Source organism: Amycolatopsis silviterrae, assembly GCF_042684085.1.
Classification (GTDB): Bacteria; Actinomycetota; Actinomycetes; order Mycobacteriales; family Pseudonocardiaceae; genus Amycolatopsis; species Amycolatopsis silviterrae.
Genome location: NZ_JBHUKS010000004.1, coordinates 559,040 through 613,464, shown reverse-complemented (window position 1 = coordinate 613,464; position 54,425 = coordinate 559,040). Strand labels below are relative to the sequence as shown.

General features: G+C 69.7%; 62 protein-coding genes (1 of these 62 cut by a window edge). 34 read left to right on the top strand and 28 right to left on the bottom strand.

All coding sequences use genetic code 11. The features are described from left to right. A protein-coding gene (locus ACFSVL_RS06680; protein WP_378301419.1) for a glycosyltransferase crosses the window boundary here: on the bottom strand, nt 1–1,063 show its 5' portion. 92 nt of this gene lie to the left of the window's left edge; only the first 1,063 of its 1,155 coding nucleotides appear in the window; it begins with the start codon at nt 1,061–1,063; the stop codon falls past the left edge of the window. A gap of 120 nt (nt 1,064–1,183) precedes the next feature. Between ACFSVL_RS06680 and ACFSVL_RS06675 the strand changes: the two genes are divergently transcribed. Further along, nucleotides 1,184–2,032 (top strand): SAM-dependent methyltransferase, encoded by an 849-nt coding sequence (locus tag ACFSVL_RS06675; RefSeq protein WP_378301417.1) that lies wholly within the window; start codon nt 1,184–1,186, stop codon nt 2,030–2,032. 342 nt (nt 2,033–2,374) lie between these two features. On the opposite strand, the gene ACFSVL_RS06670 is transcribed toward ACFSVL_RS06675, so the two are convergent. Next, complete coding sequence (locus ACFSVL_RS06670; RefSeq protein WP_378301416.1) at nt 2,375–2,611, bottom strand: hypothetical protein; 237 nt, start codon at nt 2,609–2,611, stop codon at nt 2,375–2,377. A 484-nt stretch (nt 2,612–3,095) separates the two neighbouring features. Between ACFSVL_RS06670 and ACFSVL_RS06665 the strand changes: the two genes are divergently transcribed. Beyond that, the gene (locus ACFSVL_RS06665; RefSeq protein WP_378301414.1) at nt 3,096–3,356 is read left to right on the top strand and encodes a DUF397 domain-containing protein; all 261 of its coding nucleotides are present in this window, start codon (nt 3,096–3,098) and stop codon (nt 3,354–3,356) included. Between the two features lie 169 nt (nt 3,357–3,525). Further along, nucleotides 3,526–4,965 carry an amidase gene (locus ACFSVL_RS06660; RefSeq protein WP_378301412.1) on the top strand — a complete coding sequence of 480 codons (1,440 nt, stop codon included), beginning with the start codon at nt 3,526–3,528 and terminating at the stop codon, nt 4,963–4,965. Here ACFSVL_RS06660 and ACFSVL_RS06655 read toward each other — a convergent pair. Beyond that, the gene (locus ACFSVL_RS06655; RefSeq protein ID WP_378301411.1) at nt 4,924–5,760 is read right to left on the bottom strand and encodes an alpha/beta fold hydrolase; all 837 of its coding nucleotides are present in this window, start codon (nt 5,758–5,760) and stop codon (nt 4,924–4,926) included. The genes ACFSVL_RS06660 and ACFSVL_RS06655 overlap by 42 nt on opposite strands. Nucleotides 5,761–5,835: 75 nt before the next feature. On the opposite strand from ACFSVL_RS06655, the gene ACFSVL_RS06650 reads away from it, so the two are divergent. Beyond that, a complete protein-coding gene (locus ACFSVL_RS06650; RefSeq protein WP_378302006.1) occupies nt 5,836–6,372 on the top strand; it encodes a CGNR zinc finger domain-containing protein in 537 nt (178 codons plus the stop codon). On the opposite strand, the gene ACFSVL_RS06645 is transcribed toward ACFSVL_RS06650, so the two are convergent. Genes ACFSVL_RS06645 through ACFSVL_RS06635 form a run of 3 tightly spaced genes read right to left on the bottom strand, consistent with a single transcriptional unit; the run spans nt 6,348 to nt 9,122 of the window. Beyond that, on the bottom strand, nt 6,348–7,217 hold the full coding sequence (locus ACFSVL_RS06645) for an oxygenase MpaB family protein (RefSeq protein ID WP_378301409.1): 870 nt from the start codon (nt 7,215–7,217) through the stop codon (nt 6,348–6,350). The two genes, ACFSVL_RS06650 and ACFSVL_RS06645, sit on opposite strands and share 25 nt — an antisense overlap. Next, on the bottom strand, nt 7,201–7,779 hold the full coding sequence (locus tag ACFSVL_RS06640) for a TetR/AcrR family transcriptional regulator (RefSeq protein WP_378301407.1): 579 nt from the start codon (nt 7,777–7,779) through the stop codon (nt 7,201–7,203). The genes ACFSVL_RS06645 and ACFSVL_RS06640 overlap by 17 nt, the downstream gene beginning before the upstream one ends. Further along, nucleotides 7,746–9,122, bottom strand: a complete 1,377-nt coding sequence (locus ACFSVL_RS06635; RefSeq protein ID WP_378301405.1) for an amidase — start codon at nt 9,120–9,122, stop codon at nt 7,746–7,748. Before ACFSVL_RS06635 ends, ACFSVL_RS06640 begins: the two co-directional genes overlap by 34 nt. A gap of 86 nt (nt 9,123–9,208) precedes the next feature. Between ACFSVL_RS06635 and ACFSVL_RS06630 the strand changes: the two genes are divergently transcribed. After that, nucleotides 9,209–9,811: a DinB family protein gene (locus ACFSVL_RS06630; RefSeq protein WP_378301403.1), complete on the top strand. Its 603-nt coding sequence runs from the start codon at nt 9,209–9,211 to the stop codon at nt 9,809–9,811. 64 nt (nt 9,812–9,875) lie between these two features. Then, entirely contained in the window at nt 9,876–10,904 is a 1,029-nt protein-coding gene (locus ACFSVL_RS06625) for a D-cysteine desulfhydrase family protein (RefSeq protein WP_378301401.1), read from the top strand. Here ACFSVL_RS06625 and ACFSVL_RS06620 read toward each other — a convergent pair. Both ACFSVL_RS06620 and ACFSVL_RS06615 read right to left on the bottom strand, forming a co-directional pair. Then, nucleotides 10,882–11,565, bottom strand: a complete 684-nt coding sequence (locus tag ACFSVL_RS06620) for a DUF998 domain-containing protein (RefSeq protein ID WP_378301400.1) — start codon at nt 11,563–11,565, stop codon at nt 10,882–10,884. The two genes, ACFSVL_RS06625 and ACFSVL_RS06620, sit on opposite strands and share 23 nt — an antisense overlap. A 59-nt stretch (nt 11,566–11,624) precedes the next feature. Beyond that, the gene (locus ACFSVL_RS06615; protein ID WP_378301398.1) at nt 11,625–12,389 is read right to left on the bottom strand and encodes a hypothetical protein; all 765 of its coding nucleotides are present in this window, start codon (nt 12,387–12,389) and stop codon (nt 11,625–11,627) included. Nucleotides 12,390–12,829: 440 nt separating this feature from the next. Between ACFSVL_RS06615 and ACFSVL_RS06610 the strand changes: the two genes are divergently transcribed. Together ACFSVL_RS06610 and ACFSVL_RS06605 are read left to right on the top strand one after the other, a co-directional pair. Next, a complete protein-coding gene (locus ACFSVL_RS06610; protein WP_378301396.1) occupies nt 12,830–13,039 on the top strand; it encodes a helix-turn-helix domain-containing protein in 210 nt (69 codons plus the stop codon). Further along, on the top strand, nt 13,039–13,572 hold the full coding sequence (locus ACFSVL_RS06605; protein ID WP_378301394.1) for a Clp protease N-terminal domain-containing protein: 534 nt from the start codon (nt 13,039–13,041) through the stop codon (nt 13,570–13,572). Before ACFSVL_RS06610 ends, ACFSVL_RS06605 begins: the two co-directional genes overlap by 1 nt. Here ACFSVL_RS06605 and yczE read toward each other — a convergent pair. After that, nucleotides 13,569–14,210: a membrane protein YczE gene (yczE, locus tag ACFSVL_RS06600; protein WP_378301392.1), complete on the bottom strand. Its 642-nt coding sequence runs from the start codon at nt 14,208–14,210 to the stop codon at nt 13,569–13,571. The two genes, ACFSVL_RS06605 and yczE, sit on opposite strands and share 4 nt — an antisense overlap. A 61-nt stretch (nt 14,211–14,271) precedes the next feature. Here yczE and yczR point away from each other — a divergent pair, with 61 nt between their 5' ends. Beyond that, complete coding sequence (gene yczR, locus ACFSVL_RS06595) at nt 14,272–15,711, top strand: MocR-like transcription factor YczR (protein ID WP_378301390.1); 1,440 nt, start codon at nt 14,272–14,274, stop codon at nt 15,709–15,711. 193 nt (nt 15,712–15,904) lie between these two features. On the opposite strand, the gene ACFSVL_RS06590 is transcribed toward yczR, so the two are convergent. The 3 genes from ACFSVL_RS06590 to ACFSVL_RS06580 form a co-directional block, all read right to left on the bottom strand. After that, nucleotides 15,905–16,063 (bottom strand): hypothetical protein, encoded by a 159-nt coding sequence (locus tag ACFSVL_RS06590; RefSeq protein ID WP_378301388.1) that lies wholly within the window; start codon nt 16,061–16,063, stop codon nt 15,905–15,907. A gap of 126 nt (nt 16,064–16,189) precedes the next feature. Then, nucleotides 16,190–17,476 carry a hypothetical protein gene (locus ACFSVL_RS06585; RefSeq protein WP_378301386.1) on the bottom strand — a complete coding sequence of 429 codons (1,287 nt, stop codon included), beginning with the start codon at nt 17,474–17,476 and terminating at the stop codon, nt 16,190–16,192. A gap of 368 nt (nt 17,477–17,844) precedes the next feature. After that, the gene (locus tag ACFSVL_RS06580) at nt 17,845–19,011 is read right to left on the bottom strand and encodes a pyridoxal phosphate-dependent aminotransferase (RefSeq protein WP_378301385.1); all 1,167 of its coding nucleotides are present in this window, start codon (nt 19,009–19,011) and stop codon (nt 17,845–17,847) included. A 29-nt stretch (nt 19,012–19,040) separates the two neighbouring features. Here ACFSVL_RS06580 and ACFSVL_RS06575 point away from each other — a divergent pair, with 29 nt between their 5' ends. Continuing rightward, entirely contained in the window at nt 19,041–20,339 is a 1,299-nt protein-coding gene (locus ACFSVL_RS06575; protein ID WP_378301383.1) for a DUF445 domain-containing protein, read from the top strand. Nucleotides 20,340–21,150: 811 nt separating this feature from the next. On the opposite strand, the gene ACFSVL_RS06570 is transcribed toward ACFSVL_RS06575, so the two are convergent. Next, nucleotides 21,151–21,618, bottom strand: coding sequence for a CGNR zinc finger domain-containing protein (locus tag ACFSVL_RS06570; RefSeq protein ID WP_378301381.1), 468 nt, complete (start codon nt 21,616–21,618; stop codon nt 21,151–21,153). A gap of 94 nt (nt 21,619–21,712) precedes the next feature. On the opposite strand from ACFSVL_RS06570, the gene ACFSVL_RS06565 reads away from it, so the two are divergent. The 3 genes from ACFSVL_RS06565 to ACFSVL_RS06555 are packed head-to-tail and all read left to right on the top strand — an operon-like array spanning nt 21,713 to nt 23,090. Then, nucleotides 21,713–22,078 carry a VOC family protein gene (locus ACFSVL_RS06565; RefSeq protein WP_378301379.1) on the top strand — a complete coding sequence of 122 codons (366 nt, stop codon included), beginning with the start codon at nt 21,713–21,715 and terminating at the stop codon, nt 22,076–22,078. 33 nt (nt 22,079–22,111) lie between these two features. Continuing rightward, nucleotides 22,112–22,420 carry a TFIIB-type zinc ribbon-containing protein gene (locus ACFSVL_RS06560; RefSeq protein WP_378301377.1) on the top strand — a complete coding sequence of 103 codons (309 nt, stop codon included), beginning with the start codon at nt 22,112–22,114 and terminating at the stop codon, nt 22,418–22,420. Between the two features lies 1 nt (nt 22,421). Continuing rightward, the gene (locus ACFSVL_RS06555) at nt 22,422–23,090 is read left to right on the top strand and encodes an AAA family ATPase (RefSeq protein ID WP_378301376.1); all 669 of its coding nucleotides are present in this window, start codon (nt 22,422–22,424) and stop codon (nt 23,088–23,090) included. Here the strand turns inward: ACFSVL_RS06555 and ACFSVL_RS06550 are convergent. Further along, complete coding sequence (locus ACFSVL_RS06550) at nt 23,057–23,437, bottom strand: winged helix-turn-helix transcriptional regulator (protein ID WP_378301374.1); 381 nt, start codon at nt 23,435–23,437, stop codon at nt 23,057–23,059. The genes ACFSVL_RS06555 and ACFSVL_RS06550 overlap by 34 nt on opposite strands. Before the next feature lie 122 nt (nt 23,438–23,559). Between ACFSVL_RS06550 and ACFSVL_RS06545 the strand changes: the two genes are divergently transcribed. Continuing rightward, nucleotides 23,560–24,396, top strand: a complete 837-nt coding sequence (locus tag ACFSVL_RS06545) for an enoyl-CoA hydratase/isomerase family protein (RefSeq protein WP_378301372.1) — start codon at nt 23,560–23,562, stop codon at nt 24,394–24,396. Here ACFSVL_RS06545 and ACFSVL_RS06540 read toward each other — a convergent pair whose 3' ends face one another. Beyond that, entirely contained in the window at nt 24,397–25,536 is a 1,140-nt protein-coding gene (locus tag ACFSVL_RS06540; RefSeq protein WP_378301370.1) for a methyltransferase domain-containing protein, read from the bottom strand. A gap of 140 nt (nt 25,537–25,676) precedes the next feature. On the opposite strand from ACFSVL_RS06540, the gene ACFSVL_RS06535 reads away from it, so the two are divergent. The 5 genes from ACFSVL_RS06535 to ACFSVL_RS06515 all read left to right on the top strand — a co-directional run bounded on the left by ACFSVL_RS06535 (nt 25,677) and on the right by ACFSVL_RS06515 (nt 29,827). Then, nucleotides 25,677–26,072, top strand: coding sequence for a helix-turn-helix domain-containing protein (locus ACFSVL_RS06535; protein ID WP_378302004.1), 396 nt, complete (start codon nt 25,677–25,679; stop codon nt 26,070–26,072). After that, on the top strand, nt 26,069–26,749 hold the full coding sequence (locus ACFSVL_RS06530) for a hypothetical protein (protein ID WP_378301368.1): 681 nt from the start codon (nt 26,069–26,071) through the stop codon (nt 26,747–26,749). The genes ACFSVL_RS06535 and ACFSVL_RS06530 overlap by 4 nt, the downstream gene beginning before the upstream one ends. Before the next feature lie 826 nt (nt 26,750–27,575). After that, a complete protein-coding gene (locus tag ACFSVL_RS06525; protein ID WP_378301366.1) occupies nt 27,576–27,869 on the top strand; it encodes a DUF2516 family protein in 294 nt (97 codons plus the stop codon). Nucleotides 27,870–27,900: 31 nt separating this feature from the next. Further along, on the top strand, nt 27,901–28,446 hold the full coding sequence (locus tag ACFSVL_RS06520) for a YbaK/EbsC family protein (protein WP_378301364.1): 546 nt from the start codon (nt 27,901–27,903) through the stop codon (nt 28,444–28,446). A 10-nt stretch (nt 28,447–28,456) separates the two neighbouring features. After that, nucleotides 28,457–29,827, top strand: a complete 1,371-nt coding sequence (locus ACFSVL_RS06515; protein WP_378301362.1) for an aromatic amino acid lyase — start codon at nt 28,457–28,459, stop codon at nt 29,825–29,827. Nucleotides 29,828–29,831: 4 nt separating this feature from the next. Here the strand turns inward: ACFSVL_RS06515 and ACFSVL_RS06510 are convergent, their stop codons facing one another. Further along, nucleotides 29,832–30,545, bottom strand: a complete 714-nt coding sequence (locus tag ACFSVL_RS06510; RefSeq protein WP_378301360.1) for an ABC transporter permease — start codon at nt 30,543–30,545, stop codon at nt 29,832–29,834. After that, nucleotides 30,542–31,234, bottom strand: a complete 693-nt coding sequence (locus tag ACFSVL_RS06505) for an ABC transporter permease (protein WP_378301358.1) — start codon at nt 31,232–31,234, stop codon at nt 30,542–30,544. Before ACFSVL_RS06505 ends, ACFSVL_RS06510 begins: the two co-directional genes overlap by 4 nt. 139 nt (nt 31,235–31,373) lie before the next feature. Between ACFSVL_RS06505 and ACFSVL_RS06500 the strand changes: the two genes are divergently transcribed. The 3 genes from ACFSVL_RS06500 to ACFSVL_RS06490 all read left to right on the top strand — a co-directional run bounded on the left by ACFSVL_RS06500 (nt 31,374) and on the right by ACFSVL_RS06490 (nt 33,961). Then, nucleotides 31,374–32,291: an ABC transporter substrate-binding protein gene (locus tag ACFSVL_RS06500; RefSeq protein WP_378301357.1), complete on the top strand. Its 918-nt coding sequence runs from the start codon at nt 31,374–31,376 to the stop codon at nt 32,289–32,291. 96 nt (nt 32,292–32,387) lie between these two features. After that, the gene (locus ACFSVL_RS06495) at nt 32,388–32,822 is read left to right on the top strand and encodes an SRPBCC family protein (RefSeq protein ID WP_378301355.1); all 435 of its coding nucleotides are present in this window, start codon (nt 32,388–32,390) and stop codon (nt 32,820–32,822) included. A gap of 113 nt (nt 32,823–32,935) precedes the next feature. Further along, nucleotides 32,936–33,961 (top strand): NADP-dependent oxidoreductase, encoded by a 1,026-nt coding sequence (locus ACFSVL_RS06490; RefSeq protein ID WP_378301353.1) that lies wholly within the window; start codon nt 32,936–32,938, stop codon nt 33,959–33,961. On the opposite strand, the gene ACFSVL_RS06485 is transcribed toward ACFSVL_RS06490, so the two are convergent. Genes ACFSVL_RS06485 through ACFSVL_RS06475 form a run of 3 tightly spaced genes read right to left on the bottom strand, consistent with a single transcriptional unit; the run spans nt 33,951 to nt 35,458 of the window. Beyond that, entirely contained in the window at nt 33,951–34,610 is a 660-nt protein-coding gene (locus ACFSVL_RS06485; RefSeq protein ID WP_378301351.1) for a haloacid dehalogenase type II, read from the bottom strand. The genes ACFSVL_RS06490 and ACFSVL_RS06485 overlap by 11 nt on opposite strands. Nucleotides 34,611–34,664: 54 nt before the next feature. After that, a complete protein-coding gene (locus ACFSVL_RS06480; RefSeq protein WP_378301349.1) occupies nt 34,665–35,069 on the bottom strand; it encodes an SRPBCC domain-containing protein in 405 nt (134 codons plus the stop codon). After that, a complete protein-coding gene (locus ACFSVL_RS06475; RefSeq protein ID WP_378301347.1) occupies nt 35,066–35,458 on the bottom strand; it encodes a RidA family protein in 393 nt (130 codons plus the stop codon). Before ACFSVL_RS06475 ends, ACFSVL_RS06480 begins: the two co-directional genes overlap by 4 nt. Nucleotides 35,459–35,520: 62 nt before the next feature. Between ACFSVL_RS06475 and ACFSVL_RS06470 the strand changes: the two genes are divergently transcribed. Continuing rightward, entirely contained in the window at nt 35,521–36,465 is a 945-nt protein-coding gene (locus ACFSVL_RS06470; RefSeq protein ID WP_378301345.1) for a helix-turn-helix transcriptional regulator, read from the top strand. Here the strand turns inward: ACFSVL_RS06470 and ACFSVL_RS06465 are convergent. After that, a complete protein-coding gene (locus tag ACFSVL_RS06465) occupies nt 36,446–37,063 on the bottom strand; it encodes a TetR/AcrR family transcriptional regulator (protein WP_378302002.1) in 618 nt (205 codons plus the stop codon). The two genes, ACFSVL_RS06470 and ACFSVL_RS06465, sit on opposite strands and share 20 nt — an antisense overlap. Before the next feature lie 119 nt (nt 37,064–37,182). Between ACFSVL_RS06465 and ACFSVL_RS06460 the strand changes: the two genes are divergently transcribed. Further along, nucleotides 37,183–38,229, top strand: coding sequence for an NAD(P)-dependent alcohol dehydrogenase (locus ACFSVL_RS06460; protein ID WP_378301343.1), 1,047 nt, complete (start codon nt 37,183–37,185; stop codon nt 38,227–38,229). 10 nt (nt 38,230–38,239) lie between these two features. Here ACFSVL_RS06460 and purU read toward each other — a convergent pair whose 3' ends face one another. The 5 genes from purU to ACFSVL_RS06435 all read right to left on the bottom strand — a co-directional run bounded on the left by purU (nt 38,240) and on the right by ACFSVL_RS06435 (nt 41,794). Further along, nucleotides 38,240–39,091, bottom strand: a complete 852-nt coding sequence (gene purU / locus ACFSVL_RS06455; protein ID WP_378302000.1) for a formyltetrahydrofolate deformylase — start codon at nt 39,089–39,091, stop codon at nt 38,240–38,242. A gap of 45 nt (nt 39,092–39,136) precedes the next feature. Next, complete coding sequence (locus ACFSVL_RS06450; RefSeq protein WP_378301341.1) at nt 39,137–39,721, bottom strand: maleylpyruvate isomerase family mycothiol-dependent enzyme; 585 nt, start codon at nt 39,719–39,721, stop codon at nt 39,137–39,139. Next, nucleotides 39,648–40,445, bottom strand: coding sequence for a DedA family protein (locus ACFSVL_RS06445; protein WP_378301339.1), 798 nt, complete (start codon nt 40,443–40,445; stop codon nt 39,648–39,650). Before ACFSVL_RS06445 ends, ACFSVL_RS06450 begins: the two co-directional genes overlap by 74 nt. A gap of 69 nt (nt 40,446–40,514) precedes the next feature. After that, nucleotides 40,515–41,315: a class I SAM-dependent methyltransferase gene (locus tag ACFSVL_RS06440; RefSeq protein ID WP_378301337.1), complete on the bottom strand. Its 801-nt coding sequence runs from the start codon at nt 41,313–41,315 to the stop codon at nt 40,515–40,517. Further along, nucleotides 41,294–41,794 carry a DUF2505 domain-containing protein gene (locus tag ACFSVL_RS06435; RefSeq protein WP_378301336.1) on the bottom strand — a complete coding sequence of 167 codons (501 nt, stop codon included), beginning with the start codon at nt 41,792–41,794 and terminating at the stop codon, nt 41,294–41,296. The genes ACFSVL_RS06440 and ACFSVL_RS06435 overlap by 22 nt, the downstream gene beginning before the upstream one ends. A 595-nt stretch (nt 41,795–42,389) precedes the next feature. Between ACFSVL_RS06435 and ACFSVL_RS06430 the strand changes: the two genes are divergently transcribed. The 7 genes from ACFSVL_RS06430 (at nt 42,390) to ACFSVL_RS06400 (ending at nt 49,534) form a co-directional block, all read left to right on the top strand. Beyond that, nucleotides 42,390–43,445 carry a UDP-N-acetylmuramate dehydrogenase gene (locus tag ACFSVL_RS06430; RefSeq protein WP_378301335.1) on the top strand — a complete coding sequence of 352 codons (1,056 nt, stop codon included), beginning with the start codon at nt 42,390–42,392 and terminating at the stop codon, nt 43,443–43,445. Between the two features lie 175 nt (nt 43,446–43,620). Next, complete coding sequence (locus ACFSVL_RS06425) at nt 43,621–44,808, top strand: L,D-transpeptidase (protein ID WP_378301333.1); 1,188 nt, start codon at nt 43,621–43,623, stop codon at nt 44,806–44,808. 28 nt (nt 44,809–44,836) lie between these two features. Then, nucleotides 44,837–45,661 (top strand): alpha/beta fold hydrolase, encoded by an 825-nt coding sequence (locus ACFSVL_RS06420; RefSeq protein ID WP_378301331.1) that lies wholly within the window; start codon nt 44,837–44,839, stop codon nt 45,659–45,661. Between the two features lie 13 nt (nt 45,662–45,674). Then, a complete protein-coding gene (gene mshA, locus ACFSVL_RS06415; protein ID WP_378301329.1) occupies nt 45,675–46,973 on the top strand; it encodes a D-inositol-3-phosphate glycosyltransferase in 1,299 nt (432 codons plus the stop codon). Then, nucleotides 46,970–47,482 (top strand): type III secretion system chaperone family protein, encoded by a 513-nt coding sequence (locus ACFSVL_RS06410; RefSeq protein WP_378301327.1) that lies wholly within the window; start codon nt 46,970–46,972, stop codon nt 47,480–47,482. Before mshA ends, ACFSVL_RS06410 begins: the two co-directional genes overlap by 4 nt. Before the next feature lie 66 nt (nt 47,483–47,548). Continuing rightward, on the top strand, nt 47,549–48,364 hold the full coding sequence (locus ACFSVL_RS06405; RefSeq protein WP_378301325.1) for a DUF4349 domain-containing protein: 816 nt from the start codon (nt 47,549–47,551) through the stop codon (nt 48,362–48,364). A gap of 420 nt (nt 48,365–48,784) precedes the next feature. Further along, the gene (locus ACFSVL_RS06400; protein ID WP_378301323.1) at nt 48,785–49,534 is read left to right on the top strand and encodes a phosphoglyceromutase; all 750 of its coding nucleotides are present in this window, start codon (nt 48,785–48,787) and stop codon (nt 49,532–49,534) included. Between the two features lie 93 nt (nt 49,535–49,627). Here the strand turns inward: ACFSVL_RS06400 and ACFSVL_RS06395 are convergent, their stop codons facing one another. After that, nucleotides 49,628–50,485, bottom strand: a complete 858-nt coding sequence (locus tag ACFSVL_RS06395; protein WP_378301321.1) for a hypothetical protein — start codon at nt 50,483–50,485, stop codon at nt 49,628–49,630. Between the two features lie 50 nt (nt 50,486–50,535). Next, nucleotides 50,536–51,162 (bottom strand): DNA-binding response regulator, encoded by a 627-nt coding sequence (locus ACFSVL_RS06390; RefSeq protein ID WP_378301319.1) that lies wholly within the window; start codon nt 51,160–51,162, stop codon nt 50,536–50,538. Nucleotides 51,163–51,236: 74 nt separating this feature from the next. Here ACFSVL_RS06390 and ACFSVL_RS06385 point away from each other — a divergent pair, with 74 nt between their 5' ends. From ACFSVL_RS06385 to ACFSVL_RS06375, 3 genes are all read left to right on the top strand, one after another. Then, nucleotides 51,237–52,118 carry an aldo/keto reductase gene (locus ACFSVL_RS06385; protein ID WP_378301317.1) on the top strand — a complete coding sequence of 294 codons (882 nt, stop codon included), beginning with the start codon at nt 51,237–51,239 and terminating at the stop codon, nt 52,116–52,118. 149 nt (nt 52,119–52,267) lie between these two features. Then, nucleotides 52,268–53,506, top strand: coding sequence for a sensor histidine kinase (locus ACFSVL_RS06380; RefSeq protein ID WP_378301315.1), 1,239 nt, complete (start codon nt 52,268–52,270; stop codon nt 53,504–53,506). Next, on the top strand, nt 53,503–54,192 hold the full coding sequence (locus ACFSVL_RS06375; RefSeq protein ID WP_344288160.1) for a response regulator transcription factor: 690 nt from the start codon (nt 53,503–53,505) through the stop codon (nt 54,190–54,192). The genes ACFSVL_RS06380 and ACFSVL_RS06375 overlap by 4 nt, the downstream gene beginning before the upstream one ends. Nucleotides 54,193–54,425 lie beyond the last annotated feature (233 nt).

The window sequence follows — 54,425 nt, the reverse complement described above, 5'->3', positions numbered from 1 at the left end:
TCTCCGCTTGCACGCGTCGCGCGGCTTCGCGATAGCTGGGATCGCTGAGCACCTTCGCGGCGGCTTGCCGGATTTCGTCCGGTGTGGACGTTTCCGGGTCGAGCGCGAGGCCGACGTTCAGCGCGGCGCAGCGCCGGGCGTTGCCGGGCTGGTCCGCACCCATGGGGAAGAGCAGCGACGGCAGACCGTGCGAGAGCGCGCCGATCACGCTGCCGGACCCGGCGTGCGAGATCATCAAATCGAGGCGCGGCAACAGTTCGGCCTGCGGGACGAACCGTTCCACGCGGACGTGCGGCGGTTGCGGTCCGAACTCGGCGGGGTCGATCTGGGTGCCGACGGTGGCGGTCACTTCGGCGTCCAGCTGGCCAAGACCGGCGAGGGTGCGCTCGATGAGGTCGCCGGACTCCAGGTTGAAGTTGGTGCCGAGGGTGAAGTAGACGTGCGGCTTCTCGGCGGGCTGGCGCGGCGCGACCGGATCTCCTTGGCGGAACGAGAAAGTGCCCGGCGGCAGCGGCGCGCTGGGGTCGCGAAAGGATGGTGGGAGCGGCGAAAGCACCTGGCCGCGGGTCAGCATTTCGAGCCGCGGGTCGTCCGGAAGACCGTGCGCGGCGCGGGTCTCGGCGAGCGGTTCGGCGATGAGTTCCTTGCGCAGCAACGTTCCCGCCGCGAGCACCAGCACGGTGGCGCACGGCAGCCCCAGCGCCTCGGCGGCGATCGCGGCGGAGAAGTCCACCTCGTCCCGGACGATCAGGTCCGGCCGCCATTCCCGGGCCAGCTCCAGCAGAACCGGCACGTGCTCGCGCGTCGCGCGGCGGGCGAACAATTCCCGGATCTCCCAGTCGTCGCGCGCCGGATCGACCGGCGGCATCGGCTGTCGCGTCGCCTCGACCTCGCGCGGTTCGTTGACCGCGAAGGTGGTGTACCCAGCCTTGGCGAGCGCGGGCACGTGCGAACCGCCGCCGGCGACCGCTACGGTGTGGCCGCGCGCGATGAGCGCTCGCGCGACGGGTGCCATCGGATCGAAGTGGCCGCGTCCGCCGACGAACGAGAAAAGAATGCGCATCCCTCGCAACCTAGTGGCCCGGATGTACCGGAGTCGTGGCATTTTCGGGCGATACCAGGGGGCGGCGGGGCGCGGCCGCGGCGAGTGGGCACACTGGTACCCGCACGGAAGGGGAAGCTGATGACTCAGGCACCGGATCCGGAAGCCCCGGAGGGCGTCGACCTCGATCGGCCGAACGCGGCGCGGATCTACGACTGGTTCCTCGGTGGCACCGCGAACTGGGCGATCGACCGCGAGTTCGGCGAACGGGCGGTCCAGACCTTTCCGATGATCAAGACCATCGCCAGGGCCGGGCGCGAGTTCCTCGGCCGCGGCGTGCGGTACATGGCCGAACAGGGCATCGACCAGTTCCTCGACATCGGCTCCGGCGTGCCCACGGTCGGCAACGTGCACGAGATCGCCACGTCGGTGAACCCGAACGCGCGCTGTGTCTACGTCGACAACGAGCCGGTGGCCGTCGCGCATTCGCAGATCCTGCTGGAACGCGACGGCGTCGCCGACCGGCACGCGGTACTGCAGGGCGACCTGCGCAACCCGGCCGACGTCTGGCCGCGCGCCCTCGACACCGGCGTCCTCGACCCGAAGCGCCCGATCGGCCTGATCATGGTCGGAGTGCTGTACTTCGTCGGCCGCGACGAGCCGGCGCTGGAGATCGTGCAGAAGTACCTGTCGCTGCTGCCGTCCGGCTCGTACTTCCTGTCCTCGCACCTGACCGACGACGGCGTGCCGACGAACGACGGCGAGAGCCGCGACAAGATCCACAAGCAGTACCAGCAGTCGAGCACCCCGTTCCACTACCGCTCGCGGGCGGAGTTCGCGGAGTTCTTCAGCGGGCTGGAACTGGTGGATCCGGGCATCTCGTGGGTGTCGGACTGGCATCCGGAAGCGGGCGAAACGACCGCGAGCGCGCGGATGGCGGACGACCCTTCGTTCAGCGGCGGGATTTGCGCTCTGGGCCGCAAGCCCTGACTCTCGCTGTCCCGCAGCGCTGCGGTGCTCGATGTCCGTGAAGGACTCCTTGAGGGAATCAGATTCCCTCAAGGAGTCCTTCACGGACTCTGCGGGGGCGAAGCTGCGCGGCTCGTCTTGTCCCGGCCGAGCGCTGCCGTGAAGACCCCAATGTGGCGTTGGGTGCGTCCTGCGCACCCAATGTGGCGTTCGGTGCGTCTGACGCACCCAATGTGGCATTGGGGTCATCAAGCCGCGGGTGTGGTCTAGACCGCCACTGGTCCAGACCTCCGCAAACCTGCCCCAGGACACGAAAACGCTCCCCGGGCGATGCGTTCCGGGGAGCGTGGACGATGCGGGCTCTCAGCCGAGCCCGTGCAGCAGCGGTACTCGTGTCTCGCGGTGGTGACGGGTGGCGTGGACGTGGTCCGCTTGCCGCGGCGCCGGTACTTCGATCTCGGTGTCCACGACCATCGGGCTGCGCAGCGGGGCCTGGATCAGGCTGAACCCGAACCGGTTGCGCAATTCGTGATTGATCCCACGCCGGCCGCGAGTGTGTTCGTCCTCACGGCGGAAAAGCGTGGTTAGCCGGACGGCCATGGGATCACACCCCCAGTTCTGATGACGGGTACCGGCGCGGGTCGGCGCCGGCCGGATCGGGGTAGTGCGCGCCCGGCAGGTCATCGCCGGGCAACAGGGAAACCGCTCCGTTGCGGTGTCTCCGCAGGGTCGTCACGGCACCTGGACCAGCGCCGATTCCGGTGAGGCGGGCGGATCGGCTCCTTGCCGGGCCGAACGGGTCGGCTCGCATCCGCACTCCTCCCGATATCTCGCGGCTGGTCCGCCGCCCGGGCCGGGTGCCCGGGCCGGTGCTGCCGGTGTTGGGCTGAATGTCGCAAGCCATTCACCCACCACTGACGCCCCGATCGCTGCGATTAATCCTACTCCTGGAATAATCTTCATGTCGAGATCGGGTCGAGTTGATCACCCGCTTGGCCCTGCGGTTTGCTCCGTAGTGACGCAAAGAAGCCGGGGACGTGCACCAGCGCGCACGCCCTGCACAAGGCTCGGAGGTGGACGACCCATGGCGGATTATCCGTCGCCCCAGGATTACGACCCGGACACGGCGGAGTCGCTGTTCGAGGCCGCGGCCTGGGCGAAGTCGTTCGCCAGCGAGCCCAACGGCGGAAACTGTGTCGAGGTCAACCTCTCCCGTCCCGGCCTGATCGGGGTGCGCGACACGAAGCTCGCGACGAGCCCGGTGCTGGTCTTCGACCGTGGCGAGTGGGACGCCTTCCTCGTCGCGGTCAAGGCTGGTCAGTTCGACCTGCCGCCGAGCGAGTAGTCCACCACGGCAATGTCTCGACGGGGTGCGATTCGCAAACAGTCACTCGATCGGGTGGGATGCGGATCGGCTCTGGTTACCGTGGGTGCCGGGGGTTGTGGGCTGAATGTCGGTTTGGCGAGGGTTGCTGGCTGAGTAGGTTGAGCGGCCCGACCCCACGGAGCGCGCGATGACCCCACTCCACTACCTGACCGCCGTCGAAGCGCTGCGTCTCTTCCGGACTCGGCAGTTGTCGCCGGTGGAGCTGATGCGCGCGGTCGTGGAGCGGGCGGAGCGGGTCGAGCCCGACGTCAACGCCTTCGCCGAGCAGATGTTCGACGAGGCGCTGCGGGCCGCCGCCGTCGCGGAGAAGCAGTACGCACCGGGTGGCCGTCCGAGGCCACTCGAAGGACTGCCTGTCGCGGCGAAGGAGGAACAGCCACTAGCCGGGTATCCAGTCACTGACGGCACCCTCCTGCGCCCGCCTCAACTGGCGCGGGAGACCGCGATCGGACTCGGCCGGATCCAGGCGGCCGGCGGGATTCTGCACGCTCGCACGACGACGTCCGAGTTCTGCTGCATGCCGCTGTCCCACACGCGGCGCTGGGGGAGCACGCGCAATCCGTGGCACCTCCAGACCGCGGCAGGCGGCTCGTCCGGCGGTTCGGGCGCGGCGCTGGCGGCCGGCACCGCCGCCCTCGCCACCGGATCGGACATCGGCGGTTCGCTGCGCGCGCCCGCGTCCTTCACCGGCGTCGTGGGGTTCAAACCGCCGCACGGCCGTAACCCGGTCCTCCCGCCCGCCGGACTCGACACCTACTACCACCACGGTCCGATGGCCCGGACCGTCGCCGATTGCGCGCTCCTGCAGAACGTCCTGGCGGGCGAGGACCCGCGCGACCCGCACTCGCGGCTCCCGTCGGTGACCCTGACGACGGGCGACGTACGCGGCCTTCGCGTCGCTTGCTGCCCAGCGCCCGGGGATTTCCCGGTCGACCCGGAGATCGCCGCCAACACCCGCGCCGTCGCGAAGGCGCTGACGTCCGCCGGTGCGGCGGTGACCGAGATCGAGATCGACTGGACGCTCGACATGGTCAAACAGGCCCTGTGGGCGCATTTCGGGACCGGGTTGGCCGCTGAGGTCCTGGAACTGGACCGGCTTAACCCGGGCGTGATCACCCCGTACTGCCTGGCCTTCGCGCGCAAAGGCGTCGAGAACGTTGTGGACGCGGAGACGGGTGCCGCCGTCGAGGCCGCGATCCGCGAACGCCTCGACGCGGTGTTCGACCAGTTCGACGCGCTCATCGTGCCGACCCTCGGTGCCACCGCGTTCGCCGCTGGCGAGGACTATCTGACTGAGCAAGTCGTGGTCAACGGCGTTGCGCTGGAACACTTTTCGGACGCTTCGCTCACGCCTGCGTTCAACGTCGGCAGCGAACATCCGGTCCTCGCCGTGCCGTCCGGCTGGGCTGGGAACGGCGTGCCGACCGGCGTCCAGGTCGTGGCGGGAAAGTACGACGACGGCACGGCTTTCCGGGTCGGCGCGGCGATCGAGCAGACCGTCGGAGCTGGGTTCGCGCGGATTCCGTTAACTGGCCAGGAATTCCCGCAGATGCGCCACGACTTGTGAGGGCTGTTCCTCGGGCAGGAAGTGTCCGCAGTCTTCGAGACCGACGCCGGTCACGTGGTCCGCGTAGTCGCGCCAGATGTTCAATGTGGGCAGACTGCCGAGCAAGCCGGCCTTGCCCCACATCGCGAGTACCGGCTGGGTAAGGCGCTTTCCGGCGGCGTAATCGGCGTCGTCCAGGTCGGCGTCGTCGGGGAATGAGGCGCGGTAGTCGTCGAAACCGGCTCGGAGTGCGCCGGGTGCTTCGAAGGCGCGCACGTACTCGGCGACGTCCTCGGGCGGCAGGCCGTGCCGCTGGAAGGTCCAGCGTTCGAAGAAGTAGCCGAGATACGCGGCGATATTCTGTCCCGCCAGCAGCTCCGGAAGGTCTGGCTGCAGGTGGAAAAGCCAGTGCCAGTACGCCTTTCCGAGGTCGCGGTCGAGTCGTCGCCACATCTCGCGGGTGGGCGCGATGTCCAGCACCGCGAGCCGCTCCACCTGGTCTGGACGGTCGAGCGCCCACCGATGCGCGACCCGCCCGCCACGATCGTGCCCGGCGACCGCCACCCGGTCGAACCCGAGCTGCTCGGCCAGCTTGGCGACGTCCGCGGCCATCGTGCGCTTGTCGTAGCCGGTGCGGGGCTTGTCGGTGCGCCCGTATCCGCGCAGGTCAGGAGCGATCACGGTGTGCTTCTCGGCCAACGGCCCGGCGACGCGGTGCCAGCAATGCGACGTCTGCGGCCACCCGTGCAAGAGGAACAACGGCGGGCCGTCCCCGCCACGGAGGTAATGCATGCGCAGGTCGCCGACTTGAGCCATGGCTGCTTCTAACCGGTTCATAGGGTTAGACGGTAGCCCGGGTTCTCACCGGTTTCAATGGTTAGAATGAGCGGTATGGATTGGGTGTTCGACGCCGGGCGGCCGTGCCTGCACCTGGTGAACACGCTGCGCTCCCGGCATCTCCCCGAGAGCATCGAGCTGCTCACCGGCCCGGACGCGCTCGCGGAATGGCTTGAGCGGGCCGGGTTCGGCCGCCTGCGGGTGAGCGCTGCTCAGGTGGCTTCGGCCAAGGATCTCCGCGAGGCAGTGAACCGGCTGCTGACCGCGACACCGCTGGTCGCCGACGTTCGCTTGGTCAACGACACGCTCGCGGCCGCGCCGAAACCTGCCCGGCTGCTGTTGAAGGACGGTGTGCTCCAGCGAGAAGTCCCCGCCCCGGAGAACCCGGTGGCGACGGCGTTCGCCGTACTGGCCGCCGACGCGGTCGATCTCGCCACCGGCGCGGAAGACATCCGAATCTGCGCGGCGGACGATTGCGGTTTGCGATTCGTCGACACCTCACCGCGCCGGACGCGGCAATGGTGCTCGATGTCCCGCTGCGGCAACCGGGCGAAGGCGCGGGCACACTACGAGCGGACGAAGAACCGGTAAGCCCACGGGTGCGCGCGCAGCCACACGTTCAGCCTGCCGATCGCTCGCATGTGGACAGTGCGCAGCGGCGGCGGAACCACGGTGCCGATAATTCTGACCGCCCGGCGGAAGCGAGTGAACTTGCGCGCGTCCTCGTCCGTCCATTGCAGACCGAGTCGATCACGAAGCTGGGCCGGGAGTGTCGCGCGGATAAGGAACATCTGCGCACTTGAGTGTCCCTTTTGGAGTCTCGACCACCGGCGGTCCGACATGCGGGAGAACGGCTTCCGCACGGTGTCGATGGTCTCGAACAAGGTGCTGATCGTTTCGTTCGGACCGAATCCGGCGATCATCTCGCGGTAGTAGCGCTCGAAGTCCGGCCAGGTCGGCGGCAGGTCCCGCTCGCGGACGCCGAGGATCCGGCCGATGCCGCACATCTGCGCGTAGTACTCGTCTAGTTCCGAAGTGGACATCGGGCGACCGAAGAACCGTTGTGCGTCAACGGGTGCCATCACCAGCGTCGCGTGCACCCATGCGTACGCGCCGGGGTCGAGCGCGCTGTATCGGCGGCCGTCGGCGGTGCCGGTAAAGGTGCGATGCAGTTTCCACAGCCGTTCGGCCTCGGCCTGCGCGCCTTTTGTCCCGCCGTACACGTAAATCGACAGGGAAGCGGCGGTGCGCATCAACCGGGTCCACGGATCCTCGCGGTAGTCCGAATGATCACGCACCCCGGCCGCAACGACCGGATGCGCGACCTGCAGCACAAGCACCTGCCCGGCCAGCAGCACGTCGCGGAAGTCGCCGAAGTAACGCCAGGCCGCCGTGCCGCGCACGACCGGCGGGGCCAGCTCAGCCCCGCGCGCCATGCAGCAGCATCATCAACGGCTCGGCGGCCGGAACGTCCGTGCCAGTGGCGAGCCGGCGCAACTGCAGCCCGGCGATCAGCGCGACCACCGGTCCGGCCACTCGCTCCGGGTCTGGCAGTCCGAGCGCGGTGAGGATCGTGATCGCCAATTCGTCATACGCCGCAAAGCATTTCGCCGAAGCCTCGTGCAGTCCGGGGTCCCGGGCGGCCTGAAGGTACAGCTCGTGCGGCGCGAGTTCGTCGGTGCCGAACGGCAGTTGCTTGATCACGTGCTCGACCACGGTCGCCGCTTCTTCGAGGCTGAGCCCTTGCGCTTGGTACGCCTCGACAATCCCCGACAGCTTCGCCGTTTCCTCCTCGGCGAACAGCAGCATCGCCTCGCGCAGCAGTTCGGTCTGGCTTGGGAAGTGATACGTCAGCGTGCCGAGCGAAACTCCGGCTGCGGCGACGATGCGCCGGTTGGTGAGCCCGCCGACGCCCTGCTCGCCGACCACTTTCAGGGTGGCGCGAAGGATCGCGTCGCGCGTGCTCACCACCCCGGCTCGGGACGTCGATCCGGCCACCGCAGTACCTCTTCCAGTTGCGCGGCAACGGAAATCAGCCGCTCTTCGGAATGGGACGGGCCGAGCAGCTGGGCGCCGAGCGGCAACCCGTCCGCGGTCAGGCCGGCGGGCACGTTCACCCCGGGCCAGCCCAGCACGTTCCACGGCCAAGCGTACGGGCACGCGGCGATCATCGTCTGATCGGTCTGCCAGCCGGAAAGCCCGTCGAACGAACCGATCGCGGGCGGCGGGGTGGCGGTGGTCGGGGTGAGCAGGACGTCGATGTCGCCGAACATCGCGCCGATCCGGCGGCGCAGCACGGGTTCGAGCGCGCGGGCGAGCTTCAGCGCGGGCCCGGCGAGCAGGCCGCCTTGCTGGGCATTGCTGCGCGTGCGCGGGTCGAGCGCGGACGGCTCCGGCACCCGGCGGGCCCAATCGCGCACGCCGGTGAGCGACCGCGGCAGGAAAGTGAGGCCGATCAGTCCGTATCCCGGTTCGACCGGCACGATCTCGTGCCCCAGCCCGGCGAGCGTCTCGGCGGTGTCGCGCACTGCGGCTTCGACTACTGGGTCGAGCCTAGTTTTAGTGGCGGTAAAGGGAATCCGGGTGGAGAGCCCAATCCTCAGCCATCCCGGTTCCCGCCGCGCGGCAGTCTGGAACGACGTGCCGGTGCCCGCGGTGACGTCCAGCAGCGTGGCCGCGTCGGCGACCGTCCGGGCGAGCGGGCCGAGCACGGTGAGACCGTGGAACAGTTCGCTGTCGGTCGGAATCCGGCCGCGCTGGGTTTTGATCCCGACGAGCCCGGTCCACGCCGCCGGGATGCGCACCGAACCCGCCCCGTCCGACCCGAGCGCGGCGGCCACGATCCCGGCCGCCACCGCAGCGGCCGACCCGCCGGACGACCCGCCCGGAGTGTGCGCGGGCTGCCACGGATTGCGCGTCGCACCGAACGCCGTGCCCTCGGTGAACGGCCATTGGCCCAGCTCAGGAGTGTTGGTCTTGCCGATGATGACCGCGCCGGCCCGCTTGAGATTCGCGACCGCCGGCGCGTCCGCCGTCGCCGCCGGGAACTCGCCCGGACACCCGAACGCGGTGGGCAGGCCGGCGAGGTCGACGTCGTCCTTGATCGCCACCGGCACCCCGAGCAACGGCGCGCGATCCCCGTCGGCGCGGCGCTGATCAGCCTCGGCCGCCTCGGCGAGCGCGGCTTCGTCACGCAGCACCCGGAACGCGTTGAGCACCGGCTGGCTCGCGTGGGCCCGCTTGAGAGCGAGTTCGGCGAGCTGCACGGCCGTGGTCTCGCCAGCCTCGAGCGCGGCGGCCTGCTCGGCGAGGGACGTGAACTCGGTCATCGCGGAAGACATCAGCGGCTCCCCTCTCGTTCGCTCGAACGAACGTATCACGGCTGACGCCGGGAAAGCACCCCTGACCTCGGGGGCTGAAGTTCGGCATGCTGGTCCTCGTGATCGATGACTTCGCGAAGGGGTACCTCCACGACGACCTGCGAGAGGTCCGCGCGACGATGCTCCGGAAGCTCGACGGGCTGCCGGAATACGCCATCCGCCGCCCGCTGACCTCGACTGGCACCAACCTGCTCGGCCTGGTGAAACACCTGACGCTGGCGGAGGCTCGCTACTTCGGCGAAGTCTTCGGCCGCCCGTTCCCCGAACCCCTTCCGAGGTGGGACGACCTCGAACAGCGCGGTGCCGACTTCTGGGCGACAGAGCACGAAACCCGTGACGAAATCGTCAGCCGTTACCGGCGCGTGTGCGAGCACTCCGACGCGACGATCGCCGCGCTCGCCGTCGACGCGCCTGGCCACGTGCCGTGGTGGCCACGCCCGGATGTGCTGCTGTTCAACGTTCTTGTCCACATGTTGACGGAGACCAGCCGGCACGCCGGGCACGCCGACATCCTGCGCGAACAGCTGGACGGCGCGGTCGAGATGGACTTGGCCGCCATGTCCCGGCGAGGGCTGGACTCCGCCTTCTGGCAGCGCCGGTGCGCTGAAATCGAGCGGGCAGCCAGGGCCGCGGACCCAGCCACAGCTTGAGAAAGCCCCCTAAACTGCACGCCATAACTGCACGCCATCAGCCCGGCCAGCGCACGGAGGATCGATGACGTTCGACTTCGCCCGGTTCCCCGCCCTCGACGGCTTCCCTCGCGCCGGTCTCCACCACGGACCGACCCCGCTCGTCCCGGCGCCGCGGCTTGGTGAAGCGCTCGGCATCCCCCGGTTGCTGCTCAAGCGGGACGACGTCCACCCGCTCGGCGTCGGTGGCAACAAGCTGCGCAAACTCGACTTCCACCTCGGCGCGGCGCTCGCCGAGGGAGCCGACACCGTGATCACCTTCGGCGCGGTGCAGACCAACCACGGCCGCCAGACCGCGGCAGCGTGCGCCCGGCTTGGGCTGCGTTGCGAGCTGGTGCTGGTCGCCGAGGTCCCGCGGTCCGGCGAAGCGTACGAGCGGTCCGGCAACGTCCTGCTTGACGTGCTTTTCGGGGCGCGCGTGCACATCTGCGCGTCGGAGGCGGAAGCGACCGAGACGTACGAGCGGCTGCTCGCCGAAGCGGAGGCTGAGGGGCGGAAGGTTAGGTCGGTCCCAGTCGGTGGGTCCGACCCACTCGGCGTTCTCGGCTATGTGGATGCCGCGAGGGAGCTTGCCGTCCAGCTGGAGCAGCTGGGTCTGGACCGGGCCCGCGTCGTCGGTCCGCACGCCAGTGGGGCCACGGTGGCCGGGCTGGCGCTCGGTACGGAGTTGCTGGGGTCGCTGGACCTGGACATCGCCTGCGTCAGCCATCCGCTCAACGAGGCTGTGGACAACCTGTCCCACCTGACCGCCGGGGCCGCGCAGCTGCTTGGGCTCGACCCACCGAAGCTGGAGCACGTCTGGCTGAACGACACGACGATCGGCGAGGGCTACGGGATTCCGGCGTCGGGGACCTGGGAGGCGATCCGGCTGTTCGGCCGCACCGAGGGTGTGGTGCTCGACCCGGTCTACACCGGAAAAGCCGCCGCCGCCCTGGTGGAATGGGCGGCGGCGGGGCGGTATTCGCCGGAGGAGACCGTGGTGTTCGTGCACACCGGCGGTCTTCCCGGATTGTTCGGTTATGCGCCGGAGTTCATGGCCGAGGCGCCGAAGTAACCAGCACCGTGGCGCGAGCGGCCTCGGTCCGCACGGCGATGCGGAGCAGGACCAGCAGCAGGGCGACGTTCGCGATCAGCGTGAGCCGTTGCGTCGCGCCGACCGGCAGCACCTCGGTGAGCACGTGGAACGGCTGCACGCCGGCCTCGTCGAGGCGCACGAACAGGAAGCTCAGCGCGAACAGGCCGACCGCGCCGAGCCCGAACTTCAGCCAGCGCACCACGAACGCGCGCTCGGCCGTGCCGCGCAACGGTTCCAGCATCGTGATCGCCGCGCCGGGCAGGCTCGCGAACGCGACCAGGCACGAGTAAAGGTGGATGTCGCCGCTGAGCTCGTTCGGGCTTTGCGGGTAACTGGCCGGGAAAACCGCGGCCACGGCCAGCCCGAGGGCCCACAGCATGAGCAAAGCCTTGGTGCTGAACGTCATCGGCACGCCACCGGCGATCAGCGCGCCGAGCACCGCGAGAGAACCGACGGCTACCGACAGCACGCTCGCGCCGAGCATGCCTTCCCCGCGGTCGGTGATCGTGTAGCTCGAAAGCGTGTCGTAGATCGGATCGTGCGAGCTGATGATGTGCAGCACGGTGATCGTGAACAGCCCCCAGGCGATCGCAGCGAGTGCGGTCAGGCGCCATCCCCGGACGCCTCGTGAGTTCACCATGCAGCAAGAGTGTCGGCTCCGCGGCGTTTCGTGATCAGGGAAAACCCCTGATTCAGCCCCTACTTCGCGAACTCGGCGAGGACGAGCACCTGGTCGTCATGCCGTTTCGCGCGCGGCCAGCGGACCGCGTGCGGATCGTCGTTCTCCGCCGCGCGCACCGCGTCCAGCACCGCCTCGGGGCCCTTGTTTTTGGCTATCTGCAGTACTTCCGGCCAGTCGAAGAGCCCGTACTCGTCCACTCCGATCGCGACGCCGTCGGTGGCGATGAGGATGGCCTCGACGTCCGCGCGGGGCCAGCTGCGGCGTACCGCTTTGTGCGCCGCGGCCGGGTCGGCTTCGGCGACCCAGAAGCCGTCTGCCGCATTGCGTCGCCGCCGGACGTCCGCTCCGGTTTGAAGGAGACCGCCGTCACGTAAGGACATCAGTCGATCATCGGAGACGACATCAGTGCCGAACCGTCCAAACGCGACAACTGGGCTGTCGGCCAGTACCAGTGCCTCTACTTCGGATTCGTCCCAGCGGACTACGGACACCGTGCTGGAGGGCGAGCGGCCGGGCTCCAGGCCATGGTCGCGGGCGACGGCGGTGATCGCGTTGGCCAGTGCAACGCCCAGGTCCTCCCGCGGGCGGGTGCGCAGTTCGGCGGCGAGCTGGTCGCGGAGCAGACCGGCGTACCAGCCGCCGGGCGGGAGGTCGGGGCTCGGGGAGGTCGCGCCGTCCAGGACCAGGACGGCGCGGTCCAGGAGGGCGACGTGGTCTTCGGTTGGGCGGGGATGGCCGTCGGAACCGACTCCGGCTCGCTCGGCGGTCGAAATCTCTGGCACTTCCCGACTGTAGCTCGCCTTTCGCCGCTCGCCGCCGAAGTCCGTGAGGGGAACCCCGAGGGACTCAGAGTCCAATGCCAGGGACTCAAGGCGGGCGCTCAGCTTGCTGACCGTCCACAAAGGACGTCCAGTCCAGCGAAATGCCTGATTAACGCCGAAATGCCCGTTTCTCCAAGTCTGTGAGGGCCACCTTGAGAGAATCTGATTCCCTCAAGGTGGCCCTCACGGCCGGCGCGCCCGGCTCCAGCCGCCCGCGTCGGCCCCGACGCGGGCCTGCTCGGTCCACCAGCCGTGTCGGTCTGGGCGGACACCGCTCGGCCGCACCCATAACGCCGCCGTAAGTCCCCGGCATTGGACTCAGAGTCCGTGAAGGTGGCCCTCACGGACCGTGGTGTCAACCAGGGTTGACAGCAGCGGCGATGTCAACCTAGATTGACATCATGACGGAAGCGACGGATCTAGCCGCCCGCGCCGGCGACCAGGACCCCCGGGTGGGGCTCCGGGCGGTGGCGGCGCTGCGGCGGTTGCTGGAACAGCTGGAGGCGGTGCAGGTGCGCAGTGCTCGCTTGCACGGCTGGTCTTGGCAGGACATCGCGGCCGAGCTGGGGGTCAGCCGGCAGGCCGTACACAAGAAGTACGGGAGGCATTGATGTTCGAGAAGTTCACCAGAGACGCCCGGATGGCGGTGGTCGAGGCGCAGGCGGCGGCGTGGGAAGCGGGGGCGCGCGAGATCTCCGCGCAGTCCGTTTTCGCCGGGCTGGCGCGGATCGAGGACGGCGAGGCGGTGCGGCTGCTGCAAACCCTCGGGGTGTCCCGCGAGGAGGTCTTCGCCGAGCTGGCCCGGGTTCGCCGCCGCGGCGGGATCAGCGACGCCGATGCCGAGGCGCTCACCGAGTTCGGCATCGACGTCGACCAGATCGTCGAGCGGATCGAGCAGGCGCACGGGCCGGGCGCGCTCGCCGAGGCGGGCAGGCGCTCCCGGCGCAACCACTTGCCGTTCACCGAGGAGGCGAAGAACGCGCTGCAGATGAGCCTGCGAGAGGCGCAGGACCTCGGAGACAAGCACCTCGGCCAGGAGCATTTGCTGCTCGCGCTGGTCAAACAGCGCGGCCCGGTGGCCGACTTCCTCGCCTCGCGCGGCATCGACTACCCGGCCGTCCGCCAGGCCGTCGGCAAACGCTAATGCTGTTCCTGCTCGTGCGCCCCGGTCCGCCAGGTGACCAGTGGCAGCAGCGCCTGCGTCAGCGGGCCGATGCTGAGCGCGTACAGCACGGTTCCGACGCCGACCGAGCCGCCGAGCAGCCAGCCCGCGGCGAGCACGAGCACCTCGATGCCGGTCCGGACCAGGCGAACGGACCAGCCGGTGCGGGCGTGCAGGCCGGTCATCAGCCCGTCGCGCGGTCCGGGGCCGAGGCGGGTGCCGACGTAGACCGCGGTCGCGACGGCGTTCAGCACCACGCCGCCGACCAGCATCAGGATCTGCCAGACGAGCACGTGCTGGTCCGGCAGCACGGCGCGCACCGCGTCGACGGCCACCGCGATCACCGCGATGTTCGCGACGGTGCCGATGCCCGGCCGCTGGCGTAGCGGAATCCACAGCAGCAGCACGAACACCGCCACGACGGCGCTGATCGTGCCGAACGTCAGCCCGGTGAGCTTGGTCAGGCCGTCGTTCAGCACGTCCCACGGGTCGAGGCCGAGGCGGGCGCGGGTGAGCATGGCCATGCTCGCGCCGTAGAGGGCGAGGCCGGCGATCAGCTGGGCGCCCCGGCGCGCGGGGGACTGGCGGATGCTGAGCGGACTGAGGTCGATAGTTGCCACTTCTCCACTATTGGCGACCACTGGCCTGATAAACCATGGCCAATGCGGGATAATTGGCCTTATGGAACCTCTGGGCGGACGCATCTCGGGACGGCGATTGGCCACATTGCTGGGGGAATGGCGGCAGCGTGGCTCCCGGCAGGGTGCGTCCGACCTCGCCGCGGCGGTTGAGCTGCACGTGCTCGACGGACAGCTGCCGATCGGCACCCGGCTGCCCGCCGAGCGCGAACTCGCCGACGCGCTCGGCGTCAGCCGCACGCTCATCGGCGCGGCACTCGACCGGCTCCGCGCGGACGGCCTCGTTGCCAGCCGTCGCGGGGCCGGTTCGTGGGTGGCCGGCGTCGGGCACCGCGACGAGCCCGAGGCGGCCCGCGACGACCTCCTCGACCTCGCCCGAGCCGCCCCGTCCGCGGTGCCGGGGCTGATGGCCGCGTTCGACACCGCGCGGCGCGACCTGGTCGAGTACGCCAGCGGCAACGGCTACCTCACCGGCGGCCTGCCGAGGCTGCGCGAGCGGATCGCCGAGCGCTACACCGCGCGCGGGCTGCCGACCTCGCCGGACCAGGTGCTGGTGACGTCCGGTGCGTACTCCGCTTTCGTGCTGTGCCTGCGGATGCTGACCGGGCCGGGCGACCGCGTCCTGCTCGAACAGCCGACGTACCCGAACGCCATCGACGCCGTCCGCGCGACGCACGCGCTGCCGGTGCCGGTCGCGCTCGATCCCGTGCACGGCTGGGATCTGACCGGGATCGAGGCCGCGCTGCGCCAGGCCGCGCCCCGGTTCGGCTACCTCGTGGTGGACTTCCAGAACCCGACCGGCCTGCGCCTCGACGCGGCGGGCCGGGAGCGGCTCGGCGGGCTGCTCGCCCGGTCGCGGACGCCGGTCGTGGTCGACGAATCGTTGGTGGAACTGGATTACGAGGGCGATCCGGTGGACGGCCCGCCGCCGCTGGCCGCGTTCGGCGGGGACCTGGTGCTGAGCGTCGGGTCGGCGGCGAAATCGCAGTGGGGCGGGTTGCGGCTGGGCTGGATCCGCGCGTCGACCGATTTGCTGGACCGCCTGCAGTCGCCGCGGTTCGCGGTCGATCTCGGCGCGCCGGTGTTCGATCAGCTGGTGCTGGCGGCGTTGCTGGAACCGGAGGGATACGAGGTGCTCGCCCGGCGCCGGACGGAATTCCGGGAGAACCGGGACATCACGATCGCGGCGCTGCGCCAGTACTGTCCAGAGTGGACATTCGAGGTGCCTGCCGGCGGATTGTCGTTGTGGTGCCGGTTGCCGGAGCCGATGAGCACGCGATTGGCGGTGTCGGCGGCGAATCGCGGGGTGCAGCTGGCACCCGGATCGAGGTTCGGCGTGCACGGCGGATTGGAACGCTGGCTGCGGCTTCCGTTCGGATTGCCGCGCGAGCAGTTGCCGGAGGCGGTGCGCCGGGTCAGCGTCGCGGCGGCTTCGGTGCGCGGCTGCGCGGATGTGCCCGCGGAGCGGATTCCCGTTACGTAGCGCGGTCCTCGTGAGTGGCAATCCCGGTTCTAACCGGCATCAGCACGCACGACCCCCGGAAAGTGAACAGCCGGTGCGCCGAACGGATTCCGGCCACTCCAGGGAGGGCGGCGGTCGTCCGTACGGCGCACCGGCCGATCGTCCGAGGCGCTTCCCGGCACAGCCCCTCGAAGTGCCGGGAAGCGCCCTCGGTTCAGGCGAGCTTCGGTTGGCGCAGGCTCTCGCTCGGCGCGGTGAGCGAAAACCTCCGGAGCACGCCCGTGATGGGTCCCGGCGCCGCGGGGGCAGCGCGGCGCCGGGACCAGGACCCGATCCGGCCGGGCGCGGTCGGCCGGTCGGGAAGTGCGGTCATGGTTCAGCCCCTTGATCGAAGTGACGCTGGTGCGAAGGGGTGAGCCCGGCGCGGCGAACGGGCGCGCGCGATCAAGAAGTTGATCTTGAGGTGGACGTAGCTCTCCCCGGGTAACCGGTCGGGCGGTCAGTCCGGGGAGGTGGTCGGCAGGGCGGCGTCCCTGCCCGCGCCGTCGACCTCGTGGTCGCGGCTGACACCGATGAGCTTGAGCTGAGTGGCGGTGACGCCGTCGCCGGCCAGCGCGAACAGCTGGCGCAGGCCGCCGGAACCGTCGTGTCCCGGTGAGACAGTCGACGCGGGCGCGGCAGGCGCGGCCGGTGCCGAGGGAAGGCCCTCGCCGCCACCGCCGCTGCCGCCGCCTCCGGCCTGGCTGCGTTGCTTGACCGGCGGCGCGGGCTGGGTTTCGTGCGCGGGCTGTCCAGTGAGGACCCGCTCGGACACCGGGTGCACGACAGGCGCTTGCTTGCTGACCTTCACAACCACCGGTGCTGCGGGTTCCTTGACCAGCTTGGCCGACGGAGCGGCAACGCTGACTGGCCCGCTCGCGGCCGGAGCCGGCTCGACCTCGGCGGACGGCGGCACGACGACCCGGACCGGTGCCGTGTCGATCACGGTGTCGACCGAGGTGACGGTGGTGTGCAGGGTCGTGTCGACGGTGTCGTCGACGGTTCCGAGGATGCCGTCGAGGAGCCCTGGCTGGTCGTTTTCGGGGCTGCCGAGGAGACCGCCGAGGAGACCCTGGCCGGGATCGCGGTCGGAGCCGCCGAGCAGGCCGTCGAGGAGCCCGTGCTGGGGTTCGGAGCTGCTGATGGGACCGGGCTGGCTGGCGGTCTCGGGATCGCTGGCCGGAGCGTGGTGCTTGGGTTTGCTCTTCGGCTTGGCGGGTTTGGCGTGCTCGGGTGTCTTGGCGGGCTTGGCCGCTGGCTCGGAAGCGTGCTGGTCCGGGGTGTCGCTGCCGGACAGCGTGCTCGGCCGGAAGCTCACCTCCGGCCGGAAGTCGCGGGCGGAGAACTGGAACCGGTGCGGGTGCTTCGCGCCGGTCGCCGACCCGGGCATGGCCCAGGTGAGCGTGCCGGACGTGGCTGTTCCGGCGTACCGGTGCTCGGGTTCGGGATCGTGCGTCGAGGCGGTGGGACGGTCGATCTGGTCGTCCGTCGCGGCGTTCGCCTGCGACAGCGCCGCGCCGAGCAGCCATCCGGCCAGCGTGAGCCCGCCGGCGACGGCGATTCGTGCGGCGGGCCGGGCGATCGGGGCCGCCCAGGCACGGGGCCGCCGTCGCGCGCCCGCGCGCGTGCGGGAGTTCGGCTTAGCGCGGTCGACCATCCCGAGAAGCGCTGCCGTCGCGGGCGGACTGGTGCTCGCGCCGAACGACGCGGAGGATGCGAGGCCGCGCGGGGTCGCCATGCCGGTCACGCCACCACCACCGTCCGCGCCTGAAGTTCGTGCGGGCCACCGCACGAGACTGATCTTGCTGGGGCTCTCTTCCGGCCAGGTCGCAGGTCCCCCGGGGCTGCCCTCTTTCTAGCACCGGACGCGAGTCTTTCATCTCTCCCGCGCTCGATCCACCCCGTAAGGCGGAACGTCGGCACCGGCTCTGGTGTCCGATCCGCCCTAGTCGATCACCCTGCGTGGCGCGAATCGGGGCCGGATGCGGCCATCCGGGCGGCCCGCCGGCGGTGCTAATCCGGGCGCCGACCCGACGTTTCGGCTGCTGAGCCACTCTCGGTGGCCCTGTTCCCGCAGCGCCGGACCCCGCCGACCCCGAGGCCGGGCCGCAGTCGTCAGACGAGTTTCCGCAGGCGGTCGACGGCCTCGTCGATCACCTCGTTGCGCTTGCAGAACGCGAACCTCAGCAAATGTTTCCACTCGTCCGGGTGATCCGTGAACACCTTGACGGGTACCGCCGCGACTCCGGCGCGTTCCGGCAGCGTCCAGGCGAGTTCGGCGGCGTCGTCGAAGCCGAGCGGACGCACGTCAGCGGTCACGAAGTACGTCCCCGCACTCGGCCGGACCGCGAATCCCGCATCAGCGAGTCCAGCCGACAACCGATCGCGCTTCTCCTGAAGGCTCGCGCGCAGGTTTTCGACCCAGTCCAATTCGTTATCGAGCGCGTACGCGACGGCCGGCTGCAGCGGTCCGCCGGAGACGAACGTGATGAACTGCTTCGCCGCCTTCACCGCGGCGACCAGCTCTGGCGTCGAGCAGACCCAGCCGATCTTCCAGCCGGTGCAGTTGAACGTCTTGCCCGCGCTCGAAATCGCGACGGTCCGCTCGCGCATCCCAGGGAACGACGCGAGCGGAAGGTGCTCGGCGCCGTCGAAGACGAGGTGTTCGTAGACCTCGTCGGTGACCGCGATGAGGTCGTGTTCGACGCACAGCCGCGCGACTTCTTCCAGCTGCGCGCGGGAAAACACCGTGCCAGTGGGGTTGTGCGGCGAATTCAGCAGCACCGCACGGGTATTCGGGGTGATCGCGTCGCGGAAGGCGTCGAGGTCGAGTTCGAGCTGGCCGCCCTCGGTTTCGACGAGCCCGATCACCCGCCGCCGCGCACCCGACATCGCGACCGCCGCGGCGTACGAGTCGTAGTACGGCTCGACCACGATCACCTCGTCGCCGGACTCGGTCAGCGCGATCAGCGTCGCCGCGATGGCCTCGGTCGCACCCGCGGTGACCAGGATCTCGGTGTCCGGGTCGTAGCTGGCCCCGTAGCGCTCGCGGTGCCGGCTGATCGCGGCGCGCAGCTCCGGGCGGCCCGGCCCCGGCGGGTATTGGTTGTCGCCGCCGAACAGCGAGTTCTTCGCCGTTTCGAGCATGCCGGCGGGCCCGTCGGTGTCCGGGAAACCCTGGCCGAGGTTGACCGCGCCGTGCCGGACGGCGAGTGCGGTCATCTCCGCGAAAACCGTCGAGGTGAACGGGCGGAGGCGGGGGACGAGAGCTGGTTCACGCACGAGAACGCATCCTCACGGACAATGGCGGTGTGGAGCAACTCACCCCAGGCAAGGTCACGCCCGCGGATCCGCCCGGCGGGACCGCCGGCGAAGAGGCGAAACGGCGCGGCCTGCGCAAGATGAAGCTGGTCGCGCTGTCCTTCCTGCTCGGCGCGACGGTCGTGTTCCTGCTGACGAGCTGGGCGGAGTCGGCGGGCTGGGGAGGCTGGGTCGGCTACGTGCGCGCCGCGGCCGAGGCGGGCATGGTCGGCGCGCTCGCGGACTGGTTCGCGGTGACCGCGCTGTTCCGGCATCCGCTGGGCCTGCGGATCCCGCACACCGCGATCATCCCGAACAAGAAGGACGCGCTGGGCAACAGCCTCGGCGAGTTCGTCGGCTCGAACTTCCTGTCCCCGGACGTCATCCGCGACAAACTCCGCCGCGTCGAGGTCGCCAGCAGGCTCGGCGGCTGGCTCTCCCAGCGCGACAACGCCGAACGCGTGACGTCGGAACTGGCGACGGTCGTGCGCGGCGCGGTGACGGTGCTCCGCGACGAGGACGTGCAGGCGATCATGGAGCAGGCCGTGGTCAAGCGCGTGATCGACAAACCGTGGGGCCCGCCGCTCGGCAAGATCCTGGCCGGCGTCTTCGAGGACGGCGCGCACCACAAGCTGGTGGACCTGATGTGCGACCGGGCCTATGAATGGGTCCGGGACAACCACCAGACGATGCTGCGCGTGGTGTCCGACCGCGCACCGAGCTGGTCGCCGAAGTTCGTGGACGAAATGCTGGCGGACAAGGTGTACGGCGAGGTCCTGACCTTCACGTGGGCGGTGAAAACGGATGTCAACCACCCGATGCGCCTCGCGCTGGACAAGTTCCTCGGCGAGTTCGCCCAAGACCTGCAGACCGACCCGAAGACCATGGAGCGGGCCGAGCAGGTCAAGGGCCAGATCGTGAGCCACGCGGAAGTGCAGAAGCTGATCGGCAACGCGTGGGCGACGGCCAAGGAGATGCTGCTGAAGGCCGCGGAGGACCCGTCGAGCGAACTGCGCCAGCGAGTCCGGGGAGGCCTGGAATCACTGGGCAAACGCCTGGTGGACGACCCGTCGATGACGTCGAAGGTGGACGGCTGGGTCGAGGGCGCGGCGGTCTACCTGGTGACCCACTACTCCCGCGAGATCACGACGATCATCACGGACACGGTCGAGCGGTGGGATGCCGAGGAGACTTCGCGGAAGATCGAACTGCAGGTCGGGCGGGATCTGCAGTTCATCCGGATCAACGGGACCGTGGTGGGGGCGCTGGCCGGCCTGGTGATTTACGCGGTGGCGCAGTTGTTGTTCTGAGGTTGTTCTGGTGCGGGGGCTTGGTTGGGGATGGCTGGGCTGCGGGGATTCGGCTGAGCGGTGAGTTGGCTTGGAGTCTTGCTGTCGTGCTGGGACGGGCTGAAGGGGCTGTGGGGGTTGGCTGAGTGGCGGGTTGGCTTGGAGTCTCGCTGTCCTGTTGGGACGGGTCTGAAGGGGCTGTGGGGGTTGGCTGAGTGGCGGGTTGGCTCGGAGTCTCGCTGTCCTGCTGGGCAAGGCTGAAAGGCTGCGGGCTGGGGGTTCGGTCGAGGGGCTGGCTAGCGGCCGCAGGTTGCCTGCGCCCGGGGAGGATTCGTCGGCCCGCGGGCGGTATCTACCGCTCGGCGGCTGGCGCTGCTGGCCAGCTACCGAGGTCCGGTGCGACCTAAGCCAGCCAGCCGTCTTGCTGGTTTTCGTTGTGGTTGAGCGGAATTCGCCAGCGAGACAGCTCCGATGCGCTTGCCTGCGAGGCAGGCGGAAGCACCTGTCCCGCCGTGCGCGGAAGCTATCTGACTGCGTCCTGCCGCAGCCTCAGCTCAAGCTTGCGGATCGCCGCCGACGCCACCTCATCGGCCCCGGCGGCACGCGCTCTTCCTCATCTGCGGCCAGGCGCGGCGGGTGCTCCGTCGCATGCGCGCCGTCCTATACCACAGCCGTGGCCCGCTCAAACCAGTTGTCCACAGGAAGCTGAGTTATCCCCGGGGTTATCCACAGGAATTCACGGTGATGGCCTAATCGCTGTCCACAACTTGTGGGGATCCGGGGCATCTGCACGTGCATATGTGGTGTGTGTGGACAAGTTGTCCACAGGGGGTCAGTTGTGCACAGCCGCCGTGCGGGCGCGCCAGGAGCGGGCTTTTTCGCGGTTGCCGCAGACGCGCATCGAGCACCAGGTGCGGGAGCGGTTGCGGGATTCGTCGAAGAAGGCCCAGAGGCAGTCGTCGGCGGGGCAGATTTTGAGCCGGACCCAGTCGCCCCGGATGGCCAGGCGGGTGGTCGCGGCGAGGGTCGCGGTGATGGCGTCCGGGGTGAGCAGCGCCGGGCCGGTGTCGGTGAGCGTGAAGCGGAGCGGGACGTCCAGGGTGGTCGCGGGCAGCCGCGGATCGCCGACCGCGGCGCGCAGGCTGTCTCGCACGGCGCGGGCTTCGGCCGGATCGTTCGGCGTCACGTCGTGGTCCGCGGCCCACTGGTGCCACAGTCCCGGATCGTCCAGCAGGTCGTCGCCCCGTTCGATGTCGACGGTGTTGAGAAAGGCGACCACCAGGGAAGCGTCGGTGTGCACCAGCCCAGTGTACGGGCGATAGCGGTTGCGACCTGGCTTCCTAACCGACATACTCACTTTACTGGTTACGCGACGAGGAAAGGATGGACGAAAAATGGGTGCGATTCCGACGTTCGGCGGCATTGCGTTCGACTGTCCGGACCCCGCGGCGCTCGCCGGTTTTTACCGCTCCCTGCTTGAGTGGGACGAACCTGAGATCGCCCCGGACAACCACTGGGCCACGCTCGTCGACCCGCGCGGCGTCCGGCTGGAATTCCAGCGGGTGGCCGAGTACCGCGCGCCCGAATGGCCGTCGCAGGAGAAGCCGCAGCAGGCGCACGTCGACCTCGATGTCACTGATCTGGAGGCCGCTCACCAGCGCGTTCTCGGGCTGGGCGCGAAGCTGCTCGACGATTCCCCGGAGACGTTCCGCGTGTACGCCGATCCGGTGGGCCACCCGTTCTGCCTGTGCGCCTGCTGACACGGCACGGCAAATCCGCGTAGGGTCGGCTGCGTGATTTGTCCGAAGTGTCAGAACATGATGCGCACGGTCGACAAGAACGGCGTCCACATCGAGCAGTGCGACGGCTGCCGCGGGATCTTCCTCGACCGCGGCGAGCTGGAGCAGATCGCCGGTGCGGAGAGCGCTTTCTACCGGCAGCCGCCGCCGTACGGAGCGCCGCACGGCCGTCCCGATTCGCCGCGTCCCTACCAAGGCGGGTACTCGGATTCGCCCCGTCCGTACCGGGGCGGGCACGCGGATTCGCCGCGACCGTACGGCGGGCACCGCAAGCGCAGTTTCCTCGAGAACCTCTTCGACTGAGTTGTCCACCGTCCCAGTAGCGCTTGATCTGCGGATCTGTCCGGCCTGTGGCGACCGTGCGAGTTGTCCACAGGCCGACGGGGACACGTTGTGGTGCGCGGTATGCGGACATCGGTGGCCGTTCCGGCGGCTGCCGTTGTTCGCGTTGACGGGGCCGAGTGCGGGCGGAAAATCGACCGTCGGGCCGAAGCTGGCGCAGCGGTTGGCGGGCGAGGCCGTCGTGCTGGAACAGGACGTGCTGTGGACCGGCGCGTTGCGCGACGACGTACCCGGAAATCCGGCGTTCCGCGGCGCTTGGCTCAGGATGGCCGCGATGCTGCACCAGAACGGACGGCCGGTCGTGCTGTGCGGGACGGTCGCGCCGCAGGAGCTGGAACCGTTGCCAGAGCGGGTTTTCTTCTCGGAAGTGCACTACCTGGCGCTGGTCGCGGACGACGACACTCTGCGCAGGCGGCTGCGTGCCCGGCCGGCGTGGCGGGAATGGGACGAGCCGCGCATCGAGGAGATGCTCGAGTTCAACCTGTGGATACGTGGGCAGGTCGAGTCCATCGACACGACGGACGCCCGGCTCGGCGACGTCGTGACCGCCGTGGAGGACTGGGTCCGGTCCAGGATTGGGTCCGACCTAGCGACCCTTCACGATCCTTCCGTGCGGACGCGTTCGTCGTAGCTCCGCTGGGAGTCGTGGATTTCGGCGGTGTGCGCGACAGTCCAGTCGTACAGTCGACCGAACGGCTCGCGGAGGGATTCGCCAAGCGGCGTAAGGGAATACTCGACGCCGACCGGAGACGTCGGCAGCACTCGCCGGACGATCATGCCGTTGCGTTCCAGCCGGCGCAGGGTTTGGGTCAGCACGCGCTGCGTCACGCCTTCCAGCCGGCGCTTGATGTCGTTGAACCGGCGCGGCTCCTCCAGCACGGCCATCGCCATCATCGACCATTTGTCGGCGATCTGGTCGAGAATCGGGCGGCTGGGACAGTCGGCCCGGTAGACGATTCCGGGGTCAGGAGCGGCCATCTCGGTATCCTCCATGATCCTTGCGATGCCCAAAGTGCGTTATTGACGCTGGTCGGTCCGGGTCCGAGTCTAGGTATGCATCAGGAACTTAGCTGCCTGCCGGATACGTATCGGAGACCCGCATGCCCCACGACGCCTACGCGACCCTGCGAGTGAGCCGCGAGGCCGGCCTCGTCCGCGTCACTATCCACAACCCGCCCGTCAACGTCCTCGACGTCGCCCTCATGGCGGACCTCCGGCGGCTGCTGACCACGCTGCGGGACGACGAATCGGCGCGGGTGATCGTCTTCGACAGCGCCGACCCGGACTTCTTCATCGCGCACGTCGACATGTCGCTGGTCGACGCGCCGGACGCGTTCGACCAGTTCACCCCCGAAGTGCCCCCGGGATTGAACGTTTTCCAGGCATTGGGCGAGCTGCTGCGGCACCAGCCGCAGGTGACGATCGTCAAGCTGGCCGGCCTGGCGCGCGGCGGCGGGGCGGAGTTCGTCGCGGCCGCGGACATGACCTTCGCGGCGATCGGCTCCGCCGGGATCGGCCAGATCGAGGCGCTGATGGGCATCGTTCCGGGCGGTGGCGGAACGCAGTATCTAGCCAGTCGGGTCGGCCGGAATCGTGCGCTGGAAGTCGTGCTCGGGGCGGAGTTGTACGACGCGCAGACGGCTGAACGCTACGGCTGGGTCAACCGGGCGGTGCCCGCGGACGAGCTGGATGAGGTTGTCGATCGGGTGGCGCGCAACATCGCCGCGTTGCCGGAAGGCGTGGTCGCGGCGGCGAAACAGGCTGTCGTTCCGGACGATTTGTCGGCGGGATTTCAACGGGAACACGATGCTTGGGCGGGGCAGTTCGTGCGGCCCGCCGCGGAGTCGCTGATTCGCGGCGGGCTGGCGCGCGGCGCGCAGACGCGGGCTGGGGAACGTGATTTGGAGGGGCTGCTTCGCGGGGTGGCCGAAGGCTGATCAGCCGAATTGCCAGCGGTTTTCGGATTGCGGGTCGTCCAGCCAGAAGGTTTGTTCTTCGCTGTTCACCGTGAGCCCGAAACGGGACCGGCTCGGGCGGCCCAGCGATTCCCAGCGGCGGTGCGAGTCCTCGGCGAGATCCCACAATGCGCGCGGACCTCCTTGCGCTACCTCGAAACCCGAGTCCGTTCGGCGGGTTCTGGCCCAGGAACCGTCCGGATGCGACAGTGCGAACGCGCCGTTCGGATCGACGTGGACGGGACGGGCATCGGGCAGTTCCAGCGAAGCGAAGAATTCAAAGTGTCGTTGTGGTTTAAGGACATCCGACATCGAGAGTTCAGTCGGACGCCATGGGATGTCGGTGGCGGGCGGGAGTTCCGCGAGCGGTGGCAGCCGATGTGCGCGCAGGGGCATGAACCGGCCGTCTCGGGCTAGGACTTGGCCTTCGGCGGTCGCGCCTTCGCCCGCGGTCAGGCGGACGAGCCCGCCGCCGAGGGGGCGGTTGAGGGTGGTGACCAGGTGGCCGCCGGGGAGTGTTTGATCAAGCCAGGCAAGGGGAATCCTCGATACCGACGCGGTGCACAGGACCCGGTCGAAGAGGACTCCGGCGGGGAAGCCGAGTGCGCCGTCGCCGGTCGCGCAAGCCGGTGCGTAACCGCAGGAGGTCAGGCGTTCTTGTGCGGCGGCGGCGATTCCGGCGTCGATATCCACTGTGGACACTTGGCCGGAACCGCAGCGGTGACACAGCAAGCCGGCGTTGTAGCCGGTTCCGGTGCCGATCTCCAGTACCCGGTCGCCGTCGCGGACCAGGAGTTCTTCCAGCATGATCGCCATGATCGCGGGCATGCTGGACGAACTGGTCGGCACGCCGGGCACCGGTCCGCTCGCGCGGGCGCGGTCCCAGAGTGCCGGATCGTCGTCGAGCTGGGTGACCAGGACGTCGCGCGAATAAACGCGGTCCAGCCAGTCCGGGTCGCTGCGGTCGACCGCGGCCCAGCGGGGGCCGGCGGGCACGAAAAACCGCGGCAGGAACACGTGCCGCGGGACGGTCGCGAAGGCATCCGCCCAGGCTTCGTCGTGCAGCACGTCCTCTTCGACGAGCTGCCGGACCAGGCGTCGACGCAACCGTTGTGCCCGCATAAGCCCAGGGTAACGGGGTGAGCGGAACCACACCCGATGGTTGCAAGCAGGGTGCTTGCAATAGCTAGCACGCGAGCGTACTGTCGAGTAGGTCGCGAGGAGGTGACCGGATGACAGAACCCGGCGGAGCACAGCGCCCCATGGACAAGGTCGCGGACATCGCCTCCGACATCGGCGAGTACATCCGCCAGCAGCGCAGTTCCGCGAAGATTTCCCTGCGCCAGCTGTCGAAACTGGCCGGAGTGTCCAATCCGTACCTGAGCCAGATCGAGCGCGGGGTCCGCAAACCCAGCGCGGAGATCCTGCAGCAGATCGCCAAAGGGCTGCGGATCTCGGCCGAAGCGTTGTACGTGCAGGCCGGGATTCTCGACCTGCCGACCGGCGGCCCGGTCGGCGACGCGATCCGCGCCGACGCCGAGCTGACCGAACGGCAGAAGCAGGTCCTGCTCGACGTCTACGAGTCCTTCCGGCGCGAAAACGCCGCCGCGAGCACCGCACCGAAGACCACCCAAGAGACCACTGAGGAGTCGGCATGACCACGCCCAAGACCGAGGACGTCCGCAAGGCCGTCAACACCGCGCTCGACCAGGTCCGCACCCCGCTGCTCGCCGCGCTCGGCGCCGGCAACCTGGCCAGCCAGGCCGTGACCGACGCGGTTTCCAAGGCCCGCGCCAACGTCACCAAGAACACCGAAGCCGCCCGCAAGGGCTTCGAGGAGCTGCCGACCGACGTCGAAAGCCTCCGCGAGAAGCTCGACCCGGCCGAACTGCGCAAGGCCATTGACGAGTACACCGAGGCCGCGCTGAAGCTGTACAACAAGCTGGCCGAGTCCGGCGAGCAGGCGTGGGACAAGATCGCCGCGCAGCCGCAGGTCAAGAAGGCCCTTGAGCAGCTGGACGACGCGCTGACCGCCGCGCAGGAGCGCGTCGACGGCCTGACCGAGGAGACCCGCGAGCGCGTCGACGGCGTGCTGGCGAAGGTCACCAAGCGCACCCGCTCGGCAGGCGAGAAGGCCGCCCGCAAGGTGACCGAGGTGGCCGGCGAGACCGCCGACGCCGTCGAGGAAATCGGCGAGAACGTCGCGCACGAGACCCGGTCGGTCGCCCGCAAGGCCGCGAACCGCACCGCGCCGAAGACCGCCACGCCGGCCCGCCGCACGACCACCACGACGGCGAACGCCAAGAAGCCTGCCGCGCCGAAGACGGAGAAGTGACGGCTCAGCACTGACCGCGGTCCGGGCGCCTGCCCGAACCGTTGCGGCGGCCCGGTTCGCGCCGGGGTGCCGAGGGCGAGAATTGAAGATCGAGGGGTCGCACGGCGGCCGGGCCTGAGTTGGTCCGGTCGCCGTGTGCTGTGTTGGGGGAGTTTCGCCGGGCTGTGTTGGGGGAGCTTGCCGGGCGGGCGCAGGGGCGCTGGGGCGGTGGACGCTGCGGGGGCGCGGGTGCCGCAGGGCGCGGGTGTCGTGGGTGTGCTGGATGCGCCCCAATGCGGCGTTGGTTGCGTGAGATGCACCGAATGCCGCATTGGGTGCGTGGGATGCACCCAATGTGGCATTGGGGCGGCCGGGGCGGCGGCTGACGTTGGGTCGGACCTAGGTTGAGGGATCTTCGCTGGGTCGGACCTAGGTTCCGGTGGCGGACGTGGGTTCGGCCTAAGCCGAGGTCGGACCTAAGCCGCGGGCCAGACAGGCCTTGGCGGCGACAGGCAACGGGCCTGGGGCGGGCATGGAAGGTGGGCCAGTCCAAGGCAGGGTTGAACCGGACTCCGCCGGACCTGAGGCGGCCCGGTTGCTTCCCGTCGCCCTGGCTGCTCCGAGACAACCCACCGAGATCTGAGGCGGCCCGGCTGCTTCCAAGCCCCCGCCTCCTTCAAGGCTCCGAATCCGGGACACCCCAGCCAGAGTGACCGTTGTCACCCCGCCTCCTCCCCGCGCCGATCATGGCCAGCCCCAAGCCCATCCCGCCCTGACCAGCGGGCGCGGGGCGGCGGTGGGTTTCGGGGGTTCGGGAGGCGTGGGCGGTTTGCCGTAAGCTGGGATCGTGCTGGTTGCCGATTGGATCCTCAGGGTCATCCACTGGGGCAGCGCCTTGGTCGGGCTTTTCGCCTTCGTTCACGCGCTGCTGCAGCGGGCCGACGCGTACTCGGCGGCCGATCGCAAGACCAAGCCGATCTGGATGCTGATCACCGGCGGGTCCACGCTCGCGCTGGTGCTCTTCCAGATCCAGGGGCCTGGGTTCATCTTCTGGGTGCCCGCGATGGCGGCGGCGCTTGTCTACATCGTCGACGTGCGGCCGAAGCTGATCGAGGTCCAGCGAGGCCACCGCAACTGGTGACGGGCGGGCCGGGCGGATTACATTCGGGCCGGTGACCACCTGGACTATCGCTGGAAGCCTCACCGTCGTTCCCGCGCCGACCCGTACTGACCTGCTTGCCGAACCTGTCGCGAAGGCGCTCGCCGCGATGCCCGCGCCGGACGCGCTCGGCGTCACCGAGATCGATCCGGAACTCGCGGATACCGCCGCGTTCTGCGAGGCGTACGGGTCGCCGTTGACCGCGTCCGCCAACTGTGTCGTTGTGGCTGGTAAGCGGGCTGGGGAAGTGCGGTTCGCCGCGGCGCTCGTGCTCGCGACTACCCGCGCCGACGTCAACGGGGTGATCAAGCGTCGCCTCGACGTGCGGAAGGCGTCTTTCGCGCCGATGGACGAGGCCGTTTCCCTCACGGGCATGGAGTACGGCGGCATCACGCCGGTCGGGCTGCCTGAGGGCTGGCCGATCCTCATCGACCAGGCCGTTGCCGACGCTCCGGAGCTGGTGATCGGCAGCGGGATCCGCGGCAGCAAGCTGCTGATCTCCGGTTCGGCGCTCGCGGGGCTGCCGAATGCCGAGGTCATCGACGGGCTCGCGCGCTGATCTGTCCATAGTGGACGACGTCACGCCGAGTCCGGCTGTTCTTGAAGCCCTTAGGCGGCAGCGGGCGGCGATGCTGGCCGCGCTGGAGGGGGACCGCCCGGTCTACGGGGTCAGCACCGGGATGGGGCGGCTCGCGGGGACCCGGCTCACGGCTGAGCAGCAGGCCGATCACCAGCGCAATCTCCTGGTCGGCCGGGCGGTCGGCGGGCCGCCGTGGTTGTCGCCGGAGCTGACCTGTGCGTTGCTGCGCATGCGATTGCGCGGGTTTCTGCGCGGTGACGCGGCGGTCAGTCCGGAGCTGGTCGTCTTCCTCGCTGACCGGATCAACGACGGCTTCCTGCCCGCCGTCCCGCGCGACAGTCTCGGCAGCGCGGGGGAGATCATCCCGCTGGCGCACGCGTTCCAGACCTTCGTCGGGATCGGCACTGTCCTCGACGACGGTGCCGGGATCCCGGCGGCGGAAGCGTTGCAGCGGCGCGGGGTGGAGCCGTTCGTGCTCGGGCCGAAGGAGGGGGCGAGCCTGATCCAAGGCTCGCCGTTGTCCGAGGCGTACGCGTGGGTTTGCGCGGGGCGAGCGCGTCGGCTGGTCGAATGGCAGACGGTCTGCGCGGCCATCGCGGTGGACGTTCTCGGTGCGCCGCAAGCGATTTACCGCGGTACGAGGATCGAGAAGCTCATCGCGGGCGCGGCGACCAGGCCGGAGGTGGTGCAGGCGCCGATCTCGGTGCGGGTCGGGCCGAAGGTGCTCGAATACGCCAGCCAGGCCACCGAGGAGCTACGGGAAACCCTGCAGGAGTCCTGGGAAACTCCGGCGGACTCACCGGCGTTCCTCGACGGCGAGTTCGTCCCGACGACCGGTTATCACGCCGCCGCGCTCGGGCTTCGGATGGACGCCGTCAAGGCTGCGCTCATCCACGCGGCGGAGGTTTCGGTACAGCGGCTGCACCGGCTGCTTGACCCGCAGTTCAGCGGTCTGCCGTCGCAGCTCGCGGTGGATCCGGGGCCGCAGGCCGGGCTTACGCCGTTGCACAAACGTGCGGCTGGCGAGCTGCATGCGATGTGCCGGCTGGCTGCTCCGGCGACGCTTGGCTCGCTGGACACGTCCGCTGGTCAGGAGGATGTGCAAGCGTTTGCCAGCGCGGCCGGAGCCGAACTCGAGACCGTCATCGAACGGTTCTTCGCGATCACCGCGTGCGAGCTGATCGCTGGACGGCAGGCGCGGTACCTCAGCGGAGGACCTGGGGCGCCGAAGCTGGCTGACACTTACGCATGGCTCGGGGCGAGGGTGGAGCCGGTGGTGGTTGACCGGTCGTTGGGGGAGGAAGTTGAGAGGCTGGCTAAGGCGTGTCGTGAGTGGCAATCACGGTTAGAACCGCGATAGACACTCACGAGTCCCGGCGCGCCTGCTGAAGCGCGAGCCCCCGAGGCGTAGCGAGCTTGGTCAGCAGCGCGAACACCCCCTCGCACACCAGCGCCAGGATCACCACAGCCACACCGCCGCCGAAGATCTCGCCGTGGCCCTGCTCGCCGAGTGCGAAACCGTCCACGATGTAGCGGCCGAGACCGCCGCCGTCGTTGACGATCGCGCCGATCGCGACCGTCGCCACCAGCTGCAGGAACGCCACTCGCGCGGCGGCCACGAGCACCGGCGACGCCAGCGGCAGTTCCACGCGCAGCATGATCTGCCATTCGCGATACCCGGTGCCGCGCGCCGCGTCCACGACGTCCTGTTCCACCTGCACCACCCCGGCGTAGGTGTTGGTGAACAGCGGCGGCAGCGCGAGCGCGACGAGCGCGAGCAGCAGCGGCCAGAAGTCCGTGTTCGCGCCCCACCTGCTGGCCAGGAACCAGAACAGGATGATCAACCCGAAGCTCGGGATCGCGCGGCCGATGTTCACCGCGCTGCTCGCCAGGAATTGGCCGCGCCGGTAGTGCGCGAGCCACAGCGCGAACGGGACCGTCAGGACGATCGAGATCACCAGCGCCAGCGCGGAAAACCACAGATGCTGCACGGTCCGGAACGGAATCCCGGCCGGATCGGTCCAGCTCCAGCGGTTCGGGTCGGCCAGCCAGTGGCTCAGCTGCTCGAAAAAGCTCATCGGGCGGCCCTCCGAGCCCACGGGGCCAGCGCGCGTTCGCTCAGCCACAGCAGCAGGTCGACGAGCACCGCCAGTGCGATCGACAGGACGATGCCGACGATGATCGGGCTCGGGTTGGGGATCGGCGTCTGGATGCCGGCGCGGATGAAGTAGCCGAGCCCGCCCTTGCCGAGCAGCGACGTGACGGTGACCAGGCCGATCGTCGTCACCGCGGCCACCCGCAGCCCGGCGATCACCACCGGCAGCGCGAGCGGCAGTTCCACCTGCCACAACAGCCGCCGCGGCGTGAAGCCCATCCCGACCGCCGCTTCGCGCACCTCCGTCGGCACCTGCTGCACGCCGGTCACGATGTTGCGGATCAGGATCAGCAGCGTGTACGTGGCCAGCGGGATCACCGAGGTGGCGAAGGAGAACCCGAGCACCGGAACCAGCAGCGCGAACGCGCCAAGGCTCGGGATCACGTAGAGCGCGCCCGCCGTGCCGACGACGAACGGATAGAACCAGCGGTAGCGCAGGCACACCGTGGCCAGCGCGAGCGAGACCACGAGGCCGACGCCGAGCGCGGTCGCGGTGAGCGCGATGTGCTCGCCGAGCCGCTGGAGGATCGCGTCCGCGTTGCGTTCGACCCACCGCCATTCGAAGAGGGGACGGCTGCTGTCGGCCAGCAGCGGAGTCACGGACGCGTGCACCGGATGAGGTTACCCCGATCGAGCGACATATTCCGGTCCCCGGGATTCCGTGGCGAGGATTCCTAACCAGTGGTTTCTGTCGGGGACCGCGGTTAGGGTCCATTCCCACTAACGAGTGAACTGAGGAGTGTGGGGACACGTGCGCTGGACCCGGAACATCCGAGTGGCCGCGCTGCTGGCGACGGCCGCGCTCGGCTTGACCGCGTGCGGTGGGGGAAGCGACCAGCCGGCCGCGCCGAGCAAGGGCGGCGCTCCGATCGTCGTCGCCTCGTTCAACTTCACCGACAGCCAGATCCTGGCCGAGATCTACGCGAGCGCGCTGGAGGCCAAGGGCTATCCGGTCACCCGGAAGCTGAACCTCGGCTCGCGGGAGCTGGTCTACCCGTCGCTCAAATCCGGCGAACTGCAGTTCCTGCCGGAGTACCAGGGCGCGGCGATCACGACCGGCTTCGGCAAGGAGGCCACTAAGGACGCCAAGGCCGAGCACGACCAGCTGGAGAAGCTGTTCGCGCCCGAGGGCGTCGGCCTGCTGAACTACGCGGCCGCCGAGGACAAGAACACCTACATCATGAAGGCCGACGTCGCGAAGTCGAAGGGCATCGCGTCGATCAGCGACCTGAAGAAGCTCGACAAGGTCGTCATGGCCGGTCCGCCGGAGTGCGAGAAGCGGCTGCCGTGCTTCCAGGGCTTCAAGGACGTCTACAAGCTGACGAACGCTACCTTCCAGACCGTGCAGGAGGCCGGGCCGCGCGTGCAGCAGCTCAACTCCGGCGCGGTCACGGTGATCCCGGTCGACTCGGTCAGCCCGCTGGTCGGCGACTCGCAGTACGTCGCGCTCAAGGACGACCTCACCATCGTGCCCACCGAGAACGTGGTGCCCGCGGTGAACAAGAAGGTGCTCGACGAGCGGGGCACGGACTTCGCGAACGTCGTCAACGCGGTCAGCGCGAAGCTCACCACGGACGGCATGCGCGAGCTGAACAAGCGGGTCGACGCGGACGGCGAGCCTGCCGCCGACGTGGCCAAGGACTGGCTGAAGCAGCAGGGGCTGGGCTGAGGTGTCGTGAGTGGCGATCACGGTTAGAACCGGGATCGCCACTCACGACACCCATGTGCAAAGGTGACCTCGGCGGAACCCCGAGGAGGAAACGACATGGGCAAGGTCACGGCCATCGCGGAGCGCACGATCGACGCGCCGGTGGAACGCGTGCGTGAGCTGGTCGCGGACTACGCCGAGACCCGGCCGAAGCTGCTCACCGAGCACTACCGCGACTACGAGGTCAGCGAGGGCGGGGTCGGCGCCGGCACGAACGCCAGCTGGAAGCTGCAGGCCACGTCCAAGCGCGTGCGCGACGTCGCGGCCACGGTGACCGAGCCGTCCCCGGGCACCTTCGTCGAGACCGACGCGAACTCCAGCATGGTCACCACCTGGTCGGTCACGCCGTCCGGCGAGCGTTCGCTGGTCCGCATCGAGACCAGCTGGGACGGCGCGGGCGGCGTCGGCGGCTTCTTCGAGAAGACCTTCGCGCCGGGCGGGCTGAAGAAGATCTACGACGGCGTGCTCGGCAAGCTCGCGGAGATCGTGTAGCGCTTGCCACAGCTCCGGGGACAATCGGAATGTGCGCCCCGGTTGCTCCGTTGGCCGGATAGGCGGGGCGCGCGCCCCGCTTCAGTCCAGCTTGAACGAAACGGAGTTCGACGGTGAACGCACCCGCAACGCCTGGCAAGGCCACCGAGATCCGGCTCGCGGCCCGTCCGCACGGCGTCCCGACCATGGATAATTTCGACATCGTCGAGACCGAGGTGCCGACGCCGGAGCCCGGGCAGATCCTGGTGCGCAACGTCGTGATGAGCGTCGACCCGGCCATGCGCGGCCGGATGAACGACGTGAAGTCCTACTCGCCGCCGTTCGTGGTCGGCGAGGCCATGCAGGGCGGCGCGGTCGGCGAGGTCATCGAGTCCACTGTGGACGACTTCGCCCCCGGTGATCACGTGCTGCACCAGGCGGGCTGGCGCACGCACGCGGTGCTCGACGCCAAACGAGCGGTCAAAGTGGACGATTCGGTCGCGCCACTCTCGACCTACCTCGGCGTGCTCGGCATGCCGGGTCTGACCGCGTACGCCGGACTGCTGGTGAGCGCGGAGTTCAAGGAAGGCGACACGGTTTTCGTCTCCGGTGCGGCCGGTGCGGTCGGCTCGCTCGTCGGGCAGCTGGCGCGGCTCAAGGGCGCCAAGCGCGTCATCGGCAGCGCGGGCTCCGCGGAGAAGGTCCGGCACCTCACCGAAGACCTCGGCTTCGACGCCGCCTTCAACTACAAGGACGGACCGGTCGCCGAGCAGCTGGCCGCGGCCGCGCCCGAGGGCATCGACGTCTACTTCGACAACGTCGGCGGCGAGCACCTGGAAGCCGCGATCGCGTCGATGAACCTGCACGGCCGGATCGCCATCTGCGGCATGATCTCGCAGTACAACGCCACCGAGCCGACTCCCGCGCCGCGCAACCTGGTGCAGCTCATCGCGAAGCGGATCACCATGCGCGGCCTGCTCGTGCTCGACCACTGGGACCTCATGCAGGAGTTCGTGGCCGAGGTCGCGCCGCTCGTCGCGTCCGGGGAGATCAAGTACTCGGAGACCTTTGTGGACGGTATCCGCAACGCGCCGGAAGCCTTCCTCGGCCTGCTCAGCGGGGCCAACACCGGCAAAATGCTGGTGCGCCTCAGCTCCTGACGATCGCGTCGGCCAGCTCGGGCATCGTCGCCGCGGCGTAGGTCGCGGCGGGCAGGCCGGGCAGCGGACGGACTCCGGGACGCGTTAGCAGCGCGGTCCGGAGTCCCGCGGCCTGGGCGCCGGCGATGTCCCAGCCATGCGCGGCGATCATGACCGCCTGGCCGGGTTCGACGGCGAAGGCGCGCAGCACTTGCCGGTACGGCTCCGGTGCCGGCTTGAGCCGGCTGACCTGCTGCGCGGAGAAGATCCGGTCGAATTTCGTTGCCAGGCCAGCGTTCTGCAGCTGCGCCTCAGCGGTCGCGAGCGGCGAGTTCGTGAGTGCGACGACCTGATGCCCGGCCTGGTGCAAGCGATCCAGACCGGGCACGACGTCGGCGTGTGCGGGCAGCGAACGCAGACCGTCGCCGACTTTCGCCAGTTCGGCGTCGGTCAGTTCATGGCCGTGCCGCGCGCAAACGGCGACTGCGGCTTCTCCGGCGATCTGCGCGAAATCGCGGTACTGGCCGGTCGCGGTCACCGTGAGCACGGTGTGGATCGCGAGTGTGAACCATTCCTCGCGTGCTTCCGGGTCTCCGGTGAGCTTGGTGAACAACGGGTCGAGCGCGGTCAGGTCGAGCAGCGTCTCGTTGACGTCGAACACGCAGAGCATCGCGCCTCCTGCCGGTGAACCGCTTGTGTACCAGGGTCCTCCGTCCGTCGCGGGCTAGGCAAGGGCGTCGATCAATTCGGTGAGCACTGCCTGCCAATGGCGGCGCTGCTGCTCCCGTTCGGCCGCGTTGGCCAGCCGTTCCTGGTGGATGCGCAGCATCGCCTTGCCCGGGCCGCTGGCGCGTACGGCCAGCTGCAGGGTGGTTTCGTGCGGCCAGTCGGCTGGTCGCCAGGTGAGCCGGATCCGGTCCAGTTCGCGGAAACTGCGGGTCTCGCCGCTGATTCCGTCGGCGGTTTCGTAGCCGACGCCCGGTTCAGGGTGGACGGTCACGCCCTCGCCGAGCCAGATCGCCACACCTTCCGCAGAGGTGATGAAGTCCCACACCTCTTCGGCGGAGCGGCCGATCGTCTTCGACACCCCGATCTGCCAGCCCGCGTCCTTGGTGCGTCCGACGGTCACTGGGCCACCGCCGCGACCGCGCTGACCTCGACGAGCGCGCCCGGCACCGCGAGCCCGGCGACCCGCTGGACAGTCACCGGCGGCGTCGCGCCCGCCAGAGCCGCGGCGGCGGCCGGATAAGCCTGGGCGAGATCGACGTCCGCGACCAGCAGGATGTTCAGCATCACCACATCCTGAACGGTCGCGCCGCCAGCGGCCAGCGCGGTTTTCAGGTTCGCCATCACCCGCTCGACCTGCGCGGCGACGTCGGTGCCGCCGACGAGCCCGCCCTCGGCGTCGACGGCGTTCTGGCCGCCGACGTAGACGGTGGTCGCGCCGGGCGGGACGACCGCGACGTGGGTGAAGGCGGGGGACTGGACGAGCCCTTCGGGGCGCAGCAGCTGAGTCATAAAACGAGTATGACCAGATACCCGGTCGGATCCTGTCCTAGTTTTGCGCGAGAATCGCAGCCATGACCACCACGAGCCGTCGCCTGGAGACGCTGGCGTTGCTGCAGGCGCGTCCCGGCATCTCCGCCACCGACCTCGCGGCCCGGCTCGGCGTCACCGAACGCACCACCCGGCGCGACATCGCTCAGTTGCGCGAACTCGGCTACCGCATCGACGGCGAACCGGGCCGGATCGGCGGCTACCGGCTCGCGCACGGCACCGCGATGCCGCCGCTGCTGCTGGACGCCGACGAGGTCGCCGCGGTTTCGCTCAGCCTGCGGACGGCGGTGGCGGTCGACGGGCTGGAGACCGCCACGGTGACCGCGCTGGCCAAGCTGACCCAGGTGGTGCCGACGCGATGGCAGGCCCGGCTCACCGCGCTCGCGGACGTGGAATCGTTGCCGGGCAAGCCTTTCCGGAAAGCAGCGCGCGACACGCTGGTGCCGCTCGCGTTGGCGTGCCGGGCTGGCGAAGCGGTCCGGATCCGGCATCGGGCACTGGACGCACCGTCGGCGAAACCGGTTGATGTGCAACCACATCGACTCATTGCGGTCCGGCGGCAGTGGTATCTCGTCGCGTGTCCGCGCGGGACCACCGAATGGAAAGTCTTTGCCGTGGACCGGATCGAGGCGGTCCAGCCGCTCGGGATCAAGCTGCCCGCGCCGGAGCCACCGTCCACTGTGGCCGATCTGGTCACGGACGCGGGCTGGCGGTATCGCGTCCGGGTGCGGGTGCACACTTCCGCTGATCTGGTCCGGGAACTCGCCGACCCGAGCGTGGCCACCGTGGCCGAGGACGGCGACGAGTGCGAACTCCGCTTCGGCACCGACGATCTTGACTGGGCCGCCCGCTGGCTGGCTTACCTGGACGTGGATTTCGACGTGCTGGAACCGTCCGCGCTCACCGATCGCTTGCGTGCCTTCGGAGAATGGCTGGCCGCCCGCTACGTCACCACTCCGCCGGACTGATCTCCGGAATCCCGGCGCGGTAAGCCTCGATCACGATCCGCGCCGACCGCTGGGACTTGGCGACGACCTGCTCCACCGGGTAGCCGAGCCATTGGTAGACGCCATTGAGGTAGAAATCGCCGTAGCCGTAGGCCTGGGTGTGCAGCTGCTCCATCAGTTCCAGCGCGATGACCGGGTCCGGCGCGATCGTGAGGCAGCGCAGCAGCGACGCGCCGATCAGCTCCCGGCGGGCCTCGTGCAGTTCGCCGTACTGCGCGTCGGCTAACTCCGCGGCGAAGAACACGTGCAGCCCGATCCGGGTCTCCATCAGGAATTTGGTGTGCGCGGCGGCGACCGCGGCCAGCGCGGCCCCGTCGTCCGTTTCGGCGGCTGCGGCTTCCTCGGCGAGTTCGCGAAGCTGGCGCGCGGCGACCGTGCCGACCGCGGCCAGCAACGCCGCGCGGTCCGGGAAATGCCGGTACGGAGCGGCCGCGGAGACCTTCGCCCGCCGGGCGGCCTCGGCGACCGAGAAGCCGGTGATCCCGTTCTCCGCGATCAAGTCGAGCGAGACGCGCACGAGCTCGGCGCGCAGATTGCGGTGGTGGTACTGCGCCGCCATGCCGTGTGTCACACCCGCTCGTGGTCGTGGTGAGGAATAAGCCGCCGCCCACGCTAGTCGATGTAAGAGGGTTCTTACATCGACTTCGTTCCCGATCATCGGGACACCAGGAGGGCTTCATGACCACGACCACCTCCGCCATCGCCGCCGCGGCGCCGGGCGGACCGCTCGCGCCGACGACGATCGAGCGCCGTGACCTGCGGCCGGACGACGTGCTCATCGACATCGCGTACGCCGGGATCTGCCACAGCGACCTGCACCAGGTCCACCAGGACTGGGGGACCGCGATCTTCCCGATGGTGCCGGGCCACGAGATCGCCGGCGTCGTCGCCGCGGTCGGCTCGGACGTCACGAAGTACCAGGTCGGCGACCGCGTCGGGGTCGGCTGCATGGTCGATTCCTGCGGCGAGTGCGAGTACTGCCGGGCCGGGTCCGAGCAGTTCTGCGTCAAGGGCAACATCCAGACGTACAACGGGGTCGGCTTCGACGGCGAGAACACCTACGGCGGATACAGCCGCCAGATCGTGGTGAAGGACGCGTTCGTCTGCCGCATCCCGGAAGGCATCTCGCTGGACGTCGCCGCGCCGCTGCTGTGCGCGGGCATCACCACCTACTCGCCGCTGCGCCGCTGGGGCGCGGGACCGGGCAAGAAGGTCGCCGTCGTCGGGCTCGGCGGGCTCGGGCACATGGCGGTCAAGCTGGCCGTCGCGATGGGCGCGGACGTCACCGTGCTCAGCCAGAGCCTCAAGAAGCAGGAAGACGGCCTCCGGCTCGGCGCGAAGGACTACTTCGCGACCAGCGACGAGTCGACCTTCGAGACGCTCGCCGGGCGGTTCGACGTCATCCTCAACACCGTCTCGGCGAAGCTGCCGGTCGACTCCTACCTCAGCCTGCTGCGCGTCGGCGGCGCGATGGTGAACGTCGGCGCGCCAGGGGAACCGTTGGAGTACAACGTGTTCTCCCTGCTCGGCGGCAACCGCGTGCTGGCCGGTTCGATGATCGGCGGCATCGCGGAGACGCAGGAGATGCTCGACTTCTGCGCTGAGCACGGCGTCGGCGCGGAGATCGAGACGATCAGCGCGGACCAGGTGAACGAGGCGTACGCGCGGGTCGAGAACAGCGACGTGCGCTACCGCTTCGTGATCGACACCTCGACGATCGGCTGACGCTCGCGTGTTAGAGCACCATGGTTCGGTTGCCGTGCACCAGGACCCGGCCTTCGAGGTGCCAGCGCAACCCACGCGCGAGGGTCACCTTCTCGATGTCCCGGCCCTTGCGCACCATGTCCTGCACCGAATCACCGTGGTCGACGCGGATCACGTCCTGCTCGACGATCGGCCCGGCGTCCAGGTCGGCGGTGACGTAGTGGCAGGTCGCGCCCACGAGCTTCACGCCGCGGGTGTGCGCCTGGTGGTACGGCTTCGCGCCGATGAACGACGGCAGGAAGCTGTGGTGGATGTTCAGCGCCCGCCCGGCCCACGCCGCGCACAGCTCCGCGGGCAGCACCTGCATGAACCGCGCCAGCACGATCGCGTGCGGGTCGTGCGCGTCGACCAGTTCGCGGACCTTGGCGAACGCGGCCGCCTTGCCGTCCGGGTCGCCGGCCGGGAACGGCACGTGGTGGAACGGGATCCCGTGCGCGCGGGTGATGTCCGCGAGCGAGTCGTGGTTGCCGATCACCGCGGCAATGTCGACGTCCAGCTCCCCGGAGGCGACCCGGCCGAGCAGGTCGTACAGGCAGTGTCCGGCCTTCGACACCAGCACCACCGCGCGCGGGCGCTCGCCGGTGTCGCGCACCTGCCAGCTCGACTCGGCGGACAGCTCGTTCGCCACCGCGCCGAACCGCTCGCGCAGTCCCGCGGCGTCGAACGGCAGCGAGTCGGCGCGCACGACCTGGCGGGTGAAGAACCAGCCCGAGTCAGGGTCGGTGTGATACGCCGCCTCGACGATCATTCCGCCGTGGTCGGCGAGGAAGCCCGAGATGCGGGCGATGATGCCGGTGCGGTCGGGGCAGCCGAAGGTGAGCACGTAACGCTGGGGATCTGACACCCGCCCATTCTCACCGGCCGCTGGTCAGGGCGCTGCGAGGGGCTCCAGAAGGGTGGCGTCGCCGACTTTCTCCGCGCTGTTCGGACGGCCCCACAACGCGCGGTAGACGTCGTCGGCCGGGCCGGTGAGCGTGAGGTCCGGGGTGCCTTCGCCCAGCGTCGGCGGCTGGTCGGGATGCAGCAGGACGGTCCACTTCCGCGTGCCGGTGCTGGCTTGGACCACCCCGGCGCGACCACTCGGCTGGCCGCGGCGCGGGGTCAGGAAGGCGAGGAACTCGTCGATGCCGTCCTCGGCGAATTCCGGGCGGTACTGGGTGTCCGGCGGCGTGGGCAGCGCACTTTCCGCGTCGAGCCGGTGGATGGCGAACTCGTGCGCGAGCCGGCGCGTCCAGTCTCCGACGGTGATCGGGCCGCCGTGCGGGAACGGCGATCGCAGCGAGGTGTCCGCCGGGCGGCGCAGGGCTTCGCGCACGGCCATGCGTTCGCCGTCCCAGCGGCCGAGCGCGTCCTCCCACGACTCCGCTGCGGGGCGCGGCTCAGCTTTCCGGTCGGTGATCGCCGCAACCACGTACGAGAGCACCGTCGTCAGGTGTGTCACCAGGTCCTGCACTGTCCACTCCGGACAGTTCCGGACCGGTGCGGCCGGGCCCGCGGCCAGCGTCGCGGTCTTGATCCGGTCCCCGTGGATGTCGATCGCCTCCAGCAGGCGTGGCGCGTCCATGTGCCGACCGTAGCCTGCGCACGCGCACCCGGCGGCCGAATTCGATGAGTGCCACCAGCAGCAGGCCGAGCAGGAACGACAGCAGCAGGCCGTACACCGGACGGTCGGCGAACGCGGTGCCGCCGACGAGCCCGATCAGTGCGCTGTAGACCGACCAGAGCGCCGCGCCGAGGGCGTCGAGCGGCACGAACCGGCGCAGCGGATAGCCGAGGCTGCCGTTGGCCAGTGCGCTCGCGACGCGGCCGCCGGGCAGGTAGCGGGCAGCGATGATCAGCAGCGGAGCTTGCCTGCGGACTTGGTCGCGAGCCCATTCGTAGCGCTGCCGTCCGGACGGTCCGCGCTGCAGCCAGGCGACCGCGCGCGGCCCGGCGGCATGGCCGACGGCGTAGCCGAGACAGTCGCCTGCCCAGGCCCCGACGGCGGACACGACGACCAGCAGCGCGAGCCGTTCGAAGTCCGGTCCGATCAGGACGGCGACGGTCACCACGGTCGTTTCGCTCGGCATGAACGGGAGCAGCGCGTCCAGTCCGGCGATCGCGAACACGAGCACCCACAGCCAGGGCGAGCCGAGCGTGCCCCGGATCAGCTCGGTGACGTGTTCCAGCAGTTCCACCCGCTCATCGTCAGCACTGAAGGTCACCACCGGGTGACCCAGCGGGGTGATCGTGGTGAACAGGTGGGTTCAGCGCGGCGCGACGCTCTCCCAGGCCACGGTCAGCTCGCCGAGGCGGCGCCGGTCCGGATTGCCGATCACCGGCCAGCCGCGGTCGGCGAGCATCGCGACCGCGGTGGTCCAGCGGGCGCGCACGCCGAACGAGCGGTGCGGGGCCGCCGCTGCCCAGCATTCGTCCAAAGTGGACATCAGGGCGTGCACGCGTTCGCCGGGAACGTTGCGGTGGATGAGGATCTTCGGCAGCCGTTCGGCCACTGTGGACGGACGGTCGAGCCCGGCGAGCCGGAGCGAGAGGGTGAGCGTGCGCGGCCCGTCCGCCCCGACCGCGACCCAGGTGACCAGCCTGCCGATCTCGTCGCAGGTGCCCTCGACCAGCAGCCCGTCCGGCGGCATCGCGTCGAGCATCAGCTGCCACGCGCCGGGAACCTCGTCCTCGGCGTACTGCCGCAGCACGTTGAACGCGCGCACCAGGACCGGCCGCGTCCCGGCCAGCTCAAAGCCGCCGCGCCGGAAGTCGAGCCGGGGCGGGTCGGCGGCGGGCCGCGCGGCGGCGACGCGCTCCGGGTCGAGTTCGAGCCCGAGCACCCGGACGTCCGGCCGCACCCGCGTCAGCCAGCGGGCCAGTTCCACGGTCGTGACCGGCGACGCTCCGTAGCCGAGATCGACGACAAGGGGACTCTCGCCGCGCCGCAACAGCCGGGTGACGCCCGGATCGCTCGCGAGCCAGCGGTCGACCCGGCGCAACCGGTTGGGATTGGTGGTGCCCCTGGTCGGGGCTCCCACCGGGGTCAGGCGTGCTCGGCCAGCCACTGCGCGGTGAACTCGTCCTCGTGCCGGAGCAGGTTGACCACCTGCTCGGAGACGAACTCCTCGATCCGGCCGCCGAACAGCGGGATCCGGACGACGACCTCGCCGGTGGTGCGGAGCAGGACCTTGCCGTCCTTCGCGGTGAGGTAGGTCGAGGCGCCGATCTCGCCGGGTACGCCGCCTACGTTGACGTCGGACCGGCCGGTGTACTCATCGCCGGACCGCTTCCAGGTCTGGGTGCGGTTGACGATGATGTCGCCCTTGTGCAGCGCCCGGACGGCTTGCGGGAGTTTGGCCGCCTTGATGCCGTGCTGGAGTTCGTAGCGGACTGAGTCGCCTTCGGCGGTGTAGGAGAGGAGCTTGGCGTCGTCGCCGCCCAGTGCTTCGAGGCGGGCGCGCAGTGCTTCCTCGCCGGCCAGTGCGGTGAAGACGTTTTCGAGCGAGCCGGTGAATTCGCCTCGGTGCTCGATCCTGGATCCCATGAAACGGACAGTACCGGGCGGGTGCTGGTGCGCCGTGGAAAGAGGTGGCGCGTGGGGCACCCCGAAGCCCGATTGTGCTGACGGGCGGTGGGTGCTTGTCAAGGCGGGAAAGATGCCTTGACAAGCACCCACCGAGCGCAGGGAGGCTTCGTATCGGGGTGCGGGGGTGGGTCTGGGTGCCTCGCTGGTTTGGGTGCATCGGTGGCGGTTTTGGTGGGGGCGGGGCTTGCGCCCCAATGTGGCGTTGGTTGCGTCAGACGCAACCAACGCCACATTGGGTGCGTGGGACGCACCGAACGCCACATTGGGTGTGTCGGCGGCGCTGCGGGTGCGTTTGAAGCGCGTCTGCCCAGGTCGGGGAGGTCGAGTTGACTGCTGCCAGTCGCGGGGCGGTCGGCGGGGGCGAGGTTGCGGTCTGTGAGGGACCCCTTGAGGGAATCAGATTCCCTCAAGGGGTCCCTCACAGACGTGCGAACTCGTTCATCTGGGTGCCAATCGGGCATTTCGGCAAGGTTGGGGTCCGGTATGGACAGTCGGTCCGCGGAGGTGGGGAGCCGTGCGAGGGGCTGGCGGTGCGGCAGTACCGTCAATCTCCGTGGACACCGCTGAAACGCCTGGCCCGGTTCGCCTCGCCGACTTCACCACCCTCCGCCTCGGAGGGCCGGTGCGCCGGTTCGTCACCGCGGTCACCGCCGCCGAACTCGTCTCCGCCGTGCGCGACGCCGACGACGCAGGTGAGCCCGTCCTGCTGCTCGGCGGCGGATCGAACCTCGTCGTCGGCGACGAAGGCTTCGACGGCACCCTCGTGCGGATCGCGAACACCGGCTGGACCCGTGACGGCGACCTCGTCGAGGTGGCCGCCGGGCAGGAGTGGGACGCGTTCGTCTCCGCGCTGGTGGACGAAAAGCTCGGCGGGCTCGAATGTCTCTCCGGCATCCCGGGGTCGGTCGGGGCGACGCCGATCCAGAACGTCGGGGCGTACGGCGGCGAGGTGGCCGAGTCGATCGTCTCCGTCGAGTTGTACGACCGGGTCGCCAAGGAGGTGCGCACGGTCAAGGCCGACGAACTCGGCTTCGCCTACCGCACCAGCATCCTCAAGGGCACCGATCGCGGCGTGGTGCTCAGCGTGCGGTTCCGGATCGACCCGAGTGGGCAGTCCGCGCCCATCCGGTATGCGGAGCTGGCGCGCACGCTGGGTGTCGAAATCGACGCGAAAGTACCCGCCGCGCAGGCGAGGGAAGCGGTGCTCGGGTTGCGGCGCGGCAAGGGCATGGTGCTCGACCCGGCTGATCACGACACCTGGAGCGCGGGCTCGTTCTTCACCAACCCGATCGTCCCCGAGGGAGAAGCTCCGGCGGTGCTGAGCCGGATCGCGGAGTCGACCGAGGGGAAGATCCCGCAGTACCCGGCGAACGACGGGGTGAAGCTGTCCGCCGCATGGCTGATCGAGCGGGCCGGCTTCGGCAAGGGACATCCTGGGCCCGGCGGGCGGGTTTCCCTGTCCACCAAGCACACTCTGGCGCTCACCAACCGCGGTGCCGCCAGCACGGGTGACCTGCTTGCGCTGGCTCGCGAGGTTCGCGACGGTGTGGAGAGCAGGTTCGGCGTGCGGCTGCGGCCCGAACCGCTGTTGATCAACTGTTCGCTCTGAGGATCCCGGGGGTAACCCGAGTGAGCCAATCGACAGGAAACGGCAGCAACCGGGCGCCGGGTGAAACGTCTTGCGGGATGGAGTGGAATTTCCGGTCCGCAGGTAACGTCGAGTCGCTCACCGGCGCTGATGTGCGTGGGAGATGCCGGTGCGGGGGACAAGTGGAGGTAAGACCGTGATCGAGCGCCGTACGGTGTTCAAGGTCGTCGCCGCGGCGAGTGCGGCCGCGCTGGCCGCAGCGTGCTCGGGCGGCAGCAACGACGGCACCGCGGTGCCGCAGGGCGGGAGTGGCGACAACGGCGGCCAGCCGGTCGCCCCGGTGGCGAAGCTCACCGCGACCCCGGCCGTCGGGGCCAAGGACGCGAGCGTGCGCGAGCCGGTGGTGGTGAAGGTCACCGAAGGCAAGCTCACCGAGGTCAAGCTGACCAACGAGGGCGGCGACGAGATCAAGGGCGAAATCGCCTCGGACGGCCTGTCCTGGACCAGTTCGGAACCGCTCGGCTACGGCAAGACCTACAACTACACGGCCAAGGCGACCGGCACCGACCAGCGGCCTGCCGAGCTGAAGGGGTCGTTCGCCACGGTCAGCCCGGCCAAGACGGTGCGCGCCACGCTGAACCCTGGCGACGACGCCGAGGTGGGCGTCGCGATGCCGATCAGCGTGAAGTTCAACGGAGCCGCGCCGAAGGACCGGGCCGCGGTGGAGAAGGCGCTGAAGGTCAAGACCAGCTCGGACGTCCAGGGCTCGTGGGCCTGGCTGTCGGCGAACCAGGTGGACTGGCGGCCCAAGGAGTACTGGCCTGCCAACACGACCGTCGAGGTCGAGGCCAACCTGTACGGCGTTGACCTCGGCGGGGGCGTCTACGTGAAGTCGGACGTCAGCACCAAGTTCAAGATCGGCCGCAACCAGGTGGTCAAGATCCACACGCCGGACCACGTGATGAAGGTCTACCGCGGCGGTGCGGAGAGCGCGAGCTACCCGTGCTCCAACGGGCTGGACTCGGACGTCCAGCGCAACACCCCGAACGGCACCTTCATCATCATGTCGAAGGAGCCGCACGCGGTGTTCGACAACGCGCGCTACGGCTACACCAACGTCAACAAGAAGTGGGCCTGCCGGTTCTCCAACCACGGCGAGTTCATCCACGAGAACCAGGACAACGCGGCCGCGATCGGCAAGACGAACAACTCGCACGGCTGCGTCAACCTGCTCGAGGCCGACGCCAAGCGCTACTTCGACTCGGCGATGATCGGCGACCCGGTCGAGGTCACCGGCTCGAAGCTGAGCAGCCCGACCAACTCCGACGTCAAGGACTGGTTCTACGACTGGCCGACCTGGAAGTCGCTCTCGGCCGCGAAGTGATCCACTGGCCGTCTGCTAACAAGTAGCAGTGAACACTGAGGTAACCGGGGCCGGCGGCGTGCGGATCGCACTGCGCGTCGAAGGCCCGGAGAACGCGCGTCCGATCGTTTTCGTGCACGGCTGGGCCCAGTCCGCCGCGGCCTGGTCCGCTCAGCTGGCCGACCCGGCGCTGAACGAGCGGTTCCGGCTCGTCGCGATGGACCTGCGCGGGCACGGCGGCTCCGACGTCCCGTCCGGCGGCTACGACGATCCGGCGCAGTGGGCGGGCGACCTCGCCGCGGTGCTCGACTTCGCCGGTCCGGACGCGATCGTCGTCGGCTGGTCCTACGGCGGGCTGGTGATCGCGGACTACCTGCGCGAGCACGGCACCGCACGGCTCGGCGGCATTGTGCTGGTCGGCGCGATCACCGAGATCGGCCGCAAGCGCGAAGGCGGCGCGACCGGGCCGGTCATGCGGGCCGCGCTCCCCGGGGCGTTGTCGGAAGACGCTGAGGTGGCGATCCCCGCGCTGGTCGAGTTCACCCGGGCGCAGGCCAGCCCGAAGGTGCCCGGCGCGTACGCACAGGCCATGCTCGGCAGCTCGCTTTCGGTGCCGCCCGCGGTGCGCGGCGCGCTGTTCCGGCGGGACATCGGCAGTGCTGACGTGCTCGCCGCGGTCGACAAACCGACGCTCGTGGTGCACGGATCGGCGGACGGCGTCGTGGTTCCTTCGGCGGCAGAGTATTCGGCCGGGAAGATTCCGGGGGCGGTCCTGCGTTGGTTCGTTGAGGCCGGGCATCTGCCGTTCGTCGAGGAGCCGGAGGACTTCAACTCCGAGCTGCGGCGGTTCGCCGGGGACGCAGCAGCCGAGTAGCAGGAGTGACTAGGTGACCCTCAAGGGATTCATCGCCGAACCGCGCCGGATCGCGGTCTTGTCCGTGCACACCTCCCCGCTCGAGCAGCCGGGCACCGGCGACGCGGGCGGGATGAACGTGTACGTGAGCCAGACCGCGCAGGAGATGGCGCGGCGCGGTGTCGAGGTCGAGGTCTTCACCCGGGCGACGTCGTCGGACCAGCCGCCGCTGGCCGAGCTGGCGCCCGGGGTCACGGTGCGGCACGTGCCCGCCGGTCCGTTCGAGCCGCTGGCGCGCGACGAGCTGCCCGCGCAGCTGTGCGCGTTCACCTCGGGCGTGCTGCGCGCGGAGGCGTTTCACGAGCCGGGCTACTACGACCTGATCCACTCGCACTACTGGCTGTCCGGCCAGGTGGGCTGGCTGGCAAGGGACCGGTGGGGCGTACCGCTGGTGCACACCGCGCACACGCTGGCCAAGGTCAAGAACGCGCTGCTGGCCGATGGCGACAAGCCCGAGCCGCGCACACGGGTGATGGGCGAGGAGCAGGTGGTCGCCGAGGCGGACTGTCTCGTCGCGAACACCCAGGTCGAGGCCCGGCAGCTGGTCGACCTCTACGGGGCCGCCACCCATGCGGTGCACGCGGTGCCGCCGGGCGTGGACCTCGAACGGTTCACGCCCGGCTCGCAGATGGACGCGCGTCGCGAGCTGAACCTGTCGCCGGACGCGGTCGTGCTCGCCTTCGCCGGCCGGATCCAGCCGCTCAAGGCACCGGACGTCCTGCTGCACGCGGCGGCGGAAATGCTGCGGCGACGGCCGGAGCTGGCGTCGCGGCTGGTGGTTCTGGTGGTCGGTGGCCCGTCCGGGACCGGGTTGGAGCAGCCGCAGGCGTTGCGTGAGCTGGCGGTGTCGCTGGGCATCGCCGAGCAGGTGCGCTTCCTGCCGCCGCAGGGCGGGCTGAAGCTGCGCACGGTGTTCCGCGCGGCCGACGTGGTCGCGGTGCCGAGCTACAACGAATCCTTCGGGTTGGTCGCGCTCGAAGCGCAGGCGTGCGGTACGCCAGTGGTGGCGGCCGAGGTCGGCGGGCTGCCGGTCGCGGTGCCGCACGGCGTGTCCGGGCTGCTGGTTCCGTCGCACGGCGCGGCGGAATGGGCCGACGCGCTCGCCGCCGTCGCGCTGCGTCCGGACCGGCGGGCCGAGCTGGCGTCCAACGCGGTCCGGCACGCGCAGCGGTTTTCCTGGCGGCGCACCACGGATTCCCTGCTGGACATCTATGCTCAGGCGACCATGGCGTTCCGGCAGGCGCTGGAACTGCGGGCGGAGGTGGCAGTGTGAGCCTTGACGCGACTATCAAGTCCACTTTGGACTCAAGTGGGCTCAAATACGACCGTCGCGGCGAAGGCCGTTATTTCGTGACGTTGCCGGGAACCAAGAAGCTGCAGACCAACTGCTGGCTCGTGGACGGCGACCACGCGTTCTCGGTGGAGGCGTTCGTGTGCCGCCGTCCGGACGAGCGGCACGAGGACGTGTACCGATTCCTGTTGCAGCGCAACGCCCGGCTCTACGGCGTGCACTACACAGTGGACAGCATGGGCGACATCTACCTGGTCGGCCGCTTCGGCAAGGAAACGGTGACCGAGTCCGAACTGGACAAGATCCTCGGCCAGGTGCTGGAGGCCGCCGACGGCGATTTCAACCCGCTGCTGGAAATCGGGTTCGCCACGTCGATCAAGCGCGAATGGGAGTGGCGGGTCTCGCGCGGCGAATCGCTCGCGAACCTGCAGGCGTTCAAACACCTCGCCGAACCCGCCGACGGCCACGAACCGGGGTTGACCGAGTCGTAACCGAGTCCGTGCAACGGCTTCGCCCGGTCGTTTCGTCTCACCGCCAACGACTGGAGGGAGACGGGAATGCGGACTCGATGGAGATACGCGCTCGCCGGCGCCGCGGTGTTTCTGCTGGCCGGATGCAGCGGCAACAGCGCGGAGTCGGCGAGGTCGGCGGTCGCGCCCGCACAGCAGCAGGGCGCGGTGCCGAAGCAGGACAACGCGCAGGCCCCGATGCCCGCGCCCGGCGCGACCGATCGCAAGCTGGCGCGCAGCGCACGGCTGGAACTGACCACCCCGAAGACGGATGACGTCGTGTCCCGGGCGCGAGCGATCGCGACCGGCGCGGGCGGCTACCCCGGGCAGGAGAGCGCGACGGACGAGTCGGCGTCGCTGACCCTGTCGGTGCCCGCGGAGAAACTCGACGGCGTGCTCGACCAGCTCGGCGGGCTCGGCCAGGTGAAGCGGCGGGAGATCAGCGCGCAGGACGTGACCGCGCAGGTGGTCGACGTGGACGCGCGGCTGGCGACTCAGCGGGCGAGCGTCGACCGGATTCGCGCGCTGCTGGCGAAGGCGCAGTCGGTGTCCGAGATCGCGTCCGTCGAGAGCGAGCTGACCAGCAGGCAGGCCACGCTGGAGTCGCTGGAGCGGCAGCAGAAGTCGCTGGCCGGACAGGTCGCGATGGCGACCGTCTCGTTGTCGGTGACGAAGCAGGACGCGCCGGCGGAGGCGGGCGGCTTCCTGTCCGGGCTGGCTGGGGGATGGGACGCGTTCGTCGCGTTCTGCGGCGGGCTGGTGCGGGTGCTTGGCGTGCTGCTGCCGTTCTTGGTGGCGTTCGGGATTCCGGCTGCCGCACTGGTGTGGTGGTTCCGGCGGCGTCGGACCAGGCCCGCGGAGTGAGGGGCTGGCGGAACGGCTCGAGGGAGGGGGGAGTCGCGATCTCGAGCCGTCCCGCTGCATGTCCCGCCTGCTGGACCCGGTGACGAGGGGGATGCCAACGGGGCCGGCGGGCCGCGGCTCGGCAGGGGGGAGACGAGCCGCGGTCACTGCCCGTGATCAGCCGGGAGTGCGTGGAATCCGGCTGAGCGGGACATGCCCAACCTGTCAGATGTCGACCAGTAATCACAAGACTACTGGTTACTCCGTTCGAGTGAACTTTGCTGGCGGGGATAACAGCGTGCAGCGTCTTGCACTCTTTGGCCTGGTTGTCGGCAACCCGCCTGCGCGTCGGGTGAAGGTGTTACTGCCGGGTAACGCACTCTCGGTAGAGGGGTGGACGCACTACGGGCAGCGTTCGCGCGCTCTGGCAGGCTGGTGGCCATGGCCGAACTTGGGACCCTGGTGCTGCTGCGGCACGGACAGAGCACGTGGAACGCGGAAAACCTGTTCACCGGCTGGGTGGACGTGCCCCTTTCGGAGACCGGCGAGCGCGAGGCCCGGCAAGGCGGGCAGCTGCTCGCGGAGTCGGGGCTGCTGCCGGACGTGGTGCACACGTCGCTGCTGCGCCGGGCGATCAGCACGGCGAACATCGCCCTCGACGCCGCCGACCGGCACTGGATCCCGGTCAAGCGCGACTGGCGGCTCAACGAGCGGCACTACGGCGCGCTGCAGGGCAAGAACAAGAAGCAGACGCTGGACGAGTTCGGCGAGGAGCAGTTCATGCTCTGGCGCCGCTCGTACGACACGCCGCCGCCCGCGATCGACCCGAAGGACGAGTTCAGCCAGTCCGGCGACGCGCGCTACGCCGGCCTCGGCGACCAGGCCCCGCTGACGGAATGCCTGAAGGACGTCGTGGGCCGGCTGCTGCCGTACTGGGAGTCGGCGATCGTCCCCGACCTGCGGGCAGGCCGCACCGTGCTGGTGGCCGCGCACGGCAACTCGCTGCGCGCGCTGGTGAAGCACCTCGACGGGATCTCCGACGACGCCATCGCCGCGCTGAACATCCCGACCGGGATCCCGCTGCGCTACGACCTGACGGCGGACCTCAAGCCGGTCAAGGCGGGCGGCGAGTACCTGGACCCGGAGGCGGCCAAGGACGCCGCCGCCGCGGTGGCGAACCAGGGGCGCTGAGGCTCCCGGGCTGACTGACTGCCGCCCGCTTGGGGGTCGTGAGTGCTTATCGCGGTTAGAACCGGGATTGCCACTCACGACCCGGTGCGGCGCTCACGAGTTGCCGACGGAGATCGCCTTCATGCCCGACACCTTCCATTCGCTGCCCTGCCGGACGAGGTCGAGGTGGACCGGGAGCCGGTTCTCGCCTGCCTGTTGCTGGCCGCCGCTCGTGGTCAGCACGGCGGCCAGCAGGGCTGACGCGTGCGTGCCGTCGGGGCTGATCTGGGTCAGCGCGGCCGTCGAATCCGGGCCGTACGTCGCCTTCTTTCCGGTCTGCTTGATCCGGTCGACCGTCTCCTCGCGACTCTTCCGGAACTCCGTCAGCAGCGGTTCAGCGGCCACGTTTTCCCAGGCCGCGTAATTGCGGTCGATGTTCTGCGGGTCGACGGTCATCAGGATCCCGCCGTCGCGCCGGGCCGCGTCGACTGCCGAATCCCTTGTCGCGGCAAGGCCTTTCGCCGGGGCGGCACCCGTCGTCATCGGGCCGCGCGGGTCGAAGTTCAGGTCTTGCAGCTGCCAGCGCCCGTTCGTCCGGACCGCGGTGACCAGCATCAGCGCGCCGGCCTGGTTGGCGGCTCCGTCGGGGCGCTGGCTGTGCTGCGCGGCGGCCACCAGCATCCGCGCGTGGTCGGGCGTCAGCTCGGCCAAACCGGTTTCCATCACCTGCGTTTGCGTGGTGACCGGCTCGGTCCGGACCTCGGCGAACGTCTTGTCGAACTGTGCGCGCGCCGCGCCGGTGAGGTACTCCTGCTCGGTTTTCGCGACCTCGTCCGGCTTCGTGGAGTCATAGCTGAACGCGGACTCCACCGCCTTTTTGATGCCGGACACCGCTTCGCTGGTCGCCTTGGCGTCCACATAGGCCACATTCGCGGGAGCAGGAGGCGCGGACGGGGCAGGCGGAGCGGACACAGCTCCACTGCAACCGGCGGTGAGCAGGGCGGCGGCGAGGACAGCGCGCCTCACAGCAGGCCCGCCTCCCGCGCGAGAGCACCCGCTTGGAACCGCGACGTCGCACCCAGTACATCCATCAATTCGGCCACCCGCCGACGGTACGTCCGCAGCCCGACGCCCATCTCCCGGGCCGCCTTTTCGTCGGTGGAGCCGGAAGACAGCAGGTCGAGCAGCTGCGGCGTGTACTGCCGCAGCTCGGCGAACCGCGTCTCGTACGCCTCCAGCGCGGTCGACGAGCGCCACGCGACCTCGAACAGCGACGAAATGCCGCGCACCAGGTCCGGTTTGGTCACGACGCTGTAGCCGGGACCGGCGGCGAGGATCGCGATGCGGCCGTCGAGCAGGATCGTCTCGTTGATCTCGTGGTCGCTGATCCGGACTTCCGCGCCGAGCCGATGCAGCGTCCGCAGGTGCTCGGCGCCGGCCGGGTCGAGCAGCACGCGCGACAGGTAGACCTTCCGGATCCGCAGCTTCCGCTGTTTCGGCAGCTCGTCGGCGAACTTCTGCATCGCGGACCAGGTGTGCAGGTCGTTCGCGGCGCAGGCGAACTCGTCGGCGCCGGCCAGCAGATGTCCGGCGCGGCTGACCAGTTCGCGTTCGTCGCGCAGGTTCGCGACGTCCTCGGCTCGGGGCACGTCATCCAGTCTCCTGCGTTGGCAGCTTGCTGCCAAACACAGCGCCGGGACCGGCCGGGAAGCAGGCTGGAGCCATGACCGAAACGACACTTCCCGCCGCTGCCGCGGGCACCTGGCAGCTCGGCTCCCGCACCGTCAACCGGCTTGGCTTCGGCTCGATGCGGCTCGGCGGCTCGCTCGACCCGAACGCGCCGCTCGACGCCGACCGCGCGATTTCGGTGCTGCGCCGGGCTGTGGAACTGGGCGTGAACCATCTCGACACCGCGGCGTTCTACCGCGGCACCAGCTGGTCGGCCAACGAGCTGATCAAGGCCGCGCTCGCCCCGTTCGGCGACGACCTCGTGCTCACCACCAAGGTCGGGCCGGCGCGCGACGAATCCGGCCAGTTCCTGCCGTTCGCCCGTCCCGACGAGCTGCGCGGCCAGGTCGAGCAGAACCTGCGCGAACTCGGCCGCGACCACATCGACGTGGTCAACCTACGTATCGGCACCGGCCTCGACCGCGGCACCGGCTCGCTCGCCGAGCACTTCGGCGCGCTGGCCGACCTGCGTACCGAAGGGCTGATCGGCGAGCTGGGAATCTCGAACGTCGGCGCGGAACACCTCGCCGAGGCGCAGGCGATCGCGCCGGTGGTGTGCGTGCAGAACCAGTACGGCCTGTCCGCCCGCCGCGAGGACGACGAACTGCTGCGGCTGTGCGGCGAGCAAGGTGTGGCGTTCGTGCCGTTCTTCGCGGTCGCGAGTGGCGCGAGTGGACAGTCCGGCGAGCGGGTCGCCGAGGTCGCGCGCCGGCACGGCGTATCGGGCGCTCAGGTGCGGCTGGTGTGGACGCTCGCGCAGGGTCCGCACGTGCTGGCGATCCCCGGAACGAGCGACCCCGCGCATCTGGAGCAGAACGTCGCCGCGGCGGCGCTCAAGCTGACCGACGAGGACCTCGCGACGCTCGACGCAGACTGATCGCCAGCGCGTCGATCCGGCCGGAACATCTCGAACGGGTGAACAGGGCCTGACCCCGAGGCAAATATGTCCCCCTCAGGTGTCACTCGCCTCACGACAGGGCTTCCAGGACTAGGCCGGAAGGCTACCGGGATGCTTACGATTCCCCCGTGACCACGCCTGTTGCCCTGCTGACGGCCATCGGCGCTCTTGTCGTCGGCGCGGTCGCCGGTTTCCTCGCGGCCAGGGCCCGCGCCCGGCGCGAGGCGGCCCGCCCGACCGGCCCCACCGTCGCCGAACTGCTCGAACGACTGATTCGTTCGAGCAACAGCGGCATCATCGTGCTCAACCGGTTCGGCGACCTCGTGCTGCACAACCCGCGGGCCTACGACCTCGGCCTGGTCCGGGTGAACCAGGCCGATCCGAGGGCGCGCAAGGCCGCCGAGCAGGTGGTCGAGACCGACGAGCCGATGGAAGTCGACCTCTCGCCGCTGGAAAGCCGCGGCCGCCGCCAGCCGGAGGCAGTGCTCGGCGAGGTCCGGCCGCTCGGCGACGGGTTCACCGTCGTCGAGGCCGTCGACCACTCCGAGGCCATCCGGCTGGAGGCGGTCCGCCGCGACTTCGTGGCCAACGTCAGCCACGAGCTGAAGACCCCGGTCGGCGCGATCGCGCTGCTCACCGAGGCCGTGCTGGACGCCGCCGAGGACGTCGAGGAGGTGCGCCGCTTCGGCGGCAAGATCCTGCGCGAATCCACCCGCCTGGGCCAGCTCGTCACCGAACTCATCGCGCTGTCCCGCCTCCAGGGCGCCGAACGGCTGCCGGACCTCAACGTGGTCGAGGTCGACGCCGTCGTGCGCGAGGCGCTCGGGCGCACCACGCTGTCCGCGGAATCCGCCGACATCACCATCACCACCGACGCGGCAAGCGGCCTGCTCATCGAGGGCGACCGGACGCTGCTGGTCACCGCGCTGTCGAACCTGCTGGAGAACGCGGTCGCGTACTCGTCGGCGGGCAGCCCGGTGTCGATCTCGCGCCGGCTCGCCGACGGCATGGTCGAGATCGCGGTGACCGACCGCGGCATCGGCATCGCCGAGGACGAGCAGCAGCGCGTGTTCGAGCGCTTCTACCGCGCGGACAAGGCGCGTTCCCGTGCCACCGGCGGCACCGGCCTCGGACTGGCGATCGTGAAACACGTCGCGGCCAACCACGGCGGTTCGGTCGGCCTGTGGAGCCGTCCCGGCACCGGGTCGACCTTCACCCTGCGCATCCCCGCGCACGTGCGCACCGAACCGGCCGACACCGCGCGCAAAGCCGTGCCCGCGCGGCCGGACAAGACCCCCGAGCGGACACCCCGGCTCGTGGCAACCGGGCAGGAAGTCTCCAGCCCAGACCATGGAGGAAACCTGTGACGAGGGTTCTCATAGTCGAGGACGAAGAGTCCTTCGCCGACCCGCTCGCCTTCTTGCTGCGCAAGGAAGGCTTCACCGCGGCGGTGGCCGTGACCGGCCAGCAGGCGCTGGAGGAGTTCGACCGCAACGGCGCGGACATCGTGCTGCTCGACCTGATGCTGCCCGGGATGAGCGGCACCGACGTCTGCAAGCAGCTGCGGCAGCGGTCCGCGGTGCCGGTGATCATGGTGACCGCGCGCGACAGCGAGATCGACAAGGTCGTCGGCCTCGAACTCGGCGCCGACGACTACGTGACCAAGCCCTACTCGGCGCGCGAGCTGATCGCGCGGGTGCGCGCGGTGCTGCGCCGCGGCGGCGAGCCGGGCACCGACGGCGAACTCGCGCCGCTGGTGCTCTCGGCCGGACCGGTGCGGATGGACGTCGAACGGCACGTGGTGACGGTCGACGGCGGCGAGGTTTCGCTGCCGCTCAAGGAGTTCGACCTGCTGGAGTACCTGCTGCGCAACGTCGGCCGGGTGCTCACCCGCGGCCAGCTGATCGACCGGGTGTGGGGCGCGGACTACGTCGGCGACACCAAGACCCTTGACGTCCACGTGAAGCGGCTCCGCTCGAAGATCGAGCCGGACCCGGGTTCGCCGCGGCACCTGGTGACCGTGCGCGGGCTCGGCTACAAGTTCGAGACCTGATCAGGCACCCGGTCCGTGAAGGACTCCTTGCGGGAATCTAGGTCCAATGCCGGGGACTTAAGGCGGGCGCTGCGGGTGCCGTTTGAGGCTCGTCTTGCGGTGGCAGGGGCTGGCCAGGGCCGGTGCCGCTCGTGGCGGGCTGGTGCGGGTTTGGTCGTCCGTGAGGGGAACCCTGAGGGACTCTGATTCCCTCAGGGTTCCCCTCACGGACCGCCGGAGAACCGGGCGGCCAC

Coding starts and splice junctions, on each gene's coding strand:
- ACFSVL_RS06675 (WP_378301417.1), top strand. CDS start 1,184: ATGACTCAGGCACCGGATCCGGAAGCCCCGGAGGGCGTCGACCTCGAT.
- ACFSVL_RS06670 (WP_378301416.1), bottom strand. CDS start 2,611: ATGGCCGTCCGGCTAACCACGCTTTTCCGCCGTGAGGACGAACACACT.
- ACFSVL_RS06665 (WP_378301414.1), top strand. CDS start 3,096: ATGGCGGATTATCCGTCGCCCCAGGATTACGACCCGGACACGGCGGAG.
- ACFSVL_RS06660 (WP_378301412.1), top strand. CDS start 3,526: ATGACCCCACTCCACTACCTGACCGCCGTCGAAGCGCTGCGTCTCTTC.
- ACFSVL_RS06655 (WP_378301411.1), bottom strand. CDS start 5,760: ATGGCTCAAGTCGGCGACCTGCGCATGCATTACCTCCGTGGCGGGGAC.
- ACFSVL_RS06650 (WP_378302006.1), top strand. CDS start 5,836: ATGGATTGGGTGTTCGACGCCGGGCGGCCGTGCCTGCACCTGGTGAAC.
- ACFSVL_RS06645 (WP_378301409.1), bottom strand. CDS start 7,217: ATGGCGCGCGGGGCTGAGCTGGCCCCGCCGGTCGTGCGCGGCACGGCG.
- ACFSVL_RS06635 (WP_378301405.1), bottom strand. CDS start 9,122: ATGTCTTCCGCGATGACCGAGTTCACGTCCCTCGCCGAGCAGGCCGCC.
- ACFSVL_RS06630 (WP_378301403.1), top strand. CDS start 9,209: ATGCTGGTCCTCGTGATCGATGACTTCGCGAAGGGGTACCTCCACGAC.
- ACFSVL_RS06625 (WP_378301401.1), top strand. CDS start 9,876: ATGACGTTCGACTTCGCCCGGTTCCCCGCCCTCGACGGCTTCCCTCGC.
- ACFSVL_RS06620 (WP_378301400.1), bottom strand. CDS start 11,565: ATGGTGAACTCACGAGGCGTCCGGGGATGGCGCCTGACCGCACTCGCT.
- ACFSVL_RS06610 (WP_378301396.1), top strand. CDS start 12,830: ATGACGGAAGCGACGGATCTAGCCGCCCGCGCCGGCGACCAGGACCCC.
- ACFSVL_RS06605 (WP_378301394.1), top strand. CDS start 13,039: ATGTTCGAGAAGTTCACCAGAGACGCCCGGATGGCGGTGGTCGAGGCG.
- yczR (WP_378301390.1), top strand. CDS start 14,272: ATGGAACCTCTGGGCGGACGCATCTCGGGACGGCGATTGGCCACATTG.
- ACFSVL_RS06590 (WP_378301388.1), bottom strand. CDS start 16,063: ATGACCGCACTTCCCGACCGGCCGACCGCGCCCGGCCGGATCGGGTCC.
- ACFSVL_RS06565 (WP_378301379.1), top strand. CDS start 21,713: ATGGGTGCGATTCCGACGTTCGGCGGCATTGCGTTCGACTGTCCGGAC.
- ACFSVL_RS06550 (WP_378301374.1), bottom strand. CDS start 23,437: ATGGCCGCTCCTGACCCCGGAATCGTCTACCGGGCCGACTGTCCCAGC.
- ACFSVL_RS06545 (WP_378301372.1), top strand. CDS start 23,560: ATGCCCCACGACGCCTACGCGACCCTGCGAGTGAGCCGCGAGGCCGGC.
- ACFSVL_RS06540 (WP_378301370.1), bottom strand. CDS start 25,536: ATGCGGGCACAACGGTTGCGTCGACGCCTGGTCCGGCAGCTCGTCGAA.
- ACFSVL_RS06535 (WP_378302004.1), top strand. CDS start 25,677: ATGGACAAGGTCGCGGACATCGCCTCCGACATCGGCGAGTACATCCGC.
- ACFSVL_RS06530 (WP_378301368.1), top strand. CDS start 26,069: ATGACCACGCCCAAGACCGAGGACGTCCGCAAGGCCGTCAACACCGCG.
- ACFSVL_RS06510 (WP_378301360.1), bottom strand. CDS start 30,545: ATGAGCTTTTTCGAGCAGCTGAGCCACTGGCTGGCCGACCCGAACCGC.
- ACFSVL_RS06495 (WP_378301355.1), top strand. CDS start 32,388: ATGGGCAAGGTCACGGCCATCGCGGAGCGCACGATCGACGCGCCGGTG.
- ACFSVL_RS06485 (WP_378301351.1), bottom strand. CDS start 34,610: ATGCTCTGCGTGTTCGACGTCAACGAGACGCTGCTCGACCTGACCGCG.
- ACFSVL_RS06475 (WP_378301347.1), bottom strand. CDS start 35,458: ATGACTCAGCTGCTGCGCCCCGAAGGGCTCGTCCAGTCCCCCGCCTTC.
- ACFSVL_RS06470 (WP_378301345.1), top strand. CDS start 35,521: ATGACCACCACGAGCCGTCGCCTGGAGACGCTGGCGTTGCTGCAGGCG.
- ACFSVL_RS06465 (WP_378302002.1), bottom strand. CDS start 37,063: ATGGCGGCGCAGTACCACCACCGCAATCTGCGCGCCGAGCTCGTGCGC.
- ACFSVL_RS06460 (WP_378301343.1), top strand. CDS start 37,183: ATGACCACGACCACCTCCGCCATCGCCGCCGCGGCGCCGGGCGGACCG.
- ACFSVL_RS06435 (WP_378301336.1), bottom strand. CDS start 41,794: ATGGGATCCAGGATCGAGCACCGAGGCGAATTCACCGGCTCGCTCGAA.
- ACFSVL_RS06405 (WP_378301325.1), top strand. CDS start 47,549: ATGCGGACTCGATGGAGATACGCGCTCGCCGGCGCCGCGGTGTTTCTG.
- ACFSVL_RS06400 (WP_378301323.1), top strand. CDS start 48,785: ATGGCCGAACTTGGGACCCTGGTGCTGCTGCGGCACGGACAGAGCACG.
- ACFSVL_RS06385 (WP_378301317.1), top strand. CDS start 51,237: ATGACCGAAACGACACTTCCCGCCGCTGCCGCGGGCACCTGGCAGCTC.